Source organism: Prescottella defluvii, assembly GCF_000738775.1.
In the GTDB taxonomy this organism is placed as follows: Bacteria; Actinomycetota; Actinomycetes; order Mycobacteriales; family Mycobacteriaceae; genus Prescottella; species Prescottella defluvii.
The window spans coordinates 114,378-172,048 of record NZ_JPOC01000008.1 but is presented as its reverse complement, the minus strand read 5'-3'; the positions used below and the strand labels follow the sequence as shown (position 1 = coordinate 172,048).

Here is a 57,671-nt window from a genome sequence, read left to right as displayed (position 1 = left end):
CGCGGGAGTCGGTCCACAATGCGTGCCCGTTCGAGCGTCTGCTTGCGGACCATGTGGAGGCGTGGGCGGCGTTGTGGCATCGGTTCGAGGTTGATCTGGGTTCGGATGTCCGCACCCGGCAGGCCGCGAACGTGCAGATTTTCCATGTGCTGCAGACGCTCTCTCCGCACACTGCGGATCTGGACGTCGGTGTGCCGGCGCGTGGTCTGCACGGTGAGGGGTATCGGGGGCACGTCTTCTGGGACGAGATGTTCGTGTTCCCGTTCCTGAACCTGCGGCTTCCGGAGTTGACGCGGGCGCTGCTGCTGTACCGGTTCCGGCGGCTCCCCCAGGCGCAGCGGTTGGCGGCGGCGCAGGGGCTGCGGGGCGCGGTGTTTCCGTGGCAGAGCGGCAGCGACGGCCGTGAGGAGACACCGCGCGTGCTGTTCAATCCACGGTCGGGACGGTGGATGGCCGATCACTCCCGGCGGCAGTACCACGTCGGTCTGGCGGTCGCCTACAACGTCTGGCACTACTGGGAGGCCTCCGCGGATCTGGGGTTCCTGGCGGCGTTCGGTGCCGAACTGTTGGTCGAGAACGCCCGTTTCTGGGCGAGTCTGGCGGTGTACGACCCGTCCGCGGACCGGTTCGACATCCGCGGTGTGATGGGCCCCGACGAGTTCCACGACGGGTACCCGAACCGCCCCGGTGGCGGGATCGACAACAGCGCGTACGTCAATGTGATGACGGCGTGGGCGCTGGCTCGGGCGCTGGACGCGTACCGGATCCTGGGCGAGAACGAGGCCGCCGGGGTGTGGGAGCGGCTGCGGATCTCCGACGAGGAGGTCGAGCAGTGGGACTTCCTGCGGCACCGGCTGCGGCTGTGCTTCCTCGACAACGGGTTGCTCGCCCAGTTCGAGGGGTACGACACGCTCGCGGAGTTGGACTGGGACGCCTACCGTGCGCGGTACGGCAACATCGGCCGTCTCGATCTGATCCTGGAGGCGGAGAACGACAGTTGCATCCGTTACCGGGTGTCGAAGCAGGCGGACGTGCTGATGCTGCTCTACCTGTTCTCGGCGGAGGAACTGACTGCGCTGATCCGGGACCTGGGCTATCCGTTCGATCCGGCGGCGATTCCGGACACCGTGGAGTTCTATCTCGGGCGCACCACCCACGGGTCCACGCTCAGCAGCGTCGCGCACGCGTGGGTGCTCGCTCGCGGGAACCGGCGTGAGTCGTGGGAGATGTTGGGTAGCTCGCTCGCGGCGGATCTCGCCGACACGCAGGGCGGGACGACGCGTGAGGGTATTCACCTGGGGGCGATGGCCGGCAGCATCGACATTCTCCAGCGGTGCTATTCGGGGTTCGACATCCGTGGTGACGTGCTGTGGCTGCATCCGCAGCTTCCGACCGAGCTGCGGAGTCTCGAGTTCGATGTTCGCTACCGCGGGCACTGGATTCACGTCACCTGTGATCATGCGGCGGTGACGGTGTCGACGCGGGCGAGCGCTGCCCCACCGATCCGGGTCGACATCGACGGCGTGGTGCACGAGGTGGCGGCCGGCGAACGGGTCGTCGCGCCGGTGGCGTCGGGGCCGCCCCTCGACGGTGGGATCGGTGAGAGTGTGGACTCGAAGGGGGCGTGAGCACGATTGGTGAGGAGGTTGGACATGGCACCGGATTCGGCCGCACTGCCCGCGCTCGACGGGGTCGTCGTCGGGATCGACGAGTCGCCGGCGGCGTTCGACGGATTGCGGTGGGCGGCGATGATCGCGACCCGGCGCGCCGCTCCCCTGCACGTGATGCACGCGCTGCCCAGCCCGGGGGTGTACCTGAGTGAGGCAGCCGTCCTGATCCAGGCGCAGTTCACGGAGAAGTTGGAGGCGGAGGGACGGGAGCTGCTCGGGCGTGCGCGGGGCGTGCTCGAGGCCGAGTTCGCCGGTCTCGAGGCGACGACGGCGACGTGCCCCGGTCCGCCGACGGCAGCGTTGCTCGACTCGAGTGCGGACGCGGAGTTGCTGGTGCTCGGCGCGACGGGTGCCGGGACGGTCGGTGCGGCGCTGGTGGGGTCGACCGGGCAACGGGTGGCCAATCATGCGCGGTGTCCGGTGCTGGTGTGCCGCGGTGGGGCGCCGGTGTCGGCGGATCCGCGGCCGGTCGTGGTGGGTGTGGACGGCAGCGAGTTGAGTGTGCGGGCGATCTCGACGGCGTTCCGGTACGCGTCCGTGCTGGGTGCTTCGCTGGTCGCGGTTCATGCGTGGGGTCCGGGCCGGCGGGTGGAGCGGCACGGTGCGTTCCGGTTGGTGGACTGGTCGGCGGTCGAGGCGGGTGAGCAGGCGGTGGTCGCCGAGAGTCTCGCCGGGCACGGGTCGGCGTTTCCGGATGTGGAGGTCGAGTCGATACTCGTGCAGGGCAGTGCCGGTCGGGTCCTGCTCGAGCAGGCACAGCGGGCGCGGATGGTGGTGGTCGGTAGCCGCGGGCGGAGCCGGCTCACCGGTGCGCTGCTCGGTTCGACGAGCCAGAATCTGCTGCATCATTCGCCGTGCCCGGTGATGATCTGTCGCTGATCAGCGGGACCGGACCACCATCAGAGGCAGGGAGACGGTGCGCAGCAGCGCGGCGCTGGTCGATCCGAGCGTCAAGCTGCGGAACCCGCCGCGGCCGCGGGTGCCGACGACGATCAGTCGGGCGCCGGCGCCGTACATGAGCAGGTTGCGGGCCGGGCGGTCCCGCACGATCACCTGCCGCACCGCGACATCCGGGTACCGGTCCCGCCACGGCGCGAGCCGTTCGGTGAGGGCGGCCTGTTCGGCGGCGGCGATCTCGGCCCATTCGGCGGTGTCCGGGCCGGCCAGGACGTCACGATCGGACCAGGCGTGCAGGGCGAGGAGGCCGGCGCGGTGCAGGGACGCTTCCTCGAAGGCCGCGTCGGTGGCCGGGTCGCTGGCAGCGGTGCCGTCGACTCCCAGGACGACGGGGCCGTCGAAGTCGGGTTCTCCGGGACGGGGCCAGCCCGCGACGACGACGACCGGGCAGGTGGCGTGGTGGACGACGGCGGAGGTCACCGAGCCGATCAGTCCCCCGGTGAACTCCCCCAGCCCGCGGGTGCCGAGCACGATCATCCGTGCGGTCGCGTCGTGTTCCATCAGTGCGTGCACCGGGGTCAGGTTCACCGTTTCGGTGATGGTGTCGACGGCCGTTCCGGTGGTCGCGTCCACCAGCGCGACGGCGTCGGCCAGGGCGCGGTCGCCGGCGAGGCGCAGGTCGTCGGTGAACGGTGACGACATCCCGATCCCGCCCGCGCTGACGCTGGTGACCAGGGTCAGCGTGTCGCCACGGATCGCGGCTTCCTGAGCGGCCCAGCACACCGCGTCGCGTGCACTGGCGGAGCCGTCGACGCCGACGACGATCGGGGTGCTGCGCATCGGGTCTCCTTCGAATCGGCTCTCGTCCCAGCTAACACCGGGCGGTCCGGGCGGCACAGCTGTTTGCGGTGTCTTGCCGCCCGGTTCGTGCGGGACGACACTGTGGTCATGGCCGCTCGCACGGCTCCCGACGCGATCCGCGACGCGGTGTCGGCTGCGCGCCGGGCACCGTCCCTGCACAACAGTCAGCCGTGGTCGTGGGTTTTCAGCTGCGGCAGCCTGGAACTGCATGCCGACCGCACCCGTGCGCTGCCGGTCGTGGATCCGTCGGCCCGGCAGATGGTGATCAGTTGCGGTGCGATGCTGCATCATCTCGAGGTGTCGGTCGCCGCGCACGGGTTCGGGGTGCGGATCGAGCGTCTCCCGGATCCGGGGAATCCGCTGCTGCTGGCGTCGGTGGCGTTCGTGCCGGGCGGTGCGTCGGACCGGTCCCGGGCGTTGTGTGCCGTGGTCGAGGGGCGGTGGACGGACCGTCGTGTGTTCGGTCCGCCGGCGTCCGCCGCCCTGGCCGGGCTCGACGGTGTCGTCGGCCGGCATGCGGTGTCGATGACGGTGCTCGGGGCGGACGGGCCGAGCCGGTTGGCGGAGGCGACCCGGGTGAGTGCGGCGCTGCGCCGGCACGACGCGGCCTATCACGCCGAGTTGTTCTGGTGGACCGGCCACTCCGACGAGGTCGTCGGTGTGCCGACCGGTGCGCTGCCCGACGACGGGGTCGTGGAGGTGGCGCGCCGTTTTCCTCACGGCACGCTGGAGTCGGGTTCCGGTCCGGACCGGGCGGCGTTGGCGGTGCTCGGCACCGAGTCGGACACCCGGTTGGACTGGCTGCGGTGCGGTGAGGCGCTGTCGGAGTTGCTGCTCGACGCGACGGTGCGGGGTCTGGCGACGTGTTCGCTGACGCACCTGACGGAGATCGCGGCGAGCCGCGAGATGGTGCGGGCGGCCGCGGGGTCGCGCGGGCGTGGGACCCGGTTCCCGCAGGTGGTGGTGCGGATCGGGGAACCGTCGGCGGGCGGCGTCGTGGTGCAGAGAACCGGTCGGCGTCGCCTCGACGACGTGTGGCGTGACGCGGGCGTCTAGTCGGGGTCGGCGGCCCACCGGTCGAGGGCGATCCGGACGGAGTGCTCGACGGTTCCGGTGGTGTCGATGTCGGTGACACCGGGCCACGGGTCGAGGTCGGCGGCCATCGCGGTCGCCACCGCGGGCGTGGCCTCCGAGTCGGGGTCCCGACGGGCGGCGGCCCGCTCCCGCAGCCGGGCGGCGGCGACGTCGGCGGGCACGGTGCACCGCAGTGACAGCAGGTCGGCGTGGGCCCGGGTGGCCGTTTCGGAGGCGTGTCGGCGCAGCGTCTCGTCGCTCCACGAGGCGTCGAGCACGACCGACCGGCCGTGGTTCAGTGCCTGCATGGCGTGGTCGAGCATCGTCGCGTAGACGAGCGCGGTCGATTCCGGGGAGTAGCGGCCGGTGCGGTAGCCGGCGGACGGCCTCGCGGCGCGGTCGTCGGCGAAGATTTCCCGCCGGATCCGGTCGCTCGACACCAGCACGGCGCCGGTCGCGTCGGCCAGGCGGGATGCCACGGTCGATTTTCCGGTCGCGGGGACACCACCGACGAGCGCGAGGCGAACCGCACCGCGGGCGAGGTGCGATTCGGCGAGCGCGAGGTGGCGGCGGGCGTCCTGCGCGGAGTCGTCGCGCCCCTGGAGGTATCGCACGCAGTCGACCTTGGCGCGCATGAACGCGCGGTAGGCGATGTAGTGGTGCTCGAGCGACGCCGGCGCGGTGTCACCGATCCGCGAGGTGTAGCGCCGGAGCAGGCGTGTCCCGAGCTCCGGGTAGCCGAGGAATTCGAGATCCATTGCGAGGCAGGCCGTGTCATCGAGTCCGTCGACGTAGCGGAGCCTGTCGTCGAACTCGAGACAGTCCAGGATGCGGGGGCCGTCGGCGAGACAGAAGATGTCGTCGGCGAGCAGGTCGGCGTGCCCGTCGACGATGCGACGTTCGGCGATCCGGGCAGCGAACAGCGGCCCGCGCCCGTCCAGGTACCGGTCGACGGCACGTCGGAGGCGGTCGAGCCGATCCGCGGCGAGAACGCTCTGGTCGAGCTGGCGTGTCTCGCGGATGTTGTCGTGCCACCGCCGCCGCACCGCGTCGGCGGTGCCCTCGCGGTCGATCGTGGGCCCGCGATCGGCGCCGCGGTGGAAGTCGGCGACGATCTCGGCGATCGCGTCGATCTGCGCGTGCACCGCGGACGGCACGGAGTCCGGTGCGGTGGCGGCCACGATCGTCGACAGCCGTGCCGGGTCGGGCATCCGCCGCATCACCACCAGCGGCTCCCCGTCGCCGCCGCCCGGGTCGCCGAGTTCGGACACGCCGAGGTACACGTCGGGGGCGAGCCGGCGATTCAACTCCACCTCGCGGTCACACGCCGTGCGGCGGGCGGCGCGGGTGCGGAAGTCGAGGAACTCCGTGCGGATCGGCTTCTTGGACTTGTACACGCGGTCGCCGAGGAGGATCACCACCCCGGAGTGCGTCTCCCGTAGTGCGGCGAAGGGCCGATCCGGTGCGGGGTCCAACGAGGTCAGCCGGCCTCGCCGTGCTCGTCGTAGTGGCCTTCGTGTTCGGCGTGGCGATGGCCGTCGTGAAGGTAGTCGACGTGGTCGCCGTGCTGGACGGTCTCGTGGCCGCAGTCCTTGCCGTGGACGTGCGGGTGATCGCTCGGGTCGTGTGGCTGGTGCTCCGGGGTCGTCATGACGGTTCCTTTCGGTCCACTCCACGCTGGCACCCTCCACGGTAGTGCGGGTGGCCGCGCGGGGTCAGCGGAAACGTTCGGCGGCCCGCGCCATCGCGACCAACCGGTCGGCGAGCGCGCCGAGTTCGGTCCGATCGGCGTCCTCGGCGACGGCCGTGGCGACATCCTCCGCCGCGCACCGTAACTCGAACATCCGGTCGGACAGGGCCGAGGCCTCGTCCGTGGTCAGGACGACCGCGTCGGTCGGAATGGATGTGCCCTTGACGGCGTTGCGCTGCTCGTAGGCGCGCTGGCGGCACGATTGGCGGCAGTATCGGCGGCGGCGTCCGATTCCTGCGGGGGCCACCGCGCGGCCGCACCACACGCAGGATTCGGGTCTTCGGGAAGCTACGGCCATGGACGCACACCTTACTGCGGGCCCTGCAGGCCTTCCCGGTAAGATGGGGCGGTTGCATTCACGTGAGGCTCGGGAACGTTTCGGGATTCCGGGACGTTGTAGAGGGTTGTGAACGCTCGGTGCGCCATTGCAGGCGAGCTGGCGCGGCGGAAGAACGAGGAGAGGACACCCCATGGCAGATCGAGTACTTCGAGGCAGCCGACTCGGTGCGGTGAGCTACGAGACCGACCGCGACCACGATCTGGCGCCCCGTCGTATGGCTCGTTACCGGTGTGACAACGGTGAGGAGTTCGACGTCCCGTTCGCCGACGAGGCCGAGATCCCCGGCACCTGGATGTGCAAGAACGGCCTCGAGGGCACCCTGCTGGAGGGCACCGCGCCCGAGGCGAAGAAGGTCAAGCCCCCGCGCACCCACTGGGACATGCTGCTGGAGCGTCGTTCGGTGGAGGAGCTCGAGGAACTGCTCAAGGAGCGCCTGGACCTGCTCAAGGCGAAGCGACGCGGCGCATAGTCCGCTAGCACGAACACTTCGGCGGCGCCGTCACGGAAATCTTCCGTGACGGCGCCGCTGTCCGTTCCGGCCGCGGTGTACGGGGCGCCCCGACCCGGACGGACGTGTTTCCCGGTGGAAACGCCCGATCAGCAGTTGCTCGGTGCGGGTTCCCCGCGGAACCGGGCGTCGAGGTAGTCCAGGGCTCGCGGCGCCCCCAGTACCGCGGTGGTGAGATGGTCCGGGCTCGGGAACAACTCCGATTCGACCCTCGCGCCGGCCCGGCAGTACCGCTGCACGGTCGCGACGATCGAGTCGACGGGGATCAGCGCGTCGGTGGGGCTGTGCCATTCGTACAGCGGCGCGGTGGGCACGCCCGGATACTGCTCGACGCTGTTGTCGGCGAGTACCGCCGCGGCGGCCGGGCTGGTGAGCAGGTCGGTGGCCCGGGAGATCTCCGCTGCGCTGTGTCCTGCGCCGGTGGTGAGGATGTCGTTGGTGCAGGCGTCGGCGACCGCGTTGCGCATCGCGATCCCCTTGTCGTTGAGTTGGGCGCTGATGGGCAGCAGGTCCGGGTACTCCCGTTCGAGCCCGATCGCGGCCGCGAGTGCCAGCCCGAATGCGGGGTGGGGGGTGGTGCCCAGCGCCTGTGCCATCTTGCCGATGTTCATCGGCGCCCCACCGGAGGCGACCCCGACGATGTCGAGTTCGGGCGCGTACGAGGGGGCGAGCGCCGCGGCGAACGAGGTGGCCATCGCCCCGCCGGAGTACCCCGCCAGGCCGATCGGGCTTCCGGCCAGTCCCAGCTCTGGCACGCGCTGCGCCGCGCGGACTCCGTCGAGGGTGATCTGCCCGCCCAGGCGAGCCGCGCCGTACGCACTGGTGGGGCCCAAGTGGTCGGGTAGGGCGACGGTCCAACCGCGGGCGAGTGCGACGTTGAGGGCCGGTGCCTCGCGGATCATCAGGTTGGGATCGGCGGTGTAGAGCGCCCGCGACGGGGCGCAGGTCGCGCCGAGGGCGTTGATGATGTGCTGGAGTGACAGCAGGGGGCCGTCGGGTTGCTTGCCCTCCGGTGCGAGGACGGTGGTGACGGCGGCGATCGGCCGGTTCGCGGAGTTCGTCGATCGGAACTTGATCTGCCACACCGACGTGTTCGGGAACTGCGGCAGCGGCGGCATGCGGCGGACGGCGAGGACGTCCCCGGGGATCGTGCCGTTCGTGGCGTCCTGCTGACTGTAGAAGGGGTCGGGGTCGGCGACCGGATAGATCGGTGACGCCGAGACCGTCGTCGGCGCGACGACGCTCACGCAGCCGATCGCGAGGGCCGCGGCGAACACGAGGCCGCGGGCCGCGGCGGACCGCGTCCGGGACGGTGGTGATTGTGGCGGGCGTGCCAGGAACGGCATCGATATCCTCCCCCGGAGTCCCGAGATCCCCGGACTCCATTCTCGAATTGTGCGTTATTGCCGAATTGTGTTTTGTGGGAGTTTCCGGGTGTTTCCCCGAATGCCGAAATATGCTCCCGCCGTGGTCATTCGACCGGTCGGCGACTCAGCCTAAGCGAACCTCCCGGCGCGGCACGGGAATCCGGTGAACGACATTGTGCGACGGCAGTATTCGTCGTCCGGATACAGCACGGGCGGGCGCGGCGCAATCGGATCCGGAAACAACGGAGCAGGTCGTGACCGCACCGTCACCGAACTGTTCGATGACCCACCGGACCGCCATCCGATATGCGGTAAGGATTCGCCTCGCTCTGTCCCCCGTGCCATCATGAAGGGAACGCACACAGCTAGCGGAATCGGCTGACGCGATGGCTCGAAGAACTACCGCGCCGGTCCCACAGACGTAAGGCGAGGTGGCGCATGGACGACACCAACGGCTCGGAGAGAGCCGACACCGCAGGGATACACCCGGGGCGGATCGCTACCGACCAGCCGGGACTGGTGCAGTTGCGAGCCGAACTCGACGCCATCGACCGCCGACTGCTCGAGGACATCCGTGACCGGGTCGACGTGTGTGTCCGGATCGCCGAGGTCAAGCGCCACCAGGGAATTCCGATGATGCAGCCGAGTCGCGTTGACCTGGTGCAGGCGCGGGCCGCCGAGTTCGCTCACGCGAACGGGTTGTCACCGGAGTTCCTCCGCCGACTGTACGACCTGATGATCGGCGAGACGTGCCGCGTCGAGGACGTCGTCATCGGGGCGGACGGCGACGCGAACCGGGTAACGAGCTGACGGCGCCATGTCGACCCGCACGCTCCTGATCGACAACTACGACTCGTTCACCTACAACCTCTACAGCCTGCTGGCCGGGGTGAACGGCGAACCACCGTGTGTGGTGAAGAACGATGTGGACTGGGCATCGGTGGATGTGCAGTCCTTCGACAACATCGTGGTCTCGCCCGGCCCGGGGCGTCCGGATCGCAAGCGGGACTTCGGCGTCAGTGCCCGCGCCATCGCGAATCGGGAAATTCCGGTGCTCGGCGTGTGCCTGGGGCACCAGGGTCTGTGCCATCTGTTCGGCAGCAAGGTCGAGCTGGCGCCGGAGCCGATGCACGGCCGGCTGTCACCGATCCGGCACGACGGCGCCGGGATCTTCTCCGGCATCCCCTCCCCGTTCCAGGCCGTGCGCTACCACTCGCTGATCGTCGAGTCCCTGCCGCCGGAACTCGAGCAGCAGGCCTGGACGGACGACGGCCTCGTCATGGCCGCGAAGCATCGCCGGCAACCGCTGTGGGGCGTGCAGTTCCATCCGGAGTCGATCTGCACGCAGTACGGGCGCGAACTGATGGGCAACTTCCGGGACCTGACGCCGACACGGTCCGGCCGGTCGCCGTCACGGCCGGTGACGACCCGTTCCGCGGATGCCGCGGCCGCGGAGACTTCGGCGTCTTCAGAGACTTCGGCGTCTCCAGAGTCTTCGGAGGCAGCAGAGCCGGCAGAGTTTCCCGAGGCAGGAACCCCGCCGACGGCGGGGTCGCGGTACGTCGTGCACTCGCGGCGGGTGGATCGCGCCGTCGATCCGCAGGACGTGTACAGCCGGCTGTTCGCGGACGGACCGGACAGCTTCTGGCTGGACGGCAGCGCCGCGAACGAACCGGAGTCACGTTTCTCGGTGATGGGCGACTGTTCGGGTCCGTTGGCCGAGTACGTCACGTACCGGGTGGCGGAGACGACGGTCTGTGTGCACCGCGGCGGCCGCCCTGTGGAGTCGGTGCACCAACGGTTCTTCGACTACATCGACGAGCAGTTGCGGGACCGCGCCGTGCCGCCGATCCCGGACCTGCCGTTCGCGTTCGGCCTCGGTTACGTCGGCTACCTCGGCTACGAACTCAAGGCCGACGCCGGCAGTCAGTTGGTGCACACGTCGCCGACGGCCGACGCGGCGTTCGTGTTCGCCGACCGGGCGGTGGTGATCGACCACCTCGGTGGCCGCTGCTACCTGCTCGCGCTCAGTGAGGACCCCGACGATCCGCGGGTACCGGAGTGGTTCGAGGCGATCGAGGCCGCGATCGGTGAACTGGACGAGGCGGTGGAGTCTCCTCCCCCGCATCCGCTCGTCAAGCTCGAGGACGACACCGAGCCACGGCTGCGGCACGACCGCGACGAGTATCTGGCGCTGGTCGGCCAGTGCCTGGACGAGATCCGGTCCGGTGAGTCGTACGAGGTGTGCCTGACGAATGCCGCGACGGTGGATCGGGTGATCGATCCGCTGCAGAGTTACGAGACGCTGCGCGAGATCAGCCCCACCCCGTACAGTGCGCTGCTGCAGTTCTCGGGGGTGGCGGTGCTCAGCGCGTCGCCGGAGCGGTTCCTGCGGATCGGGGTTGACCGGGTCGTCGAATCGAAGCCGATCAAGGGCACCCGGCCCCGTGATGCGCGACCCGAGCAGGATGCGGCGCTGCGACAGGACCTGCTCGACAGCGAGAAGGACCGCGCGGAGAACCTGATGATCGTCGACCTGGTGCGCAACGACCTGTCCCGGGTGTGTGTCCCGGGGTCGGTGCACGTGCCGAAGCTGTTCGACGTCGAAACGTACGCCCCGGTGCACCAATTGGTCTCGACGGTCCGCGGGACCCTGCGCGACGACGTGTCGACGGTGGCGTGCGTGCGGGCCGCGTTCCCCGGCGGATCGATGACCGGCGCCCCGAAGCTGCGCACGATGGAGATCATCGACAAGCTCGAGGAGGGGCCGCGCGGGGTGTATTCCGGTGCCATCGGCTACTTCTCGATCAACGGGACGGCCGACTTCTCGATCGTCATCCGGACGATGGTCGCAACCGACGACCGCGTGACGTTCGGGGTGGGCGGTGCGATCGTGGCGCTGTCGGATCCGGAGGAGGAACTCGAGGAGACGATGGTCAAGGCCGTGACGATGCGGCGGTGCCTGTCGGTGACCACGAGCCCCGACGGTGAGAGCTCCGACGGCAGGGACCGATGACGGCGCCGGTGGACCGGGTGACCGGCCGTCTCGCGGTCGTGGGCGGCGGCGGTGCGGTCGGGTCGATGCTGGTGGCGCTGCTGCGCGCCGGCGGCGACGGCCACGTCACGGTCGTCGACCGGGCCGACGAGACCGGTCCGGGCGACGACGCGGGCCGGGTCACCGGGGACGTGATCGCGCCGGACGCGGCGGTGCGCGGGGTGCTCGCCGGCGCCGACACGGTGGTGCTGGCGGTGCCCGAACAGGTCGCGATCGCGGCGGTGCCCACGCTGAGCCGGATCCTGCGGCCGGGTGCTCTGCTGGTCGAGACGCTGTCGGTGAAGACACGGATCCACCGGGTGCTGCTCGACGCCGGGCCGGGATGGTCTGCGGTGGGGATCAATCCGATGTTCGCACCCGGGTTGGGGATGGCGGGACGGCCGGTGGCCGCGGTGATCCATCGGCCCGCGCCGGCGGTGGACCGGTTCCTGGGCACGGTCGGCGACTGGGGCGCCCGGGTGGTCCGGGTCAGTGCCGACGAACACGACCGGGTCGCGGCGGCGACGCAGGCGCTGACGCACGCGGGTGTGCTGGCGTTCGGGCTGGCGTTGGCCGAATTGGGCGTCGACCCGGGCACGGCGGCCGCGCTCGCGCCGCCGCCGCACACGACGTTGCTGGCGCTGCTCGCGCGTGTCGGGTCCGGGGCGCCGGAGGTCTACCACGATGTACAGGCGGGCAATCCGTCCGCCGCCCGGGCGCGGGCGGCGCTGGCATCCGGGCTGTCCCGGCTGTCGGAGGTGGTCGACCGCGGTGACGAGCGGGACTTCGGGGTCCTCATGGCCGACGCCGTCGGCCCCCTCGGGGATCGGGTCGAGGACTATCGGCGACTGTGCGCGGACCTCTTCGCGGGGCTGCGTGAACCGCCGCACGGGAACGGGGGGACGCGGTGACCGACAACCCGTTCGGCGACGAGGCCGCCGACCACGAGACGCTGCTGCGACTGCCGTCGCTGCCGCCGTTCGATCCGTCGGACCCGGTCGAGAGCGCGATCATCGAGAGCCTGGCCGGGAGTTGGCCGCGGCGGGCGACGGTGAAGCGACCCGAACCCGACCTGGACGAGCTGTTCGACCCGGCCAAGGCGGACTACCCCGAGGCGTTGCTCCCGTTCCACGACCACGACCGGTTCCGCGGTCTGGACGAGCCCACCCGCGGCCGGATCCTGGCCTGGGCGTGGATCGCCTACAACAAGAACGTGATGGACGTCGAACAGTACGTGGTCAATCCGGGCTTCCGGCTGCTGTCGCAGGACGCGTTCGGGACCGGACTGGGCGACACCCTCACAGTCGCGACGCTGCAGGCGATGGTCGACGAGCAGTACCACACGCTGATGCACCTCAATGCGAGCGCACTGACCCGGCGGCGTCGGGGCTGGCAGCTGACCGAGGGCCGACTTCCGTACGGGCCCACCGTGCGCCGGCATCACGCGGCCGTCGCCGCCGCGGACACCGCCCGGGAGTCGGCGCTGGTGAGCCTGGCGTTCACGACCGTCGCGGAGACCTCGATCAGTGCGTATCTTGGGTTGATGACCGACGACGACAACGTGCAACCGGTCAACCGGGCGACGGTGGTGCTGCACCGGCGGGACGAGTACTGCCACTCGTCGATCGCCGGGGAACTGTTGAAGATCGTGTTCGAGCGTCTCGACGGCGACGACCGGCGGATCCTGCTCGCCGGGTTGGCCGACGGACTCGAGGCGTTCCGCGCCAACGACTTCGCGACGTGGACGGCGGTGATGGAGGCGGAGAACGTCCGAGGCGGCCCGGCGATGGTGGCCGATGCTGCCCACGAGGCCGGCCGGCAGCAGTTGGTGCAGGACTGCAGTGCGATCCGCCGCCTGTGCGACGACCTCGGGGTGAGCGACGACGTCCCCTACCGGTGGTGAGACACCGGTAGGGCTACCGGGTCGTCCGCTCGCTCACGGTGTGGCGTTGAGCCATTCGTAGAACGCCGGTTCCACCGCGGGATTCGAGGTCGTGATCCCGTTGTAGGCGCCGACGGCCGCGCCGATCCCGGCGCCGAGGATGCAGCCGGCGATGAAGTTCGGGAAGATCGACACGCAGCCGATCCCGAGTCCGGTACCGACACCCGTCGCCATGGCGGCCGGGCCGCCGCGTTCCCATCCCACCGCGATCTCGCGCATGAGGTTGTCCTGTGCCGTCTGCTTGTCGACGACGGGTGTCGCGGACGGGACGGCGACGTCGCCGGGTGCGGCGGCGGGCGCCGCAGTGGCGGTGGCGGTGCCGACTCCGGCCCCGAGCGCGACGACGACGAGACCCGACGCGGCCGCAGCCTTCGCGGCCAGCGCGAGGTTCGTGGCCTTCGGAAGATTCATGGCGCTCTCCAAACTGTGTGGACGGAAAGACGATCCAGTGCGTTCGACGCTAGTCCCTGCCGGTCTCCTCCGCTGCGGATCGGTGGTGTTGGTTGTGAATGCGAACTTTGTTGCGGCAGGACCGATTTCAATGTTTCACGAGGTAATTCTCGAGCAGTGGCCCGATCTCGGCGAGCGCGGTCGGCTCTATCATCTGGTTGTGTTCGCAGTCGATCGTGAACTCGTGGATCCGGCCGGTGACCGCGGACTCCCAGACCTGCGGTGAATGCTCCTGCGCGTCATGCTCGCTGCCGTCGCCGAGACCGGCGGTGAAGAACAGCAGGTCCCCGTCGAACACGCCCGGCTGGTAGCGGTTCATGATGCGCGCCGACGTGGTGAAACCGTCGTTGATCCGCTTCAGGTGGGCGGGCGTCAAACCTGTTTCCTGCCCGAGTGATTCGTTGAGCAGTTCGACGGCCTGCGTGTACGTGAGGTCGCGGACGTCGCTGTACGGCGCCAGGTCCAGCCCGAGGCCCTCGAGCAGCTCGACCACCGTCAGGTGCTCGGGTTCCTCCTCATCCTCGGTGAGGTAGCTGTCCATGATCGCGAGGGTCGCGACCTCCTCCCCGGCGTTGCGGAGTTCGACGGCCATGGCGTGCCCGATCACCCCGCCCAACGACCACCCGAGCAGGTGGTAGGGGCCGTGCGGCTGCACGATCCGGATCTCCTCGACGTACCGGTGCGCGAGCTGCTGCACCGACTCGAAGTCCGGGCCGCCGCTCAGCAGCGGCAGTTGCAGCCCGTACGCGGGGCGGTCCTTGGCCAGGTACTGCACCAGTCCCGCGTACCCCCACGACAGCCCGATCCCCGGATGCACGCAGAACAGCGGCGGGCGGTCCCCGCTCGGGCGCAGCGGGATCACCACCCCGAGCGCGTCGTCGACCGGGGAATCGCGGTGGCCGAGGTAGCCGACCGGCAGGTCGATCCGCTTGGCGAGCCCGGACGGTGTCGGGTCCAGGAACATCGTCTGCAGCGGTATCTGGCGTCCGAGCCGCGACTGCAGTTCGGACATGATGCGGGTCGCGATGATGGAGTTGCCGCCGAGATCGAAGAAGCTGTCGTCGATGCCGACGTGCTCGATGCCGAGGACGTCGGCGAACACCTCGGTCACGGCCCGTTCCGTCGCGGTGGTCGGCGGACGGAACTCGGTGGTCAACGACGTGAACTCCGGGGCCGGCAGCGCCCGTCGGTCCAGCTTGCCCACCGGGGTCAGGGGGATCTCGTCGAGCACCACCACCGCGGACGGCACCATGTGGGCGGGCAACTGCGCCGCGACGTGCGCACGCAGCTCACGCGACTGCACCGTGTACCCCTCGACGGGACGCACGTACGACGCGAGCAGGGTGTCGCCGGACGGTCCGGTGTGCCCGAGGGTCGCCGCGAACGTGACCGCCGGGTGCCGGGTGAGCACGGCGTCGATCTCACCGAGTTCGATGCGGAAGCCGCGCACCTTGACCTGGAAGTCGGAGCGGCCGATGTACTCGATGGTGCGGTCCGGCCGCCAGCGGACGACGTCGCCGGTGCGGTACATCCGGGCGCCGGGCTCCCCGAAGGGGTCGGCGACGAAGCGTTCGGCGGACAGCCCGGGCCGGTTGTGGTAGCCGCGGGCCAGGCCTGGGCCGGAGATGTACAGCTCGCCCGGCACCCCCACCGGGACCGGACGCAGGCGGCCGTCGAGGACGGCCTCGCGGAATCCGATCGCCGGGCCGCCGATGTCGACCGTTTCACCGGGCTGCATCGGGCCGCTGACACTGGCCTGGATGGTGGTCTCGGTGGGGCCGTAGCCGTTGAACATCCGGCGTCCGGGGGCCCACTTGGCGACCAGTTCCGGCGGGCAGGCCTCCCCCGCCACCGCGAGGACCCGCAGCGATTCGAGGCCCTCGTCCTCGATCGAGGCGAGCGCGGTCGGGGTGATGAAGCCGTGCGTGACGCCCTCGCGGGAGAGCAGTTCGGTCAGTTCGGTGCCGCCGTAGACGGTGGGCGGCACGATCACCAGCCGGGCACCGGCGCTGAACGCCATCATCATCTCGAACACCGAGGCGTCGAAACTCGGCGAGGCCAGGTGCGAGACCCTCGACTGCGGGGTGACGGTGAACCGGTTCCGCTCCTCGGCGGTGAGGTTCGCGATGCCCAGATGCGTGACGATGACGCCCTTCGGCCGGCCCGTCGATCCGGAGGTGTAGATCAGGTACGCCGGATGGGTGAGGTGCAGCGGGGCGGTGCGGTCGGTGTCGGTGACCGGCGCCGCCGACGCCCGGGCCAGGTCCGCGTCGAGTTCGCCGTCGTCGACGACGAGCCACGGCACCGTGTCCGGGAGGCGTTCACGCAGCGCCGACGTCGTCAGTCCGACCTTGCAGCCGGAGTCGGTCAGCATGTGCGCGATCCGGTCGGCCGGGTAGTTGGGGTCGACGGGGACGAACGCGGCACCGGACTTGGCGATCGCCCAGATCGACAGGATCTCCTCGGTGGATCGAGGCATTCCGAGGGCCACGAACGTCTCCGGGCCCACGCCGCGCGAGGCGAGCACCCGGGCCAGCCGGTTGGACTGCGCGTCGAGGTCCCGGTAGGTGACGGTCCGCCCGAGATAGGTCAGCGCGACGGCGTCGGGATCCACTGCGGCCGCCGCGGCCAGCAGTTCCGGCCACACGTGCGGCGACACCGCGGTCCGCCCGGCCGCCGGCGCCAGCTCGTCGAGTTCGGTGGCGTCGAGGATCTCGATGTCCCCGACCGCGCGGGCCGGGTCGGCGGTGACGGCCTCGAGTACCCGCACGAAGCGTTCCGTGAACGCCCGGACGGTGTGCTCGTCGAACAGGTCGGTCGCGAAGTCGAGGGACGCCTTGATCCCGGCCGGGGTGCCGTCGCCGGCGAACTCCTCCGCGAGTACGAGTTCGAGGTCTTCCTTCGCGACCTGCGCGTCGATGCCGACGCCCTCGACGACGAGGCCGGGCAGCTCGAGGCGCGGCCGTTCGTTGTTCTGGAACTCGATGGACACCTGGAACAGGGGCGAGTAGGACGTGGACCGGGGCGGGTTCAGCTCCTCCACGAGCCGTTCGAACGGCACCTCCGCGTGCCCGAACGCGGCCAGGTCGGCTTCTCGGACCTGCCGGAGGATGTCGTCGAACGAGGCGCCGTGGTCGACGCGGGTGCGTAGCACCAGGGTGTTGACGAACATGCCGACCAACTCGTCGAGCGCGACCTCGCCGCGGCCCGCGATGGGGGTGCCGATCGCGATGTCGTCGGTGTCGGCGAGGCGGGCGAGCAGCGTCGCCAGGGCCGCGTGCATCGCCATGAACAGGCTGGCGCCGTGGCGGTGCGCGATCGCGGTGATCCGGGTGTGGAGGTCGGTGGGGACCTCGAATTCGATGCGGCCGCCGTGGAAGCTCTGCTGCACCGGCCGCGGTCGGTCGGTGGGCAGCTGGATGACGTCGGGCAGCCCGGCGAGTTCGGTGGTCCAGAACTCGAGCTGGCGGCGCAGCAGCGAGTCCGGATCGCTGTCGGCGCCGAGCAGGTCGTGCTGCCACAGCGAGAAGTCCGCGTACTGGACCGGCAGCGGCGTCCACTGCGGGGCGGCGCCGGCGGCGCGGGCGGTGTAGGCGGCCATCAGATCCCGGCCGAGCGGGGCCATCGAGTACCCGTCGGCGCAGATGTGGTGCACGACGATCACCAGCACGTGTTCGGTCGGACCGCGCCGCAGCAGCTCCGCCCGCACCGGGGGCGCCGTGGTGACGTCGAACCCGGCGGAGGCGAACGCGACGATCCGTTCCCGCAGCGCGGCCTCGTCGGGCACGTCGACCGGGGTCAGTCCGGTGAGGACCTCGCCGACCGGCACGATGCGCTGCGACGGGACCCGGTCGACGACCGGGTAGGCGGTGCGCAGCGACTCGTGGCGCTCGAGGACGTCGCCGACCGCGGCGCGCAGCGCCTCGGTGTCGAGGTCTCCGCTGAGGTTGACGGCCATCGGGATGTTGTAGGCCGCCGACGCGGTGTCGAACTGGTTGATGAACCACATTCGCTGCTGCGCCAGCGACAGAGGGATCCGCGGGGGCCGCTCGCGCCGGGTCAGTTCCGGTCGCCGGTACGCGGCGGTGGTGTCGCGTTCGCGGGAGATCCACTGGGCGAGCGCGTGGATGGTCGGCGCCTCGAACAGCGCACGGACGGGGATGTCGGCGTCGAGGATGCTGCCGAGCCGGGCGGTGACCCGGGTCGCGATCAGCGAGTTGCCGCCCAGGTCGAAGAAGCTGTCGTCGATGCCGACCCGGTCGACGCCGAGGACCTCGGTGAAGATGTCCGACAGCGTGTACTCGAGAGGGTTGGTCGGCGCCCGGAACTCGCCGGTGCCGAATGTGAACTCCGGTGCGGGCAGTGCGCCGCGATCGAGCTTGCCGACCGGGGTGAGCGGGATCGCGTCGAGCACCGTGATCGCGGCCGGCACCATGTGCGCCGGCAGTCGCTCCGCGATCCGGTCGGTCAGGGCCGCGGGCACGATCGTGGCGTCGGTGCGGGGCACCACGTACGACACCAGCACCGTGTCCCCGGACGGTCCGGGCACCCCGAGGGTGGTGGCGACGCTGACGGTGGGATCGGCCATCAGTTCGGTGTCGATCTCGCCGAGTTCGATGCGGAAACCGCGCACCTTGACCTGGAAGTCGGAGCGGCCGACGTACTCGATGGTGTGATCCGGCCGCCAGCGCACGATGTCGCCGGTGCGGTACATCCGCTCCCCCGGCTTGCCGAACGGGTCGGCGACGAAGCGTTCCGCGGACAGCCCGGGCCGACGGTGGTACCCGCGGGCCAGGCCCGGGCCGGTGATGTACAGCTCGCCCGGCACCCCGACCGGGACCGGCTGCAGGCGCCCGTCGAGCACGAGTTCACCGACCCCTCGGATCGGTCCGCCGATGGTGATCGGGTCGCCGGGGGTCATCGGCACACTGATGTTCGACATGATCGTGGTCTCGGTGGGGCCGTACGCGTTGTGCAGCTCGCGGCCGGGCGCCCACCGGCTCACCAGGGCCGGCGGGCAGGCCTCGCCGCCCACGGCGACGTGGGTGAAGGTGTCCAACCCGGTGGGGTCGACGGTGCCGAGCGCCGCGGTGGTGACGAACGCGTGGGTGACGCGCTCGGACGCGATGAGGTGCGCGAGGTCGGCGCCGCCGAACACGGTGGGTTCGGCGATCACCATCGTCGCGCCCACCCCGAAGGCCTGCAGGTACTCGAACACCGCGCCGTCGAAGCTGGGGGTCGCGAAGTGCAGCGTCCGGGACCGCGGGGTCGCACCGAAGCGTTCCTGCTGGTCGAGGGCGAAGTTGTCGAGTCCCTGGTGGGTGACGACGACGCCCTTGGGTCGGCCCGTCGACCCGGAGGTGTACACCACGTACGCGGCGTGGTGCAGGCCGAGCGGGGCGAGCCGTTCGGCGGCGGTGACCGGTGCGTCGGAGTGGTCGTCGCACGCGGCCACGAACTCGGGGTCCTCGAGGGTCAGCCACGTCACGGTGTCGGGCAGGTCGTGTCGGTGTGCGGCGACGGTGAGTCCGAGGCCGGCGCCCGAGTCGGCGAGCATGTGCTCGATCCGTTCGAGCGGATAGTTGGGGTCGACCGGGACGAAGGCGCCGCCCGCCTTGGCGACCGCCCACACCGCGAGCACCGATTCGACGGATCGTGGAATACCCAGCGCCACATATGATTCCGGCCCGACGCCCTGGTCGATGAGGAACCGGGCGATGCGGGAGGAGCGGGTGTCGAGTTCACGGTAGGTGACCTCGCGCCCGGAGAACGACAGCGCGATCGCGGCCGGGTCCAGTGCGGCCGCGTCGGCGAAGATCTCCGGCAGGGTGCGGGTGGAACCACCGGGGGCACCGAGGACCGGTGCCAGTTCACGCCGTTCGGGCTCGGTCAGCAGGTCCAGCCGCGCCAGCGGCTGGTCGGGGTCGGCGACGAGGCGGTCGAGCACCACCGCGACGCGGGTCGCGATGGACTCCACGGCGGCGCGGTCGAAGAACTCGGGGAAGTACTCGAATTTGAGGTTGAGGCTGCCGTTCACCGACGCGACCAGCGACAGCGGGTAGTGGGCGGCGTCCCGGCCGTCGATGCCGGTGACCTTCATGCCGGCGATGTCGGTGTCGGCGGTGAGGGCCTGCCGGTCCACCGGGTAGGACTCGAACACCGTCAGGGTGTCGAACGTGGCGGCCGGTCCGGTGGCCTTCTGGATGTCGGCGAGACCGAGATAGTGGTGGTCGAGCAACTCTGCCTGCTCCCGCTGCACGCGGTCGAGGAGGTCGCCGAGGGTCTCGGTGGCGTCGAGGGTGACGCGGACGGGAAGCGTGTTGATGAACAGGCCCACCATCGACTCGATGCCGGGGATCTGCGGCGGGCGGCCCGAGACGGTGCCGCCGAACAGGACGTCGCTGCGCCCGGTCATCGCGCCCAGCACGATGCCCCACGCGACCTGGACGACGGTGTTCAGGGTCAGGCCCCGCTCCCGGACGAGGGAGCGCAGCATGTCGGTCTGCGTCGCCGACAACTCGCGCTCGAACTCCTCGGTGCCCGCCCCGGCGTCGGCGCCGCGGACGGCCGGTGCCAGCAGCGTCGGCTCCTCGAGTCCGGCGAGCGCCCGGCGCCACGCGTCCGTCGATTCGGTGGCGTCCTGCCGCGCCATCCACGCGAGGTAGTCGCGGTACGGATGCACTCGGGGCAGCGCCGAGGCGTCGCCGTCGGTGGCGTACAGCGTCAGCAGGTCCCGGAGCACCAGAGGCGTGGACCAGCCGTCGAGCAGGATGTGGTGGTTGGTGATGACCAGCCGGTGCTGCCCGTCGCCCAGGTCGACCAGCGTCATCCGGATCGCCGGGGCCGTCGTCAGGTCGAATCGGGTGAGGCGGTCGGCGCGGATCAGTTCCGCGAACCGGCGGGCGCGGGCGGTGGGGTCGAGTCGCGACAGGTCCACCGCGGTCCACGGCAGGGTCACGTGCTCGGGGATAACCTGCACCGTGCCCGCGGACTCGGCCCCGCCGCCGGGCGCGACGAACGCGGCCCGCAGGTTCGGGTGCCGGTCCAGCAGCGCCTGGCCGGCGCGCCACAGCCGGTCGGTGTCGACGGTGCCGCCCAGCGTCAGCGTCAACTGGACGAGGTATGCGTCGGCCGACTCGCCGGAGTACGCGGCGTGGAAGTGCAGGCCGGATTGCAGCGGCGACAGCGACCACACGTCCGACAGGTGCGGGAAGCGGTGCTCGAGCGCGTCGATGGTGGCCTGGTCGAGTCCCACCAGGTCCAGGTCCGACGGAGTCAGCCCGCCCGCGCCGGGATGTTCGGCGTGCCGCGCCAGCGCGGACAGGGCCCGCACCCACAGGTCGGCCAGTTCGCCGACGTCGACCGAGGCCAGGACGCCGCGGGGGAACGACCACGTCGCCCGCAGGCGCGGTCCCTCGGGGGTTTCGGTGACCACCGCGTTGACGTCGAGGACGTTCGCGACGGGCAGCGACGCATCGGGGGCGTCGTCGAGTTCGACATCGCCGACCGGGAGCCATCCCACGTCCCCGGCGGCGGCGGTGCCGCCGAGTCGGCCCAGATAGTTGAAGCTGACCTGCGGGACCGGCGCCGCGGCCAGCAGTGGGGCGGTCCGCGGGTCGAGGTAGCGCAGCATCCCGAAGCCGATGCCGTGGTCCGGGATCGCGAGCAACTGCTCCTTGACCGCCTTCATCGCCGCTCCGGCGGCCGGACCGGCGGCGAACGCGTCGTCGACGTCGATGCCGTCGAGGTCGAGTCGGATCGGGTAGATCGTGGTGAACCAGCCGACGGTGCGACCCAGGTCGGCGCCGGGCACCACCTGATCCTCGCGGCCGTGACCCTCGAGATTCACCAGCGCCGCGGCGGTGTCGTGGCCGCGGGTGCGGCGCCACCGGGTCAAGGCCATCGCGAGTGCCGCCAGCAACCCGTCGTTGACGTTGCCGTGGTACGCGTTCGGCACCGTGGTGAGCAGCGCCTCGGTGACCGCGGCGGGGAGTTCGACGGACACCTTGTCGACGGTGCCGGTGACGTCGACGGCCGGATCGAGTGGACGTGTCCCGATCACCGGGTCGTCCGTGGCCAGGACGGACCGCCACAGGTCGAGTTCGCGGTCGCGGCCGGGGGTGCCGCCGACCGCGGCGTCGGCCAGCGCGTGCGCCCACCGTCGCATCGAGGTTCCGGTGTCCGGCAGGTCGGGGACCTCCCCCGCATCGACGGCCGACCAGGCGGCCGCCAGATCGGGCACCAGGATCCGCCACGACACCCCGTCGACGGCGAGATGGTGGACCACCAGCAGCAGTCGTCCGCCGCGGGGTCCGGCGTCGAACCAGACCGCCTGCAACATGACCCCGGTCGACGGATCGAGCCGGCCGGCCGCCCGGTCCAGTTCGGTGGCGGCGGTCGCGGTGAAGGCGGGTCCGGTCGGCTCGTCCACCGGGACCCGGGTGACGAGGTCGGCGGCGGACACCGCGCCGACGGGCCGGACCTGCATGCTGGGCTCGCCGTGGTCGAGCGACTGCAGCAGTCCCCGCAGCATGTCGTGGCGGTCCACCACCGCCTGCAGGGTGCGGGTGAGGCGGTCGGCGTCGATCGCGGGCGGCAGCGCCAGCAGTGCGGTCTGCGTGTAGCGGCGGACGACGTCCCCGCCGCCGCGGCCCAGCAGCCAGCGCATGATCGGGGTCAACGGGAACTCGCCGACCCCGCCGCCGGGCAGTTCCTCGAGGTGAACCGGGGCGTCGCCGTCGGCGGCGGCCGCCACCGCGGCCAGGCCGGCGACGGAGCGGTGCTCGAACACGTCGCGTGGGGAGAACCCGATGCCTGCGGCCTTCGCCCGCGACACCAGCTGGATCGACATGATGCTGTCGCCGCCGAGCGCGAAGAACGAATCGTCCACACCGACCGCGTCGAGCCCGAGCACCTCGGCGAACAGGGCGGCGAGGACCCGCTCGGTGTCGGTCTGCGGGGCGCGGCCGCCCGTGGTGCGGGCCCCGAAATTCGGGTCCGGTAGGGCCCGGCGATCCAGTTTGCCGTTCGCGGTGAGCGGGAGTTCGTCGAGCACCACGAGGGCCGCGGGCACCATGTACGACGTCAGTTCGGCGCCGACGTGGTCGAGCAGGTCCTGCGGGTCGAGGTCGAAGCCCTGCTCGCGGACGGTGTAGCCGACCAGTCGCGCGGCGCCGTGCTCGCCCTGGTGGACGGTCACCACGGCCTGCGCGACACCCGGGTACCGCAGCAGCGCGGCCTCGATCTCGCCGAGCTCGATGCGGAACCCGCGGATCTTGACCTGGAAGTCACTGCGGCCCAGATATTCGAGGCGGCCGTCGCGGTTCCACCGGGCCAGGTCGCCGGTGCGGTACATGCGTTCACCGGGCCCGCCGAACGGGTCCGCGACGAACCGTCCCGAGGTGAGGGCGGAGCGGCCGAGGTAGCCGCGGGTGAGCTGGTCTCCGGCGACGTACATCTCGCCGGTCACCCCGGTCGGGACCGGCTGCAGACGGTCGTCGAGGACCATCACCCGCAGGCCCGGGATCGCCCGCCCGATCACGCTCCCGTTCGCGGCCGCCGCGAAGTCACGGTCGAGGTCGAGCCGGGTGACGTGGACGGTGGTCTCGGTGATGCCGTACATGTTGACCAGGCGCGGCGAGGTGTCCGGGTGCCGGGAGTACCACCGACCGAGCTGGCCCAGATCGAGCGCCTCGCCGCCGAACACGACGTACCGCAGCGCCAGTTCCGGGGCGGACGTGGAGGCGTCGCCGGCGAGGCGGTCGGCCTCGGCGAGCTGGTAGAAGGCGGTCGGGGTCTGGTTCAGCACCGTGACCTGTTCGCGGCGCAGCAGGTCGAGGAACATCTCCGGCGACCGTGCGGTGTAGAAGTCGACCACCACCAGCCGGCCGCCGTGCAGCAGCGGACCCCACAGTTCCCACACCGAGAAGTCGAACGCGTAGGAGTGGAACATCGTCCACACGTCGGTCTCGTCGAAACCGAACGTCGCGGTGGTGTTCTCGAACAGGGTGAGCACGTTGCGGTGGGTGACCTGGACGCCCTTGGGCCGGCCCGTCGAACCGGACGTGTAGATGACGTAGGCGACGTCGTCGGGACGCACCGGAATCCGGCGGTCGGCATCGGTGACCGGGCGGTCGGGTCGGCCCGCGACCGCGTCCACGACGGCGGTGTCGTCGAGGCGCACCAGCGGCACGTCGGTGGGCGGGATCGCGGCGGCGTCGGCCGCGGTGGTGAGCACGCACACCGGCGCGGAGTCGGCGAGCATGAACGCGAGCCGGTCCGCCGGGTAGGTGACGTCGACCGGCAGGTAACCGGCACCCGACTTGATCACCGCGAGCAGCGCGACCACCAGGTCCAGCGACCGCGGCAGTGCGACGGCGACGAGCGTTTCCGGGGCGGCACCGAGCGTGACGAGGTGCCGGGCGAGGCGGTTGGCGCGGGCGTCGAGTTCGGCGTAGTCGAGGGTGACTCCGTCGAAGGTGAGCGCGTCGGCGTCGGCGAACCGGGCCGCGGCGTCGGCGAACCGGTCGGCGAGGGTGGTCGCGGGCGCGCGGGACCCCGCGGCGTTCCAGTCCCGCAGCTGCGCGGTGAGTTCGGTGTCGGTGGCGATCCCGACGTCGCCGGTCGGTCGGGCCGGATCGGCGGTGAGGGCGTCGACCAGCCGGACGAACCGCTGGGCCAGCGCACCGACGGTGTCCGCGTCGAACAGGTCCGTCGCGTACGTGAAGGCCGCGGTGATCCCGGCCGGCACACCCTGCTCGTCGTGACGTTCGGCGAGGGTCAGCTGGAGGTCGAACTTGGCGACGGCCAGCTCCGCCTCCACCGGCTCGGCGACCAGGCCGGGCAGCTCCAGTCGGGGCAGCTCGTTGTTCTGGAACTCGAGCAGCACCTGGAACAGCGGCGAGTGCGCGGTCGACCGCTCGGGGGCCAGGACGTCGACGAGCCGCTCGAACGGCAGGTCCGCGTTCCCGAACGCCGCCAGGTCGAACTCCTTGGTCCGGGCGAGCAGGTCCTCGAAGCCGTCGGCGCCGTCGACCCGGCTGCGCAGCACCAGCGTGCCGACGAACATGCCCACCAGGTCGTCGAGTTCAGCCTCGCCGCGCCCCGCGATGGGGGTGCCGATCGCGATGTCGCCGCTGCCGCTCAGCTTGGCCAGCAGCACCGCCAGCGCGGCGTGCGCCGCCATGAACATGGTGGCGCCGTGGCGGCGCGCCACGTCGGCCAGCGACCGGTGCACGTCGGCGGGGATGTCGAAGTGAACACGGGCACCGTCGAAGCGCTGCCGGACCGGCCGCGGCCGGTCGGTGGGCAGCGCGAGCGCCTCGGGCAGGTCGGCCAGCGCCTCGGTCCAGAACGCGAGCTGGCGGCTGATCAGCGAGTCCGGGTCGTCCTCCGAGCCGAGCACGTCGCCCTGCCACAGCGCGAAGTCCGCGTACTGCACCGGCAGCGGCGCCCACTGTGGGACGTGGCCGCCGACCCGCGCCAGGTACGCGGTCATCACGTCCCGGGCCAGGGGCGCCATCGAGAACCCGTCGGCGCAGATGTGGTGCACCACGATCGCCAGGACGTGCTCGGTGGGTCCGAGCCGGAGCAGTTCGGCCCGCACCGGCACGGCGGCGGTGACATCGAAACCGCCGGAGATCAGCGCCGACACCCGGCCCGGCACGTCGCCGGGGGGAACCTCGATCACCGTCAGGTCCGGGGCTGCTTCGGCAGCCGGGACGATCCGTTGGACCGGCGTCCCGTCGACGGACGGGAAGAACGTGCGCAGCGACTCGTGCCGGTCCAGCACGTCGCGGACCGCGCCGCGCAGGGCGGCCGGGTCGAGTTCGCCGGACAGTCGCACCGCCAGCGGGATGTTGTAGGCCGCCGAGTCGGTGTCGAACTGGTTGATGAACCACATCCGCTTCTGCGCCAGCGACAGTGGGACGCGCCGCGGCCGCTGCGCCGGCACCAGCGGGGGCCGGTCCGCGGCCGTCTCCCGGTTCCGGTCGATCCAGCGGGCGAGGTGGTGGGCCGTCGGCGCCTCGAACAGGGCACGCACCCCGACGTCGACGCCGAGCGCCGTGCTGAGCCGGGCGGAGACCCGGGTCGCGATCAGCGAGTTGCCGCCCAGGTCGAAGAAGCTGTCGTCGACACCGATCCGTTCCAGCCCGAGGACCTCGGCGAACACGTCGGTGACGGTCTGCTCGACGGGATTGGTCGGCGCCCGGAACGTCGTCCCGGACGGCAGGAACTCCGGCTCCGGCAGCGCCGCCCGGTCCAGCTTGCCGATCGGGGTCATCGGGATCTCGTCGAGGATCATGATGCTCGACGGCACCATGTGGACCGGCAGCCGGGCCGCGGCGAAGTCCCGCAGTTCGCCGGGCTCGGGTCGGGCGCCGGCGTTCGGCAGCACGTACGTCACCAGGGCGGTGCCCCCGCCCGGGCCGGGCCGGCCGAGCGTGACCGCGAACCGGATCTCCGGATGGTCGCCGAGCACATTGTCGATGTCGCCGAGTTCGATGCGGAAGCCGCGGATCTTGACCTGGAAGTCGGACCGGCCGATGTACTCGACGGTGTGGTCGGGGCGCACCCGCACCACGTCGCCGGTGCGGTACATCCGCTCGCCGGGGGTCCCGTGCGGGTTGGCGACGAACCGGTCCGCGGTCAGACCGGGGCGGCGGTGGTAGCCGCGCGCCAGCCCGGACCCGGCGATGTACAGCTCGCCGGGCACCCCGGTGGGAACCGGCCGCAGGCTCGGGTCGAGGACGAGTTCGGTGACACCGCGCAGCGGGGCGCCGATGGTGACGGTCTCCCCTGCCACCAGCGGGGCGCTGATGTTCGCCATCACCGTCGCCTCGGTCGGTCCGTAGCCGTTGTAGAAGCGCCGGTCGTGCGCCCAGCGTGTCACCAGTTCCGGCGGCACGGCTTCGCCGCCGACGACGACCTCACGGAACTCGTCGAGCCCGGTCGGGTCGACGGTGGCGGCGGCGGCCGTGGTGACGAACGCGTGCGTGACGTGCTGGTCGCGGAGCAGGTCCGCGAGTTCGCGGCCGCCGTACACGGTGGTCGGGGCGATCACCATGGTGGCGGCGGCGCCGAACGCCAGCAGGTAGTCCAGGACCGCGGCGTCGAAGCTCGGTGTGGAGAAGTGCAGGGTCCGCGACGACGACACGGTCGCGAACCGGGTCAGGAAGTCGTCGGCCAGGTTGTCGAGTCCGGCGTGGGTGACGACGACACCCTTCGGGATGCCGGTGGTGCCGGAGGTGTAGATCACGTAGGCGGGATGGGTCAGCCGCAGCGGCGCCGTCCGGTCGGTGTCGGTGACCGCGGCGGCCGATGCCGTGGCGCAGCCGGCCGCGAAACCGGGATCGTCGAGCACGTGCCACGGCACCGTGCCCGGGAGCCGGTCGTGGGCGCCCGCCACCGTGAGGCCGACGTCGGCGCCGGAGTCGTCGAGCATGAAGGCGATCCGCTCGGCCGGATAGTTCGGGTCGACGGGGACGAACGCGGCCCCGGTCTTGGTGACCGCCCACACCGCGACGATCGACTCGACCGACCGGGGAATGCCGAGGGCGACGAACGATTCCGGGCCGATCCCCTGCTCGACGAGCCGGCGGGCCAGCCGGTTCGACCGCTCGTCGAGTTCGCGGTACGAGACCTCGGTGGCGCCGGCGACCAGCGCGACGCCGTCGGGGTGCGCCGCGGCGGCGTCGGTCAACAGGGCCGGCAGGGTCCGGGCGGTGCGTCCGGGTCGGCCCCGCAGCGGCACCAGGTCGGCCCACTCGTCGTCGGAGAGCAGCCGCAGCCGGGCCAGCGGGCACTGCGGGTCCTCGGCGACGGCGGTGAGGATCCGGGTGACCCGGTCGGCGAGGGCCTGCGCGGTGGCCCGGTCGAACAGGTCCGGCAGGTACTCGAGCTTCATCCGCAGCCGGTCGTCGACGTTCGCGACCAGGGTCAGCGGGTAGTGGGCGGCATCGGCACCCTCGTGGATGTGCACCAGTCGCAGCCCGGCGATGTCCGCGTCGGTCACCGCGGCGCGGTCCACCGGGTACGACTCGAACACGGTGAGCGTGTCGAACGCCAGCACCGGCCCAGCCGCGTCCTGGATCTCCGTCAACCCAACATGGTGGTGGTCGAGCAGCCCCGCCTGCTCGGCCTGCACCCGGCGCAGCAGCTCGCCCACCGACTCGCGCGGATCGAGACGCACCCGCACCGGCAGCGTGTTGATGAACAGGCCGATCATCGACTCGATGCCGGGGATGTGCGGTGGCCGACCGGACACGGTGCCACCGAAGACGACGTCGTCGCGGCCGGTGAGCGCGCCGAGCACGATCGCCCACGCGGCCTGCATCATCGTGTTGAGGGTGACCCCGAGTTGGCGGCCGATCGAGGAGAGCCGGGCGGTGTCGGCCGTGTCGAGTGCCATCTCCACCGCGTCCGGCATCGTGGCCTGCTCGCGGGCCCGGTCGAGCGGTGCGAGCAGGGTCGGTTCCTCGAGGCCGCCGAGGGCGTCCGACCACGCCTGCACCGAGCGGGCGGTGTCCTGCGCGGCGATCCAGGCGAGGTAGTCGCGGTACGGATGCACCCGCGGCAGCGCCGAGGCGTCGCCGTCGGTGGCATACAGCGTCAGCAACTCCTGCATCATCAGCGGCGTCGACCAGCCGTCGAGCAGGATGTGGTGGTTGGTGAGCACCAGTCGGTGCTCGTCGGGGCCGGTGCGCACCAGCAGGAACCGGATCAGGGGCGCGGTGGCCATGTCGAATCGCTGCGCCCGGTCGTCGGCCAGCAGCCGGGACAGCTCCGCCGCCCGCACCGGCGCGTCCAGCTCGGACAGGTCGACGTCGATCCACGGCAGTTCGACGCGGTCGGCGATCACCTGCACCGGCGTGCCGTCGGCGGCGTGCACGAACGCGGCCCGCAGGTTGGGGTGCCGGTCGAGCATCGTCTGACCGGCCCGCCGCAGGCGCTGCGCGTCCGCGCCGCGCACGTCGAGCATCATCTGCACCATGTAGGCGTCGACGGACCGGTCCGCGATCTGCGCGTGGAACAGCAGACCGGACTGCAGCGGCGAGAGCGACCACACATCGGTCAGCGCCGGGAACCGCCGCTCGAGCCGTTCGATCTCGGCCTGGTCGAGCGCGACGAGGTCGAGGTCCGACGGCGTCGCCCCACCCGCGCCGGGTCGGGACACGTGCCGGGCGAGCGCGATCAGCGCCTCGCTCCACAGTCCCGCCAGCTCCTCCACCTCGGCGGCGGTCAGCACGCCCGCCGGGAACGCCCACGTCGCCCGGATGCGGGAGCCGTCCCGGCCGTCGGTGGTGACGGCGTTGATGTCGAGCACCGACGCGACCGGCAGGTCCGCGTCCTGCAGGATCCCCAGGTCGGCGTCGTCGGTCGGCACCCAGCCCGCGTCGCGCTGGTCGTCGGGCACGCTCGCGGTGAGCCGGCCCAGGTAGTTGAAGCTGACCTGGGGTGCCGGCAGCCCGCCGAGCGCGTGGTCACCGTCCGGGTCCAGGTAGCGCAGCATCCCGTAGCCGATGCCGTGATCGGGGACGGCGAGCAGCTGTTCCTTGACCGCCTTCACCGCGGCGCCGGCGCCGCGCCCGCCGTCGAACGCGTCGTCGATGTCCACCCCGGCCAGATCCAGCCGCACCGGGAACAGGGTGGTGAACCAGCCGACGGTCCGGCCCAGGTCGGCGCCGGGCAGCACATGGTCCTCACGCCCGTGCCCCTCGAGGGTGACCAACGCGTCGGTCGCCGCGATCCCCCGGCCGCGGCGCCACCGGACCAGTGCGAGTGCCAGCGCGGTCAGCAGTCCGTCGTTGACGCTGCCGCGGAACGCGTCCGGCACCGTCGTCAGCAGCGCCTCGGTGACGTCCGCGGACATCTCGACGGTGACGCTCTCGACCGTCGCCGCGACGTCGACGGCGGGGTCGAGGGGCCGTGACCCCAGGATCGGGTCGGGGCCGGTGAGCATCCCCCGCCACAGGTCCAGCTCGTCGCGGCGCTGCGGTGCGGCGTCGACGAGGCCGTGCGCCCACCGCCGCATCGAGGTACCCACCGGCGCGGGCTCCGGTCGCTCACCGGCGGCGATCCGCGTCCACGCGATCGCCAGGTCGGGCACCAGGATCCGCCACGACACCCCGTCGACGACCAGGTGGTGGACGACGACCAGCAGGCGGCCGCGGTCGGTGCCGGAATCGAGCCACACCACCTGGACCATCTGGCCGGCGGCCGGATCGAGCCGGTCCTCGGCGGCGTCGAGTTCGGTGCGCACGATCTCCGCGTAGGCGTCGGTGCCGGGGACCGCCCCGGTGACGTCCACGCGGCGGATCAGCCACTCGGCGTACACCGTTCCCGGCACCGGCACCGTCATCCGGTGCTCGCCGGGCCGGATGCGGGCGCGGAGCATGTCGTGCCGGTCCAGCACCGCCTGCAGTGCGCCCGCGAGCCCGGCCTCGTCGAGTCCGTCGGGCGCGGTGAGCAGCGCCGCCTGCGAGAACCGGTCGTGGGAGCCGCCGCGGCCGAGCAGCCAGCGGGCCACCGGCAGCAGCGGCACGTCGCCCAGCCCGCCGCCGTCGAGTTCGGCCAGCACCGTCGCGCCGGGACCGGCCTGGGCGATCGTGGCCAGCGCCGCGATCGTCTTGTGCTCGAAGACGTCCCGCGGGGAGAAGTGCAGGCCCAGCGCCTTGGCCCGCGACACCAGCTGGATCGACATGATGCTGTCGCCGCCGAGCGCGAAGAACGAATCGTCGACACCGACCGCGTCGAGCCCCAGCACGTCCGCGAACAGCCCGGCCAGTTCCTGCTCGCGGGGCGACTGCGGTGCCCGGCCGGTCGTGGCGCGTGTCCCGAAGTCCGGTGCGGGCAGCGCCCGGCGGTCCACCTTGCCGGCCGGACCGAGCGGCACCCGGTCGAGCACGGTCAGCGCGGACGGCACCATGTACGACGGCAGCAGCGTCCCGACGAAGTCGACGACCGCATCGACGTCGAGGTCGGCGCCGGGTTCGGGCACGACGTAACCGGCGAGCCGGCTCGCCGGCCCGGACCCGTCGACGGTGACGACGGCGGCCGCGACCCCGGCGTGGCGGCGCAGCGCCGACTCGATCTCGCCGAGTTCGATGCGGAACCCGCGGATCTTGACCTGGAAATCGGTGCGGCCCAGATACTCGAGCTGGCCGGACCCGTTCCAGCGCACCAGGTCGCCGGTGCGGTACATGCGTTCGCCGGGCCGGCCGAACGGGTTGGCGACGAAGCGTTCCCCGGTGATCCCGGGCCGGTCGTGGTAGCCGCGCGCCAGTCCCGATCCGAGGACGTACAGCTCGCCGGGCACCCCGCCGGGCACCGGGTGCAGGCGCGAATCGAGCACCACCGCCCCGGCACCCATCGGTGGCCGGCCGATGGTGACCGGCGCCCCGACGGCGAGCGGTTCGCTGACCGCCGCGACGACGGTGGCCTCGGTGGGCCCGTACGCGTTGAACATCCGCCGTCCCGGCGCCCACTGCGCGACCAGTTCCGGCGGGCACGCCTCGCCGCCGGTGACGACGCACTCGATCCGGTCCAGCCCGTCCGGGTCCACCGATCCGAGCGCGGCCGGGGTCACGAAGGCGTGGGTGACGGCGCCGTCGCGCAGCAGATCCCGTAGTTCGTCGCCGCCGAGCACGTCCGGGGGCGCGATCACCATCGTCGCGCCGGCCCCGATCGCCAGCAGCAGTTCGAGGATCGAGGCGTCGAAGCTCGGGGACGAGAAGTGCAGGGTCCGCGACGACGGCGTCACCCCGAACCGGGTGCGTTCCTCGGCCGCGAAGTTCGCCAGGCCGCGATGCGCGACGACGACGCCCTTCGGGGTGCCGGTCGACCCGGACGTGTAGATCAGGTACGCGGGATGGTCGAGCCGAAGGGGCCCGGTGCGGTCCGCGTCGGTGATCGGCCCGGCCGGGTGCCGGCGCACATTCTGCCGGACGTCCTCGTCGTCGAGCACGATCCAGTCGGTGGACTGCGGCAGTCCGGGGTGGTGCGCGGCGACGGTGAGACCGACGACGGCACCGGAATCGGTGAGCATGTGCGCGATCCGGTCCGGCGGATAGTTCGGGTCGACCGGCACGAACGCGGCCCCGGTCTTGGCCACCGCCCACGTCGCGGTCACCGACTCGAGCGAGCGGGCCAGGGCGAGGGCCACCACCGATTCCGGACCGACCCCGCGCGCGATCAGCAGCCGGGCCAGTCGATCCGAGCGGGTGTCGAGTTCGCGGTAGGACAGTTCCCGACCCTCGAACACCACCGCAGCGGACTCGGGGTCGATCACGGTCGCGGCCGCCAGCAGTTCGGGCAGTGTGCGGGCGGGCACACCGGCGCCCCCGCTCACCGGCGCCAGGGCCCCACGCTCGTCGGCGGTGAGCAGGTCGACGTCGCCGACCCGGGTGGCCGGGTCGGTGGTGACCGCGCGCAGCACCGCGGCGAACCGCTCGGCGAGCCGCGCGACGGTGGCGGGATCGAAAAGGTCCGTCGCGTACGTGAACCCGGCGGAGACCCCCTCCGGTTCCCCGGATTCGGCGAAGTCCTCGGTGAGGGTGAGCAACAGATCGAAGTTCGCGATGTCGGCCGCGGCATCGACGGTCGTGACGGTCAGCCCGGGCAGCTCCAGCCGGGGCCGATCGGTGTTGCGGAACTCGAGCATCACCTGGAACAGCGGCGTGTGCGCGGTGGAGCGTTCCGGGGCGAGCGCGTCGACGAGACGCTCGAACGGCAGGTCGGCGTGGTGGAAGGCGTCGAGGTCGGCGTCGCGGACCCCGGCGAGCAGCGCCGAGTAGGTGGCCTCCGGGTCGAACCGGCTGCGCAGCACCAGCGTGTTGACGAACATGCCGACGAGGTCGTCGAGCGCCGCCTCCCCGCGACCGGCGATCGGGGTGCCGATCGCGACGTCGTCGGTGTCGCCGAGCCGGGCCAGCAGGGCGGCGAGGGCGGCGTGCACGGCCATGAACACCGTCGAGTTGTGGCCGCGGGCGATCGCCACCAGACGTCGATGGGTGTCGGCGTCGATACGGAAGTCGTGCACCGCGCCCCGCATCGAGCGTTCCGCCGGCCGCGGCCGGTCGGTCGGCAGCTCGAGCACCTCGGGGAGCCCGTCGAGGGTGCGGGCCCAGTAGTCGAGCTGGGTCGAGAGCAGGCTGTCGGGGCTCTCGGTGCTGCCGAGCACCCGGTGCTGCCACGACGCGTAGTCGGCGTACTGCACCGGCAGCGGCTCCCACCCGGGCAGTTCCCCCGCGGAGCGGGCCACGTACGCGGTCATGAGGTCCCGCGCGAGCGGGGCCATCGAGAAGCCGTCCGCGCAGATGTGGTGGACGACGATGACGAGCACGTGACTGTGCGGGGCCACCCGCAGCAGCGCCGACCGGACGGGCGGGGCGAGCGTGACGTCGAATCCGGCGCCCCCGAACTCCGCGATCCGCTCCGGCACCTCGGCCTCCGGCACCGGGACCGCTTCCAGTTCCGGTACGACGGCGGCGGTCGGCAGCACCACCTGGGTGGGTTCACCGTCGACCATCGGGAACCGGGTGCGCAGCGATTCGTGCCGCTCGAGCACGTCGGTGATCGCGGCGCGCAGCGCGTCCCGGTCCAGGTCGCCGTCGAGGCGCACCGGCAGCACGACGTTGTACGCCGGCGACGTGGTGTCGAACTGGTTGATGAACCACATCCGCTTCTGCGCCAGCGACACCGGCACCGGTGTGGGCCGCACGCCCGCGGTCAGCGGCGCGCGACCGGCGCCGCGGGTGCCCGCGGACGCGATCCGCAGCGCCAGCGCGGACACGGTGGGGGCGTCGAAGACCTCACGCACCCCGATCCTGGTGTCGAGCGCGGAATTGACGCGCGCGACCAGGCGGGTCGCGGTCAGGGAGTTGCCGCCCAGGTCGAAGAAGCTGTCGTACACCCCCACCCGGGGCGCGCCGACCAGTTCGGCGAAGATCGCCGCGAGGATCTCCTCGACGGGGGTGCGGGGGGCGACGAACTCGGTTTCGGCGGACCCGAACTCGGGGGCGGGCAGCGCGCCGCGGTCCAGTTTGCCGGTGGCGCCGAGCGGGAACTCGTCGACGACGAGGATCTGGGCCGGCACCATGTACGCGGGCAGCGTCTCGGCGACCGCATCCCGCAGCGCGGCGGGGTCCAGCGTCACGGCAGCATCCCCGATGTCCCCGATGACGTACCCGATCAGGGCCTCGCCGACGATCTCGTCGCGGCGCACCACGACGACGGCCTGCGCGACCCCCGGCTGCGTCAGCAGCGCCGCCTCGACCTCGCCGAGTTCGATCCGCAGTCCCCGGAGCTTGACCTGGAAGTCGGTGCGGCCCAGATACTCGAGGGCGCCGCCGGGGCGCCAGCGCACCACGTCGCCGGTGCGGTACATCCGCGCACCGGGCGGGCCGAACGGGTCGGCGACGAACCGCTCCGCGGTCAGGTCCGGGCGGCCGACGTACCCGCGGGCCAGCTGCACGCCCGCCAGGTACAGCTCGCCGGGCACGCCCACCGGGACCGGATGCAGCCGCGCGTCGAGCACGAACACCTGTGTGTTCCACACCGGGGCGCCGATCGGCACGCTCACCCGATCGGTGTCGGTGTACTGCCGGTAGGTGACGTCGACCGCGGCCTCGGTGGGGCCGTACAGGTTGTGGAGTTCGGCACCGGAGGCGGCGGCGAACTCGACGAACGCGGCCGCTGTCGCGGGCGGCAGCGCCTCGCCGCTGCAGAACACGGTCCGCAGCGACCGGCACTGCTGCGGCCGGCCGCCGACGAGGAACGCCGCGAGCATCGACGGCACGAAGTGCGCGACGGTGACCCGCCGATCCTCGACGAGCTGCGACAGGTAGGCGGGATCGCGGTGCCCGTCGGGGATCGCGATCGCCAGGCTCGCGCCGGTCTGCAACGGCCAGAAGAACTCCCACACCGACACGTCGAACGTCGCGGGCGTCTTCTGCACCACCACGTCGGACGCGGTGAGCCGGTACCGGTCCTGCATCCACGACAACCGGTTCACGATCGAGCGGTGGCTCACCGCCACACCCTTGGGCCGGCCGGTCGAGCCCGACGTGTAGATGACGTACGCGACGGCGTCGGGGCGCAGCACGGTGCGACGCTCCTCGGGGCGGATCGGGCCCTCGTCCCGGCCGTCGAGGTCGAGCCGGTCGATCTCGACGACGTCCACCCCGGCGGGCAACCGGCCGCGGTCCCGGCGAGTTGCGAGCACACACACCGGTTGCGAGCTGTCGAGCACGTACTCGGTGCGGGCGTAGGGGTGGTCCGGGTCGAGTGGCACGTACGCGCCGCCCGCCTCGACGACCGCGTACATGGCGACGAGCAGGTCGAACGAACGCCGGATCGACAGCGCGACCCGCGTGTCCGGTCCCACCCCGCGGGCGATCAGCTCGCGGGCGAGGCGGTGCACGCGGGACGCGAACTGCGCGTACGTCAGTTCCTCGTCGCCGAACGTCAACGCCACCGCGTGCGGGGTGCGCCGGACCTGTGCGTCGAACAGGCCCGCGAGGGTGGCGTCGGGCACCGCGTGGGCGGTGGCGTTCCATTCCCCCAGCACCAGTTCGCGTTCGCCGTCGACGAGGACGTCGATGTCGCCGACCCGGACCGCGGTGTCGACGGTGACCGACTCGAGGATCCGCACGAACCGGTCCGCGAATCCCGCGACCGTGGCCGGGTCGAACAGGTCGGTCGCGTACGACACCGTCGCCTCGATGCTGCCGGGCCGGCCCTCCTCGTCGGCGTGCTCGGTGAGGATCCACTGCATGTCGAACTTGGCGGTGCCCGTCGCGATCTCGGATACCTCGACCGCCAGCCCGGGCAGCTCCAGCCGGTTCTGGTCGGTGCCGCCCTGCAGCACCAGCATCACCTGGAACAGCGGCGAGTACGCCCCCGAGCGCGGCGGATCGAGCACCTCGACCAGCCGCTCGAACGGGACGTCGGTGTTGCCGAGGGCGGCCAGGTCACCGGCGCGGGTGTGGGCCAGCAGATCGCTGAAGGTGACGTCCGGTTCCACCTGGGTGCGCAGCACCAGCGTGCCGGCGAACATGCCGATCAGGTCGTCGAGTTCGGCCTCACCGCGGCCCGACACCGGGGAGCCGATGGAGATGTCGGAGCTGCCGCTGGACCGGGCGAGCAGCACCGCGAGGGCGGCGTGCAGCACCATGAACAGGCTCGCCTCGCCCTCGCCGGCGACGTCGAGCAGCCGCCGGTGCAGGTGCGGTGCGATCGTGAAGTCGGCGACGGCGCCCCGCATCGACTGCTGCGGCGGCCGGGGCCGGTCGGTCGGCAACTCCAGCAGGTCGGGCGCACCCGCGAGTTCGCCGCGCCAGTGGTCGAGCTGACGCGAGAGCAGACTGTGCGGGTCGTCCTCCGAGCCGAGCAGGTCGCGCTGCCACAGCGAGTAGTCGGTGTACTGGACCGCGAGCGGCGTCCAGTCGGGTGCGGTGCCCGCGGACCGGGCGCCGTACGCGGCCATCACGTCCCGCGCCAGCGGGGTCATCGACAGACCGTCGGCGACGATGTGGTGCACCACCAGCGTCAGCACGTGCTCGGTGGGCCCGAGCTGCCACAGGTTCGCGCGCACCGGCGGCGCGGCCGTGACGTCGAACGGTGCCGCCGCGGCGGCCGTCATCCGCTGGGACAGTTCGTCCTCGGTCACCGGGACCGGTCGGAGGTCGACGGTGACCTCCGACGTCGGGCGCACCGACTGGACGGGGCCGTCCGGGGTGTTGGGGAACACCGTCCGCAACGACTCGTGCCGCTCGAAGACGTCCGCGAGCGCGGTCCGCAGCGCCGGGACGTCGAGGGCGCCGGTCATCGTCACCGCGATCGGGATGTTGTACGCCGCTGAGGTGGGGTCGAACTGGTTGACGAACCACATCCGCTGTTGCGCCGTCGACACCGGGACGGGGCCGTCGTGGTCCCGCGGTACCAGCGGGGGCCGGGCCCCGTGCCCGGGCCCGGCGGCCTCGACGCGGGCGGCGAGCTCACCGACGGTGGGGGCCTCGAACAGGTCGAGCACACCCAGTTCGGTGCCGAGGGTCGCGTTGATCCGGGCCACGATGCGGGTCGCGGTGAGCGAGTTGCCGCCCAGGTCGAAGAAGCTGTCGGTGGTGCCGATCCGTTCGACACCCAGCAACTCGGCGAACACCCCGGCGATCTTCTTCTCGTCGAGGGTGCTCGGTGCCCGGAATTCGCCGGTGCCCGTGTCGAACCGCGGTTCCGGCAGGGCACGCCGATCCAGTTTGCCGGCCGGGGTGAGCGGCAGAGACTCGAGTACGACGACGCTCGCGGGCACCATGTGCGGCGGCAGCACGTCCGCGACGTGGGTGATGATGTCGCCGGCGAGTCCGTTGCCGGCGCCACCGGCGTGGGGTTCCCGGGTGCCGTCGGGCTGGACGTAGGCCACCAGCAGCGTGTCCCCGGCCGGTCCCACGAACCCCGTCGCGAGCGCGAACCCCACCGCGGGATGCGAGCGCAGTGCCGCCTCCACCTCGCCGAGTTCGATGCGGTAGCCGCGGATCTTGATCTGGAAGTCGGTGCGGCCGAGATACTCGAGCGTGTACGCGTCCCCGGCCCTCTGCCAACGGACCAGGTCACCGGTGCGGTACATCCGTTCGCCGGGCCCGCCGAACGGGTTGGCGACGAAGCGTTCCGCGGTGATGCCGGGCCGGTCGTGGTAGCCGCGGGCCAGACCGTCGCCGTACACGTAGAGCTCACCGGCCACGCCGACCGGCACCGGCCGCAGCCGGCTGTCGAGCACCAGCGCCCCGGTCCCGAGCGGCGGGCTGCCGATGGTGACCTCGCGGCCCACCGCGAGCGGCGCGGACACGCTCGACACCACGGTCGCCTCGGTGGGTCCGTACGCGTTGAACATCCGGTGCCGGGGCGCCCACTGTTCGACGAGATACGGCGGGCAGGCCTCGCCGCCGGTCACGACGCATTCCAGCTCGGTGAGCGCCACCGGGTCGACCGATCCGAGCGCGGCGGGTGTCACGAACGCGTGGGTGACGCGCTCCTGCCGCAGCAGCCCGGTCAGTTCGGCGCCGCCGTAGATCGTCGGCGGCGCGATCACCATCGTCGCCCCGGCCCCGACCGCGAGCATCAGCTCGAGCACCGACGCGTCGAAGCTCGGGGACGAGAAGTGCAGGGTCCGCGACTCGGGCCGCACCCCGTACCGGACCCGTTCGTCCTCGGCGAAGTTCGCCAGGCCGCGGTGGGTCACCGTGACACCCTTCGGGGTGCCGGTCGAGCCGGACGTGTAGATGAGATACGCCGGATGGTCGATCCGGAGACCGGCGATCCGGTCGGCGTCGGTGACCGGATCCGCCGGCCACTGCCGCACCTGCTCGGCGAAACCGGGCGCATCGAGCACCAGTGTGGGGACCGTGTCGGCGACCGCGTCGGTGTGCGCCGCGACGGTCAGTGCCAGGAGCGCGCCGGAGTCGGTGAGCATGTGCTCGATCCGGTCGGGCGGATAGTTCGGGTCCACCGGCACGAACGCCGCGCCGGTCTTCGCGACCGCCCACACCGACGACACCGATTCGATGGATCGCGGCATCGACAGCGCCACCACCGCCTCGGGACCCACGCCCCGCGCGGCGAGCATGCGCGCCAACCGGTTCGACTGCTCGTCGAGTTCCCGGTAGGTGACCTCGCGGCCCTCGTGGACCAGCGCCACCCGCTCCGGGTCCCGCCGCGCGGCGTCGCCGAGCAGGTCGGCGAGCGTGCGGGGGGTGACACCGTCTCCGCCCCACACCCCGGACAGCGCCCGCCGTTCCTCGTCGCCGAGTAGGTCGATGTCGGCGACGGCGACGGACGCGTCGTCGAGTACCGCACCGAGCAACCGGAGCAGACGCGCCGCGAGCGCCTCGATGGTCGCGGCGTCGAACATGTCCGTCGCGTACGCGAACGAGGCGTCCATCCCGGCCGGCACCCGCTCGGACGCGGTGGCGCCGTCGGAGGCGAACCGTTCCTCGACGGTCAGCCTCAGATCCAGTGCGGACAGGTCGGGTCCCGCGTCGGTGCCCCGCACGATCAGGTCGTCGAGCTCGAGGTGCGGGGTGCGGCCGTCCCGGAACTCGAGCATCACCTGGAACAGCGGCGAGTGCGCGTTCTCCCGGGTGCGGTCCAGCGCCTCCACCAGCTGCGCGAACGGGGTCTCGGCGTGCCGGAACGCGTCCAGTTCGGACGCGCACACGTCGGTGAGCAGGTCGCCGAACGTGATCCCGGGCGGCAGCGCGGTGCGCAGGGCGACGGTGTTGACGAAGTCGCCGCCGGCACCGCGGCCGGCCACGGGCGTCCCGATCGCGATGTCGTCGACGTCGGCCAGCCGCGAGAGCAGCACCGCCAGCGCCGCGTGCACGGCCGCGAACACCGTGCAGCCACGGTCCGCGGCCAGCTCCACCAGGGCCCGGTGGATGCGCGGCGCGATCGTGAAGTCCACCCGATCCCCGTCCAGCGCCCGGCGCGACGGGCGCGGCCGGTCGGACGGCAACGACAGGATGTCGGGCAGCCCGGCCAGCTCGCGGGACCAGAACTCGAGCTGCGCCGCGGACCGCAGCAACTGCGCCCCCACCACCGAGCTCTCGGTGTGAAGCTCGGCGATGCGGGTGTCGGGGGGCGCGAGGACGAACTCGTCGACCAGTTCCAGGAACCGGCGGTGGTGGGTGCGCAGCACATCCTCGGTGTAGCGCCCCGGGTTCGCCCGGAACTCGACGAATGTCGTTGTCGGGGTGCCACTCTGGACGAAATTGATCAGCAGGTCCTCGACCGGGCCGGACGTGACGATGTGGTACTCGCCGACCATCGGCCCGAGCGTCATCTGCTGGTGGAACAGCATCACGTTCACCATCGGGCCGGCCAGTCCGCGCGCGGTGCCGGTCAACCCGGCGTCGCGGCGGATGTCCTCGATGCTGCACCGCTGGTGCCGCAACGCGCCCACCAACTCCAACTGGATCCGCCCGACCACGTCGGCGACGGTGTCGTTCGGCAGCACCGTCGCCCGCAGCGGTGCGACGTTGACCAGCATGCCGCCGGACCGCTGCAGTGGTGCGGTGGTGCGCGCCGACACCGGCATGTTGACCAGCACGTCCGTGCGGCCGGTCATGCGGCACAGGTAGACGGCGAACGCCGCGATCAGCACCGCCGCCGGGGTGGCCTCGAGACGTCGATCGGTGGTGTCGAGTGCCGCGATCACCTCCGCGGACAGCGGGGCGCTCACGACGCGGCTGACCGCCCGCACGGGCGCCTCGTGCCCGGCGAGCGTGGACCCGGACTCGATGCCGGCGATGTGGTCGGCCCAGTATTCGCGGTCGGCCTGGAAGCGGCTCGATGCCCGGTACTTCTGGTCGACCGCGAGGAGCTCACGCAGGTCGAGGGCCCGATTGGGTTCGGGGTCGCGATGTTCCACGGCCGCGGTGTAGAGGGCCGCGATCCGGTTCGCCATCGTCATGCCGCTGTAGCCGTCCAAGGCGACATGATGAATTCTGGTGTACCACAGGTAGTCCCGGTCACCGATCTGCAGGATCGTCATATCGATGAGGCGTTCCCGGGTGAGGTCGATCGGCGCCGAGTGGTCGTGGTCCATCCACTCGTGTGCCGCGGCCATCGGATCGGGGTGGTCGCGCAGGTCGATCCGGCCGATCGAGAGGTCGGTGTCGGGATCGACCAGCTGCCAGGGCTCGCCGTCGACATCGACCAGGCGCAGGAACGGTGACTGGAATTCCTCGGCCGCCACCACCGCGCACCGGTCGAGCAGATCGAGGTCCAGGTCGCCGTGCAGCGCCACGTACTGCGCGATGAAGATGGGTACGCCCGGCGTGAGCTGCTGGGCGAACCACATGCTCCGCTGCACCGCGGACAGCGGAAAGGCCTCCGTAGGAAGATCCGGAGTGTCGGAACCACGCGAGCCGGGTTCCCGAGATCCTGACAACGTCATTTACTCGCCCCCTGAGAGCAGAATGCCCCGGTTGCATCGGGACCACACCATATCAAGATCCTTTCGCCGTCCGGACGGTTTCCGACGGCGCGAAAGACGGACATATTCGCAGGTAGAAGGGCAAAAATGCCCCTTCGGTCCGGTTCGTCCGGGCGCCCCTGTCGGGGGTCGGATCGAGGGCCGCGCAGGCGTCCGACGGGACGCCTAGTCGAGCGGTGAATCGTGCTCCCGGGCGGCGAGCAGCGTGCTCGGCCTCAGGTCGGTCCAGTTGGTGTCGATGTAGTCGACACAGGCGCGTCGGGTGTCCCTCCCGTGCGCCACCGCCCAGCCGACGGGGACGTCGGCGAACGCGGGCCAGAGCGAATGCTGGTTGTCCGCGTTGACCAGCACCAGGAAGTTCGCATCGTGGTCGTCAAACGGGTTGGTCACCACTACACCTCTCGATCGATTCGACGAAGAGTGATGCACACCATTATTTAGATCGAGCGACATACCGGGGCTGTTACACCATGCTAGGCCCAAAACGTGATAGCCCGCCCGCGCCGTGAGGCGCGGGCGGGCTCGGGCCGAGACGGGTGGGCCGGATCAGATCGCGGTGGCAGCCTTCCACGCCGAGTGCATCGCGCCCTCGATGTAGTCGACCGCTCCCGCGTCGCCGACGACGCGGACGTCGAGACCGGTCCGGGCCAGTTCGTCGGCCAGCGGGGCCGCGGCCGAGACGCCGGTCGCGACGATGACCATCGACGCCGGCACGGACAGGGTCTCGCCACCGGCGGTGAACTCGACGGTCTTGCGGTCGATCCGCTTCAGGGTCGCGTTGCGGTGGATGTTGACGCCGACCTTGCGGGCATGCTTGACGGCGGTCCACCGGCGCGGCATCGCCATCGGGACGCCGAGCTGCCGGCCCTCCTCGATCAGCGTCACCCGGCTGCCGCGCTCGGCCATGAACTCGGCCAGCTCGAGGCCGACGAGGGAACCGCCGACGACGACGACGTTCCGGCTCATCGGGAGGAACCGGAGGAACCGGCGGCTCAGGTCGCGGATCTTGTCCGGGCTCTTGGTGATGCCGGTGAGGCCGGCCAGCTTGCCCATGACACGCAGGAACGGCGCCTGGTCGGAGACGTCACCGGACCCGGTCATCAGGGCACGCATCGAGTCGCCGGTGTGCACGTGCGGCAGGTTGCCACCCGGGACGTTCGGACGTTCGCGGACCGCGCCGGTCGCGACGATGACGGAATCGGGGGCGAGCGCCCGGATCATCTCGGGGGTGGCGGTGGTGTTCAGCCGGACGGCGACGCCCAGACGGGTCACCTCGTGGGTGAGCCAGTCGAGCAGGCGACCGTTGTCCGGGGTGGTCAGCGAGGAGAACCACATCGTGCCGCCGACCCGGTCGGTCTTCTCCAGCACCGTGACCTGATGTCCCCGCTCGGCGGCGACACGCGCGGACTCCAGACCGCCCGGACCGGAGCCGACCACGACGACGTGCTTGCGGGCCTTCACCGCCGGGAACGGCAGCAGCGTCTCGTTGCCCAGAGCCGGGTTGACCGCGCACAGCGGGGTGTCGTCCCAGAAGTTCTCCTGCACGCACACGTAGCAGTTGATGCACGGCCGCACCTGCTGGGTGCGGCCCTCCTTCAGCTTGTTGACCAGCTCCGGATCGGCCAGCAGCTGCCGGCCCATCGCGGCGAAGTCGGTCCGGCCCTCGGCGATCATCTGCTCGCCGACCTCGGGCAGCATGCGGCCGACGGTGATGATCGGAATCGACACCGCGCGCTTGATGGTGGTGGCGTTGTCGGTGTAGTAGCCGACCTTGTCGGGCAGCGGGCCGTCGGTGAAGTTCGCGAACGCGTTCAGCGCGGTGCCGGTGACGTGGATGGCGTCCGCGCCGGCCTCCTCGAACAGGGCGGCGGCGCGGGCGGCCTCGTCCGGGGTCAGTCCGTCGGCTTCGCCGTACTCCTGACCGGCGAGGCGCACGATGACGGCGAGGCCGTCACCGACCTCCTCCTTGACCGCGCGGATCACCTCGCAGGTGAGCCGCGCACGGTTCTCCAGGGATCCGCCGTACTCGTCGGTGCGCTGGTTCGAGTAGCGGCTCAGGAAGCCGCCGAGCACGTAGTTGTGGGCGGCGTGGATCTCGACCGCATCGCCGCCGGCGGTCAGCACGCGACCTGCGGCCTCGGCGAACATCCGGATCAGCCAGTCGAGATCCTCCTGGGTGGCCTCGTGGTAGGTGGCCTTCTTGCCTTCTTGGATGGCCGCCATCTTCCCGAGTTCCTCGGGGGTGCAGTCGGCCATCGCGCTCATGTCGCCGGGCGGCTTCGGAATCGACGGCACCAACTGCGGGCGGCCGTCGAGGGTGTCGATCCGGGCGACCTTGCCGTGATGCGTCATCTGCACGCACAGCTTGCTGCCTGCCTCGTGGATCGCGTCGGCGAGCGCCTTCAGGCCGGGGATGAACCGGTCCTCGGACAGGCCCGGCTCCTTGCGGCTGGTGCAGCCCGCCGGGTACGCCACCGCGCAGCAACCCGTGATGATCATTCCGGTGCCACCGGCCGCGCGAGCGGCGAAGTGGTCGATGTCGCCCTGGTGGATCTCGCCGTCCTCGCAGAGGTTCATGTCCATCGCGGGCAGGACGACTCGGTTGTCCAGAGTGATGGGCCCGATCTTGCCGGGGGCGAGCAGGTGCGGGAACGTCTGGTTTCGAATCGTCACGAACGGAAGATATTTCGGGTCGGCAACTTGTTGGAGCGTCTTCCCGCTCAGCGGGATTCGACGAGACGCCGGGTGCGCACGGCAGCGGACACCAGTGCCACTGCGGCGCCGAGGCACAGCAGCATCTCCGGTATCGGGCCGAGCCGGGTGGCCAGCGTGGTATCGGTGCGCAGGGCAACCTCCGACACCAGGGCTGCGGGCACGAAGAGGTCCGATTCCTGCACCACCGAGCCGTCGGCCGCGATGATCGCGCTCACCCCGCTGGTCGCGGCGACCACCACGTCGCGCCGGTGCTCGACGGCGCGGATCCGCGACATCGCCAGCTGCTGGTAGGTCATCTCGGTGTCGCCGAATGTGGCGTTGTTGGTCGGCACCGCGATCAACTCCGCGCCGTCGCGCACCGATTCGGTGAGGGCCCGGTCGAACGCGACCTCGTAGCAGGTTGCGACGCCGACGTCGATGCCGGCGGCGGTGACGACACCGTTGCCGTGTCCGGGGACGAAGTTGCCGGCCTGGTCGGCGTACGACGAGAACAGCCGGAAGAAGTCCCGGTAGGGCAGGTATTCGCCGAACGGCTGGATGATCCGCTTGTCGTGACGGTCGCCGGGGCCCTGCTCGCCGTCCCACACGATCACCGAGTTGGTGGTGGTGCCGTCGCCGTTGACGAGCACGGTTCCGACGAGGATCGGCGCGCCGATCGCCTCCGAGGCGGCGGTGATCCCCGCGGCGGCGTCGGAGTTGCGGAGCGGGTCGATGTCCGAGGCGTTCTCCGGCCAGACCACCACGTCCGGCCGCGGCGCCCGGCCGGCGGCGACGTCGTCGGCCAGTTCGAAGGTGCGACGGACGTGGTTGTCGAGGACCGCGCGTCGCTGCGCATTGAACTCGAGGCCGAGCCGGGGCACGCTGCCCTGGATCGCGGCCACCGTGACGGTGCGGTCCCCGTCGCTGTCCGCGTGGACGTACGGCACGGCCGCGACGGCGACCGCCGAGGCGGACACCGCGACCGCGAGCGGCCCGGCGAATGCCCGGGGGTTTCGGGGGCTGCGGGTGGCGACGAGGGCCAGTGCCGCCAGGCCGGTGCCGGTGAGCGCGACCCCGAAGCTGAGCAGCGGTGCCCCGCCGAGCGCGGCGAGCGGCAGCAGCCAGCCGTCGGGCTGACCGAACGCGAGCTTGCCCCAGGGGAATCCACCGAACGGCACCGACGAGCGCAGCCACTCGGTGAGGCTCCACACCGTCGCGACCGACAGTGCGACGACCCACACCGGCGCGCGCATCCGGTGCACGAGCACGGTGCCGACGCCGAACAGCCCGATGAACACCGACTCCGCCGCGGCCAGCGCCAGCCAGGGCAGCGGTCCCACGTACTCGCCGATCCACGGCAGCAGCGGGACGAGAAAGCCCAGCCCCGAGAGGTATCCGTACCCGAATCCGGCGCGCAGCGTGCGCCCGCCGCGGCCGTAGCCGGCGAGGACAGCCACCAGCAGTGCGATACCGATCGGGGCCAGGAACCACAGCGGGCGCGGCGGGAAACTCGCGAACAGCAGCAGGCCGGAGACGACCGCGAGAACGGCGTCGCGCGCGATCGCCGTCAGCGCGGTGCGGTCACGCACCATGGACGGTGATCCCGCGGTGCACCGAGCGCATGCACACCGGGGTGCGCGCGCCGTCCTCGAGGCGCGGCAACGCCGGCACGCGGGATCGCGGGTCGGTGGACCAGCGCTGCACCGAGTCCTTCGGCGCGGAGACGACGAGTTCGTCGGCGTCCCACACCACGTACGACGCCGGTGCGCCCGGGGTGAGCGTGCCGGCCATGCCGTCCCGGACGCCGCCGGCCCGCCACGCGCCCCGCGTCGCCGCGGAGAACGCCGCGCGCGGCGACACCCCGCTGCCCGGGGTGTGGTGCCGGACCGCGGCCCGGAGCATCGCCCACGGGTCGACGGGGGTCACCGGGGCGTCCGAGCCGAAGGCCAGCGACATCCCGGTCGAGGCGATGGGGGCGAACGGATTCATCCGCGCGGCCCGATCGGCACCGAGGCGCTGCGCGTACATGCCGTCGGTACCGCCCCACAGTGCGTCGAACACCGGCTGCATGCTGGCGATCACACCCCAGCCGCCCAGCAGGGCGGCCTGCTCGGCGGTGACCATCTCGAGGTGCTCGAGGCGGTGCCCGCGGGCGGCGAGCGCCGGCCCGCCCAGCTCGGTGGCGACCCTCTCGAACGCCGCGACGGCGGTCGCGACGGCGGCGTCCCCGATCACGTGGAAACCGGCCTGGATCCCGGCGAGCGTGCAGGCGCGGACGTGCGCGGCGACGGCGTCGACGTCCAGGTAGGTGTTTCCGTGATGGCCTGCGCAGTCGTGGTACGGCTCGGTCAGGGCCGCGGTGCGGGACCCGAGCGCGCCGTCGACGAACAGGTCACCGCCGAGCGCGTGCGCGCCGGTGCGGGCCATCAGTTCCGCCGCAGCCTCGGGGGAATCGACCGCCTCGCCCCAGTACCCGCGGACCTCGACGCCGTGCTCGAGCGCGAGCAGTTCCCGGAAGTCGTCGAGACCACCGACGTCGGGGCCGCCGCACTCGTGGACGGCGACGATGCCCTGCGCGGCGAAATGGTCGAGCGCCGCGAGGCGCGCGGCGGCCCGCTGCGGCGCGGTGAGCAGCGCCCGGGCCCGGGCTCGCACCAGGTGGTGGGCGTCGCCGGTGAGGGCGCCGTCGGGTGCGTACCCGGCGGCCGCGGCGAGGCCGGGCACCGCGGCACGCAGTGCGGTCGAGCACAGTGCGGAATGCGCGTCGATCCGGGTGAGGTACACCGTCCGGCCCGGGGCGGCGTCGTCGAGTTCGGCTGTCGTGGGCGCGGTGTCCGCCCAGCGGCTGTCGTCCCAGCCGTGGCCCCAGATCACCGCGTCGTCGTGCGTCCGCGCGAACCCGCGCACCAGGTCGAGGCATTCGGCCCTGCTGCGGGCACCGCTGAGATCGAGTCCCGTCAGCTGCAGGCCGAGGGCGGTGACGTGGACGTGGGTGTCGACGAAGCCGGGGGTGACGAACGCGCCGTCGAGTTCGATCACCTCGGCGTCGGGATGCAGGGCGCGGCCCGGGCGGTCCTCGCCGATCCAGACGACGATGCCGTCGGTGACCGCCATCGCGGTCGCGTCGGGGGCACTGGGACTGTAGATGCGGCCGTCGACCAAGAGTTGGGTGCTCACGGGCATCCAGTCTGCCTGTTACGGCAGCGCGCGGGGCCCCTGGGTCGGGGTGTCGGTGGACACGTCCGGGTAGACGTCGACGACCTCGCCGTCGATGACCGTTCCCGTGCCGCGGCTGCCCTGTGCCCGGGATGCGAATTCGACACCGGCCAGGGTCACGTTCGCCCGCTTGCCCGCCAGCAGGACGACGGCCGGTCGCAGCGCCCACCGGGTGGGCGGCAGCAGCATCAGCAGGCCGAGGACCGACGTCACCAGTCCCGGCACGAACATCAACACGGAACCGGCCGCGACCATGGCGCCGTCGGCGACCGCGCCCGTCGGGGAGGCCTCGCCGCGGGTGGCCCGGCGGAATCCGTCCATCACCACGCGCCACTGCGACTTGACCAGCACCATGCCCACGGCGGATCCGGCGATGAGCAGCAGCACCGTCCACAGCACGCCGATCGTGCTGCCGACCCAGATGAGAACTCCGACCTCCACCAGGGCGTAGAGGAGGAACAGGGGCGCGATCATGGTGGATCCTCTCGGTGCTTCGCCCGCCGGGGGTGTGGCGGGGTGTTGTGTCTGCTCAACGATCGGGGGCACCGAAATGCTCCCACGCGCCGGGATTCGATCCCGTAACGGTCTAACCCTGAAGTTGACGTAGAGACTTCTCGCGTGGTCGAGTACCGGTACCGATCGGCTGGGAGGGCCGGTCCTCAGGGAGGAGTTCACATGTCTCGTCGCTTCGGCCGCACCACCACCCGCCGATTGTCGGCCCGCCTGTCCGTCGCCGTCGCGGGAGCAGCCGCCGGCGCCGTCGTGTTCTCGGGTGTCGCGACCGCGGCCCCGGCCGCACCCGCTCCCCCGCCGCTGCAGGGCCTGCTCGAACAGTTCACCAGGAACGCGCCCCAGACGACCGACCTTCTCGGCGGCCTGCTCGGCACGCCCGGAGTGACCGAACTCATCGAAGGCGTGACCGGTCAGGAGGTCGGCGCCACCACCACGCAGGACTTCATGTTCCCGGCGCCCACATTCGGCTGCGGGGTCGCCGGCAATCCGATGACGGTGACCGTCGCCAGCGCGCAGGCCGGACCCAACTTCCCGCTGCCGCCGTGGATCGAACGCGGCAACCTGCGCTTCCAGGCGGTGCCCGCACACCTCGCCGTCCCGAAGGAATCGGGTCTGCAGGTCGCGTGGCTCAACCTGACGACGATGAAGAGCGGTGTCGTCCCCCTCGACGACACCGTGCTGAACGTGCCGACCCTGTCCAAGACGGTCGACACCGGTGAGGGCACCGTCCTCGCCGCCCTGTTCGGCCAGGTGACGTACGAGTCCGGCACCACCTGCACCGCCCTCGGCACGGTCGGCCAGTTCACGGCCTGACCGACTCCGGTCGTTCGTGAAGGATTCCCGACGGCTACCGTCGGGAATCCTTCACGAACGCCGTCGCACACTTCACGAGACGCGCGAGGTCAGGTCGGTGCGGCGATGTTCCAGTGGTACCCGTCGGGGTCGGTGAACCGCCCGGTGTATCCGCCCCCGTCGGTCGGGGCGGCTGCGGCGACGACCCGGCCGCCGGCAGAGTCCGCGGCGGTGAGCAGGGCGTCGACGTCGTCGCGGGACCTGGCGGTGTGGGTGAGCACGAGCGCACCGCTGTCCCCGCGGTCGTCGACACCGACATCCTTGGCGAGGGCCTTGCGTGGCAGCAGACCCAGCCGGCACACGCCGCCGGCGATGGTGAAGTCGACGAACCTGTCCCCGTAGTCCCGGTCGGCACGCATGCCCAGCGCCTCATAGAACATCTTGGACGCCTTCGGTTCCGCGACGCCGAGGAAGACCGCGGTCTCGATCGGTTCCGGCGGGTCGGGGACGGGGTCGGTGTCCTTCTTCGAGGCCGCGGCCAGCTTCCACACGGTGCCGTCGGGTGCCCGATAGACCGCGGCGAACTCGCCGAACAGTGCCTTCTTCGCCGGTTTGACGACCGTCGCGCCTCGGGCGGTGGCGGCGTCGAGCAGGGCCCTGACCTCGGCGGGCCGATCGACGATGGTGGACAGGACGTAGCCCCGGAAACCCGGGATCGCACCGGAATCGGCGGCGGCCTGGTGCACGGCGAGCTGTCCGGTGCCGTGCAGGTCGAGACGGGCGGTGTCACCGTCACCGATGAATGGGGACGAGAACGCGGACGCGTAGAAGTTCTGTGCGGCGTCCACCTGCGGTGTACCGATGGTGACGATGTCGAGAGAGAGCGCCATCGGGTGTCTCCTTCGTGTTGTCTGGGCTCGGTCGATGTGAGGGCGGATCGGTACGGTCCGCTCAGGTGAGTTGGTTGACGCGGATGAGGTTGCCGGCCGGATCGCGGAACGCGCAGTCCCGGACGCCGTAGTCCTGGTCGATGGGCTCCTGGACCACATCTGCGCCGGCCGCCTGCAGACGGTCGAAGAGCCCGTCGAGGTCGTCGGTGGCCAGGGTGACGGCGGTGTAGGCGCCCTTGGCGATGAGCTCGAGAATCGTGCGACGCTCCTCGTCGGTGACACCCGGATCGGCGGCGGGCGGGTGCAGCACGATGGACGTGCCGGGCTGGCCGGCCGGCCCGACGGTGATCCAGCGCATGTCTTCGTAGCCGACGTCCTTGCGGACCTCGAAGCCCAGGATGTCGCGGTAGAAGCCCAGTGCGGCCTCGGCGTCGGTGTGCGGGAGGAAGGCGTAGTGAATGGTGATGTTCATGTCCACCACGCTAGGCAGGACTACCGGTCGCGCGCTTCTCGATTCCTGACCGGTCTGGTCACCTGCTTGGCCAGGCACGGCGGGATCCCCGCCCCGGCCTGGGAGTGGTCGCGACGGTAAACGCTCGGCGGTACGCCGACCAACTCCGTGAATCTGGTGCTGAACGTGCCCAGCGACGAGGAGCCCACCGCGAAGCACACCTCGGTGACACTGAGGTCCCCGCGGCGCAGCAGCGTCATCGCCCGCTCGATACGTCGAGTCATCAGGTACGAGTACGGGGACTCGCCGTAGACGCGGCGGAACTCCCGACTGAGGTGCCCGACCGACATGTGGGCCCCGCGGGCCAACGCTTCGAGATTCAGCGGTTCGGCGTACTCACGATCGATCCGGTCGCGGACGCGACGCATGGCGACGATGTCGCACAAACGTTGCGCCTCGCTAGGCCCAGATCCCATACGCAGCATCGTTACATGACTCGGCTGCTCCCGCGCAGCTTCGTCACCCGCGCGCATCCACTGCGCTACGACCGTCCGGGCACCACGGAGATCGTCCCCTGGCAGACGGCGTTCTGCGGGTTGACGAACCGCCATCCCGCGCCGGTCTCGACGGTGACGGTGAACGACACCGTTCCGGTTCCCGTCCAGGTCCGATTGATCGGGATGCCAGGCTTCTGCTGCCAGGCCGTCTCCTCGCTGACGCTGCGGCCCGAGGCTCCCGTCGTGAGGTTGTGCCAGTCGACCGACACCCGGGTGCCGTACCAGTTCGGGCCGAGGCTCGGCAGCAGGCCGGCGGGAGGGGCGGGCAGTTCGTTGCCGCCGCTGAGCAGGATCGACGGCTCCAGCGCGGCGGCGCCGGGCCGGAGGGACTCGCCCGACGCGGCGTGCACGGTCCACGTGAACGCCGGCGCCCAGAAGAGTGGGTTCGCGCTCCCGCACGTCATGGTCGTCGACGTGGGCGGCGCAGGTTGGGCGGACGCGACCGGGCCTCCTCCGACTACGACTGCGGTTCCCAGCCCGGCGGTGACGAGTGCCGCGGCACCGCCACGACGAATCAACTGTCTGCTCATGGTTCCTCCCCTGGATCCGAGACCGCGGGGACGGACACGTCGCCGCGCACTCGGTACATCGCGACCCGGCACGATTCGTTACCGGATGCATGACCTGAACGCTTCTCACACAACCACATTCGCGGCCCTACCGCCCACCGAGCGCGTCTGACGCGATGCACGACGACTGCCGACGGTGGCATCGCGAATTCTGTAGTGTCGGCCAGCGAAATGAACAATGGGGCACAAATCAGGCGGGGGAAAATGCCAAGGATGACGGTTCGATTGACCACTTTCACGGCGGGGCTGGCGGCGGGGCTTGTCGTCCTGGCCCTGGCGGGGCCGACCGTGCAGGCGCAGGAGACCGGCGAATCGGAGCAACAGTACGCGCCGACCATGCTCGTGCTGGATGCGTCCGGTTCCATGCAGCGGCCCGATCCGGGGGGCACGATGATGGATGCCGCCAAGAACGCCGTCCGCTCTTTCGTCGACAGCGCGCCCGCCGATTCGAAGGTGGGCCTGACCGTGTACGGCACCGGCACGGGAAGCGATGACTCCGAGAAGGACGCGGGCTGCCGTGACGTCCGGGTGCTGCACCAGCCGAAACCTCTCGACAGGCCCGCTCTGAACGGTGCGGTCGACGGTATCGCGGCGAGCGGATGGACACCCATGGGCAACGCATTGCGCCAGGCCGCCGCCGCACTGCCGAGCTCGGGCCCTCGCTCGATCGTGCTGATCTCCGACGGCGAGGACACCTGCGCGCCGCCCGAACCGTGCGACGTCGCCAGGGAACTGAAGGCACAGGGTGTCGATCTGGTGATGCATGCGATCGGTTTCGGGGTCGACGACAAGGCCCGTGCCCAGTTGACGTGCATGGCAGAGGCCACCGGCGGCACCTACACCGACGCCGTGGACGGGCCGGCGCTGGAGCGGACCCTTCCGCGCGTCACCGCTGCAGCACTGCGCAACTACAAGGCGTCCGGGACGCCCCTGACAGGATCAGCGACCTACGAGTCCGCGCCGGTCGCGGTACCGGGCCAGTACCTGGACACCCTCGGGCAGAAGGAAACGCGCTACTACGCCGTCGACATCCCGGACGGTGCAACCGCCTATGTCAGCGGAACCATGTCGTTTCCCCGCGTGCCCGGTATCGCGGGCGTCGATGACACGAACGTCCTGAACATGCGGGTGTACGGACGGGACGGACGGGACTGCAACCGGTACGAGTTCGAACAGCTCGTCTACTCCAGTGACGGTGCGGCGCTCACGATCAACCAGACCTTCGACGGGGCGGCCGAGAAGCGTGCGGGCGACGGCGGCAGTGCCGACGGATGCCGAGGCGGTGGACGCTACTACTTCGCGCCGACTTGGGACAGGATCTCCAAGGGGGCACCGGAACGGCTGCCGTTCGAACTGCTCGTCGGGATCGAGCCGGCCGCTACCGACTCCGGCCCAGCGCCGGTGGCGGCGCCGACCACGTTCGTCGAACCCGTCGGCGCAGGCACCCCCGTGGCCGGAGGCGGATCCTTCAACGTTGCCACCGAACTCGACGGCAGCGGCCGGTACACCGATACCCTCCAGCCGGGCGAGTTCGTGTTCTACCGGGTGAAACTGGACTGGGGCCAGGGACTGGCGTACCGCGTGCACTACGACGCGAACGGTGGCCGCGGCCTCGAGAACGTCTCGAACATTCGGACCACCATGTACTCACCGACCCGCGAGGAGATCGAGTCGGGCATCGGCTCCTACACCGGTACCGAGTACGTACTGCCGGCGAATGGTCCAGCGTTCGCCACCGTGCCGATCCGATACGACAATCGCGCGTCCAAGGACCTCGCCATCCGCAAGGAGGCCGTGCCGGGCTGGTACTACATCGCGGTCAAGGTGGGATCGACGCCGTCCGGTGACGCGGGCCTTCCTGTACCGATTCGTGTGGACCTGACCGTCGCTGAAGACACCGAGACCGGACCGTCGTACTCGACCGCGATCACCGGCGGGATCTTCGGCGAGGACGCGGACGCCACCGACCCGCCTGCCGGTGGCACGGCCGACGGGGAGACCGCCGAGGGCGGCGACGTCGTGGCAGAGGCAGCCGCGACCGACTCCGATTCGTCGACCAGCGGAGTCGCGCTGTCCCGAGCCTGGATCGCGGTTGCTGCGGTTGCGGTCGCCGTCGGCGGTATCGGCGGCATGCTCGCCGTGCGGTCACGCCGAAAGTAGTTCGCACCGCATCCACGAGCTGGGCCCGATCACGGTCGGGCCCAGCTACTGGGGCTCCTGTAGTAATCGCGAAAATTAACGATAGCCGCTTGACCAGCACCGATGACATGTTGGCGGCGATGACGTGGAACAGGAACCGCCCGGCGGGGGTGGTGGTGTCGATGCCCTATTTGTCGAAGCATTTGTCCCACTCCGGGCGACGTGCCAGCTTGCCGGATGCCTTGTCGACCCAGGTCTTTTCGCAGCCCGCGACGGAATCGGCCCCGCTCGCACGCCGCGGCCTCTGGTATGAACGTGTTCAAAATCCCCTATCGGGGATCGCTGGCCGCGTGCTAGTTTGGGTCGTCCGTGTTTGACCTGGAGTGCGAGAGAATGGGAGGTGAGTTGATGTTTGCGGTGAAGACCGCTGCCGTGTGCAGCGCCCGGACCATCCTCATTTCCCGGGCCCCGGTCTAGACCCGATACCCCTTGCCGGTAGTTGCCGTGAGCTGCGCTCGCGGTGTCGCTGCCGGGTGGTTCTCGCGTTCGAACGGGGCTCCTACACCAAGGGTCTCATCATGCATTCATCTCACCACTCTTCCTACTCTTCACCGTCCTCACGAGAGCTGTCCGCGCTCGGCTGGGACGAGACTTTCGCGGCGATGTTCGCCGAACACGCCGCCGCCGGGCTCCTACCGGCCCGTATCGCGCGGGTCGACCGCGGCCGATGTGACACCCTCACCGCGTCGGGGCCGGTGCGCGCCGACAGCAGTGCGCTCAGCGGCGTGGACCGTGAACAGATGGTGTGCACCGGCGACTGGGTCGCGTTACGCCCGGGACCGCAACCACACGTGGTGGCGGTGCTGCCTCGCCGCACCGCGATCACTCGCGCGTCCTCGGACCGCACCTCCCATCGGCAGGTGCTCGCGGCCAACGTCGACACCGTGGTCATCGCGGTCTCGCTGGCGGCACCGGTCAACGCGGGCCGCATCGAGCGGTTGCTGGCGCTGACCTTCGATAGCGGCGCCCGCCCAATCATCGTGCTGACCAAGGCCGATCTGGCTGAGCACGCCGGTGCGGACGAGGCTGAGGTGGCCGCGCTGGCCCCCGGCGTCGACATCCTCACTACCAGCGCCGCTACCGGTGTGGGCCTCGAGCAGTTGGCCGCTGCCGTGACCGGGACCGCGGTGCTGCTGGGTCCGTCGGGGGCCGGCAAATCGAGTTTGGCCAACGCGTTGCTGGGGCGAGAACGCATGGACACCAACGAGGTTCGCGAGGTCGACGGCAAGGGCCGCCACACTACCGTGCATCGCGAGTTGTTGGCGTTGCCCGCTGGTGGGGTGCTCATCGATACTCCGGGTCTGCGGGGCATCGGCGTGCAGGATGTCGCCGACGGGGTCGAGCAGGTGTTCGCCGAGATCGAGGCCTATGCCCGCAACTGCGCCTTCGGTGACTGCGAACACCGCAGCGAACCCGAGTGTGCGGTGCAGGACGCGGTCGTGACCGGCGAGTTGGACCTGGGGCGGCTCGAGCGGTATCGGAAGCTGATGCGGGAAAGCCAGTGGGCGGCCACCCGCGGTGATGCCCGCCAGAGCGGTAAACGCAGCAAGACCGTCAAGGCGATCACGCGGGATCTGCGCGCCACCTACCGATTCCGCGACCGCCAGCGCTGATGCCGGCGTGCTAACCCGTCCCCTTCGGTTGGCCCGGAGGCGCTGGACCGACGGGCTGACAACATCATTCATCACAGAAGGACAACCATCATGAATTCCCGTACCGACTGGACCACTCGCGCCGAGACCAGCGCTGATATCCCCGCGATCCGCGAGATCAACCTCGCCGCGTTCGACACCGCCGAAGAGGCCGACCTCGTCGAGGCGTTGCGCCAGGACCCCGCGTGGATCGACGGACTGTCGCTGGTCACTCTCGACGATGCCGGCGCCTTCGTGGGCTATGTACTGCTGACCCGCGCGCACATCGGTGATACCCCGGCACTGTGCCTGGGACCGTGCGCGGTCCTTCCGCAGTACCAGAAAACCGGCGTCGGATCGGCCGCGATCCGTGCAGCCCTCGACGCCGCCGAGGCGAGGGGTGAGCGTTTCGTCACCGTCCTCGGACATCCGGAGTACTACCCGCGTTTCGGGTTCACCCGCGCCAGCACGCACGGCGTCACCATGAAGACGCCGGTCCCGGACGACGCGCTGATGGTGCTGAGCCTGGGCACCGAGCCCCTGCCCAGTGGCGTCATCCGCTACGCGGCAGCCTTCGGCGACATCTGAACACTCCCGTTCGGCTGGTAACCCGGCAATCCCTGGGGCTCGTCTGCGTACCCCGCAGGCGAGCCCCGGCGGTATGCCGCGACATGAACACCGGACCGAGATCAGCGCCGACATCGCCCCGATCAATCGCGTCGAGATCCGCACCACCACACTGTGTTCGAGTAATTCTGAGGTAGGCGGGACAGTCCCACCCCATCTGAAGGTGCTGCGCGAGGCCGGGCAGGAATCCCAGCTTGTCCACCTCGGCCTTCGCAGCGGACGCCGAAGCCTCCACCGGACCGGTCGACAGCGAGGGATCGGCGACCAGCAGCGCATCCGATGCCACGCACCGCTCGGTGGTGAACTCGTGCGGCAGCCGATCGTAGGTCTCGCCCTGGGCCTGCTCGTGTGCATGCGCGACACGGCGAACCAGCGTGTCCGGGCCCGGCCGGATCACCCGCGCCGACACCAGATACTGGCACGCGAGCTGGAAGAACAGCGTCGGGGAATCATGCTCCATCGAACCCGCCGGCCGCCAGCCCAGGAACTGTGCAGCCAACCGCAGATGCTCGGTGCGGGTCTGTGCCTGCCTGCCGTACGACGGATCAGACGGGGTGAGCTGCAGCCCGAACCGAAAACACGGCATCGCCGCTGGTCAAACCATTGTCGTTGGTTTGCGCGCGAGTACTACAGGAACCCCTACTGTGCGCCCCGACGGCGCACCATCTCGGCGATCCAGACGGGCGCGAACGGAGATGTGCAGTTCGGGGGTGTCGGGTAGTCCTCGAGCACCCGCAGTCGCTCGCCGATGTCGAGGGCGCGGGCGCGGTAGTCGGCGTGCTCGATCCCGATCTGGGCCAGGCAGTGGTTCATCGCCCACTGCAGGCGGTCCGGGGCGTCCTTCATCTCGGCCTCGATGACGTCGAGCAGTCCGGCGAGGTCGAGAACCTCCGGCTTCTTCGCCACCCGTTCGGTGGTGAGCGCCCAGCCGGCACTCGCGACCACGGGATCAGGGTCGACGATCCAGGCCAGGCGTAGCTCTTCGGCGTGCGGATTTCTCTTCACGACATAGTTCACGAGCCAGTCGTGCACCTTCGGGGTCCGGGCCCCGCGCAGCATGACGTCCAACTCGTCACGCTCGAACGCCTTCGGGCGGCAGATCAGGATCGCCAACAGCATCGCCGCGGTGTCGTCGGTCCCCCAGAGATCGCGTGCGAGTTCCTGCTGTGTCTTCAGGCGTTTCGCGATCGCGCGCAGTTTGCCCAGATTCACACCGTGATCGTCGCCGTGTCTCTCGTTGACCGCGCGGATCTTCGGGTCCTCGAGCGCGGCCAGCTCGGCCAGTACCTCGCCCACCGTCGTCTCTGCCACCTCAGCCTCCTGTCAGTCACGGTCCAGGTTCAACCTACGACGGAAGTCGGTGGCCGCGATCGACGAACACGTCACCGGAGAGAACCGGCACACATCGGCTTTCACCGACCTCGGCGGCAACCTCGACGTCGGACGCGTATCCGGCGGCGATCAGCTCTCGGCCGGACGCGCACTGCGTCAGCGCGGTCCCCGCCCGCTCCCGGACGGTGTGCCACGCCGCAGCGGCCATCTCCGCTTCCGGCGACATCGACAGTTCCGGGCGGAGGCTTCCGAGCACGTCCAGCACCGCGCCCGCACCCCACACGTCCTCGACGGCCGGCCGCAGGGTCCCGTCCGGCCAGCGCTCACCTGCAGCAATCACCGCCACCGTGGAACGCTGGTCGTGGTTCTCCGCGATCCACTCCGCGACCGCGCGCGCATTGCGCAGCGATGCGCCCACGCAGACCCCTGCCGCGGCGGCCAGTGAGTAGGCGATCGAGGAGCCGTTGGGTGAGGGCAGCACGAGGCGCGTCAGACCACGTGCGCGCCGAACGGTTCCCGGGGACAAGCTCACCGCACCGGCGGCCGCGTCACTCCGGCCGACCGCCAACACCGCTCGGTGCTGCGCCGCGTAGGCGGTCGCGGAATCGTCGCGCCACCTGTAGGGCAGCACCTCGACGCCGAGATCGACGGCCACCGACAGCGTCGTCGTGAACGACAACACGTCGACGACCACCGCGACGCCGGCATCCTGGCCGATCGCCGACGCCCCCGACGGACCCCAGTCGAAGCGGACAGCCCAGTCACCTTGCCGATGAGCCGAATTCACCCGACCATCCCCGACCGAAGTGCCCGGACGGCCTGGTGGGAGGTCTGCCTGTCCGTGGTCGAGACCACCTGGATCACCTTGATCACTGTGCCGGCCTCCTCGTTCTACCTGTGCGATCGGCGGGCTGTCGACCGCACCCGCGGTTCCCTCGGCCGCCGATCGGTGGGCGCCTCCCGCTCGCGGGTCCGTGTCTGTGCCGGCCGGCGTGCACCCCGCCCGGGATCGGTGGGGGTCCGCTCGACGCGGGCACGTCGAACGGGTGGCGCCTTCGGCGATTCGGTCGGGCTGCCGAACACCGTGCGCATCCACCGGCTACCGCCGCTGTGGAGCGAGACGACCGCTTCGGGTTCGCGGAGCGCGGCGTGCGCGATGAAACCGAACATCATCATCGTGGTGATCATCGAGGTGCCGCCGGCGGAGATGAGCGGGAGTTGGAGGCCGGTGACGGGAATGAGGCCGACGACGTAGGCGATGTTGATGAAGGCCTGGAGCACGATCCAGGTGGTCGATGCCGCCGTGAGGATGCGCAGG

31 protein-coding genes and 1 pseudogene (2 of these 32 cut by a window edge) are annotated in these 57,671 nt (G+C 71.0%); 12 read left to right on the top strand and 20 right to left on the bottom strand.

Annotated features, from left to right (window positions below):
- Together IJ15_RS0103750 and IJ15_RS0103745 are read left to right on the top strand one after the other, a co-directional pair.
- Positions 1 to 1,628, top strand: the 3' portion of a protein-coding gene (locus tag IJ15_RS0103750; protein WP_231569410.1) for a glycoside hydrolase family 65 protein. Its footprint begins 847 nt before the window's first position; 1,628 of the gene's 2,475 nt are visible here — the last part of the coding sequence; its start codon lies off the left edge, out of view; it ends in the stop codon at positions 1,626 to 1,628.
- Between the two features lie 24 nt (positions 1,629 to 1,652).
- A complete protein-coding gene (locus IJ15_RS0103745) occupies positions 1,653 to 2,549 on the top strand; it encodes a universal stress protein (protein ID WP_051918476.1) in 897 nt (298 codons plus the stop codon).
- On the opposite strand, the gene IJ15_RS0103740 is transcribed toward IJ15_RS0103745, so the two are convergent.
- Positions 2,550 to 3,407 (bottom strand): universal stress protein, encoded by an 858-nt coding sequence (locus tag IJ15_RS0103740; protein ID WP_031937005.1) that lies wholly within the window; start codon positions 3,405 to 3,407, stop codon positions 2,550 to 2,552.
- Positions 3,408 to 3,515: 108 nt separating this feature from the next.
- Between IJ15_RS0103740 and IJ15_RS0103735 the strand changes: the two genes are divergently transcribed.
- Entirely contained in the window at positions 3,516 to 4,484 is a 969-nt protein-coding gene (locus IJ15_RS0103735; RefSeq protein ID WP_031937004.1) for an Acg family FMN-binding oxidoreductase, read from the top strand.
- Here IJ15_RS0103735 and IJ15_RS0103730 read toward each other — a convergent pair.
- From IJ15_RS0103730 to IJ15_RS0103720, 3 genes are all read right to left on the bottom strand, one after another.
- On the bottom strand, positions 4,481 to 5,977 hold the full coding sequence (locus tag IJ15_RS0103730; RefSeq protein ID WP_031937003.1) for a bifunctional aminoglycoside phosphotransferase/ATP-binding protein: 1,497 nt from the start codon (positions 5,975 to 5,977) through the stop codon (positions 4,481 to 4,483). The two genes, IJ15_RS0103735 and IJ15_RS0103730, sit on opposite strands and share 4 nt — an antisense overlap.
- 5 nt (positions 5,978 to 5,982) lie before the next feature.
- Positions 5,983 to 6,153, bottom strand: a complete 171-nt coding sequence (locus tag IJ15_RS0103725; RefSeq protein ID WP_031937002.1) for a hypothetical protein — start codon at positions 6,151 to 6,153, stop codon at positions 5,983 to 5,985.
- A 64-nt stretch (positions 6,154 to 6,217) separates the two neighbouring features.
- Positions 6,218 to 6,550, bottom strand: coding sequence for a hypothetical protein (locus IJ15_RS0103720; protein WP_031937001.1), 333 nt, complete (start codon positions 6,548 to 6,550; stop codon positions 6,218 to 6,220).
- Between the two features lie 172 nt (positions 6,551 to 6,722).
- Here IJ15_RS0103720 and IJ15_RS0103715 point away from each other — a divergent pair, with 172 nt between their 5' ends.
- Positions 6,723 to 7,061: an RNA polymerase-binding protein RbpA gene (locus IJ15_RS0103715; protein ID WP_031937000.1), complete on the top strand. Its 339-nt coding sequence runs from the start codon at positions 6,723 to 6,725 to the stop codon at positions 7,059 to 7,061.
- A 128-nt stretch (positions 7,062 to 7,189) separates the two neighbouring features.
- Here the strand turns inward: IJ15_RS0103715 and IJ15_RS0103710 are convergent, their stop codons facing one another.
- Positions 7,190 to 8,446 (bottom strand): lipase family protein, encoded by a 1,257-nt coding sequence (locus IJ15_RS0103710; RefSeq protein ID WP_081880558.1) that lies wholly within the window; start codon positions 8,444 to 8,446, stop codon positions 7,190 to 7,192.
- 459 nt (positions 8,447 to 8,905) lie between these two features.
- Between IJ15_RS0103710 and IJ15_RS0103705 the strand changes: the two genes are divergently transcribed.
- Genes IJ15_RS0103705 through IJ15_RS0103690 form a run of 4 tightly spaced genes read left to right on the top strand, consistent with a single transcriptional unit; the run spans position 8,906 to position 13,404 of the window.
- The gene (locus IJ15_RS0103705) at positions 8,906 to 9,277 is read left to right on the top strand and encodes a chorismate mutase family protein (protein WP_031936998.1); all 372 of its coding nucleotides are present in this window, start codon (positions 8,906 to 8,908) and stop codon (positions 9,275 to 9,277) included.
- A 7-nt stretch (positions 9,278 to 9,284) separates the two neighbouring features.
- Positions 9,285 to 11,483: an aminodeoxychorismate synthase component I gene (gene pabB, locus IJ15_RS0103700; RefSeq protein ID WP_031936997.1), complete on the top strand. Its 2,199-nt coding sequence runs from the start codon at positions 9,285 to 9,287 to the stop codon at positions 11,481 to 11,483.
- The gene (locus tag IJ15_RS0103695) at positions 11,480 to 12,412 is read left to right on the top strand and encodes a prephenate dehydrogenase/arogenate dehydrogenase family protein (protein WP_031936996.1); all 933 of its coding nucleotides are present in this window, start codon (positions 11,480 to 11,482) and stop codon (positions 12,410 to 12,412) included. The genes pabB and IJ15_RS0103695 overlap by 4 nt, the downstream gene beginning before the upstream one ends.
- The gene (locus IJ15_RS0103690; RefSeq protein ID WP_081880557.1) at positions 12,409 to 13,404 is read left to right on the top strand and encodes an AurF N-oxygenase family protein; all 996 of its coding nucleotides are present in this window, start codon (positions 12,409 to 12,411) and stop codon (positions 13,402 to 13,404) included. The genes IJ15_RS0103695 and IJ15_RS0103690 overlap by 4 nt, the downstream gene beginning before the upstream one ends.
- Positions 13,405 to 13,437: 33 nt before the next feature.
- Here IJ15_RS0103690 and IJ15_RS0103685 read toward each other — a convergent pair whose 3' ends face one another.
- From IJ15_RS0103685 to IJ15_RS0103655, 7 genes are all read right to left on the bottom strand, one after another.
- Positions 13,438 to 13,854: a hypothetical protein gene (locus IJ15_RS0103685; protein WP_156112003.1), complete on the bottom strand. Its 417-nt coding sequence runs from the start codon at positions 13,852 to 13,854 to the stop codon at positions 13,438 to 13,440.
- A 127-nt stretch (positions 13,855 to 13,981) separates the two neighbouring features.
- Entirely contained in the window at positions 13,982 to 40,843 is a 26,862-nt protein-coding gene (locus IJ15_RS0103680; RefSeq protein ID WP_031936993.1) for a non-ribosomal peptide synthase/polyketide synthase, read from the bottom strand.
- A gap of 204 nt (positions 40,844 to 41,047) precedes the next feature.
- A complete protein-coding gene (locus IJ15_RS0103675; RefSeq protein ID WP_031936992.1) occupies positions 41,048 to 41,272 on the bottom strand; it encodes an MbtH family protein in 225 nt (74 codons plus the stop codon).
- A gap of 156 nt (positions 41,273 to 41,428) precedes the next feature.
- On the bottom strand, positions 41,429 to 43,555 hold the full coding sequence (locus IJ15_RS0103670) for an oxidoreductase (RefSeq protein ID WP_031936991.1): 2,127 nt from the start codon (positions 43,553 to 43,555) through the stop codon (positions 41,429 to 41,431).
- 47 nt (positions 43,556 to 43,602) lie between these two features.
- Positions 43,603 to 45,168, bottom strand: coding sequence for an apolipoprotein N-acyltransferase (gene lnt / locus IJ15_RS0103665; protein ID WP_031936990.1), 1,566 nt, complete (start codon positions 45,166 to 45,168; stop codon positions 43,603 to 43,605).
- Positions 45,158 to 46,759, bottom strand: coding sequence for an amidohydrolase (locus tag IJ15_RS0103660; protein ID WP_031936989.1), 1,602 nt, complete (start codon positions 46,757 to 46,759; stop codon positions 45,158 to 45,160). The genes lnt and IJ15_RS0103660 overlap by 11 nt, the downstream gene beginning before the upstream one ends.
- 12 nt (positions 46,760 to 46,771) lie before the next feature.
- A complete protein-coding gene (locus IJ15_RS0103655; RefSeq protein WP_031936988.1) occupies positions 46,772 to 47,266 on the bottom strand; it encodes an FxsA family protein in 495 nt (164 codons plus the stop codon).
- Between the two features lie 201 nt (positions 47,267 to 47,467).
- Between IJ15_RS0103655 and IJ15_RS0103650 the strand changes: the two genes are divergently transcribed.
- Positions 47,468 to 48,118 (top strand): hypothetical protein, encoded by a 651-nt coding sequence (locus IJ15_RS0103650; RefSeq protein ID WP_031936987.1) that lies wholly within the window; start codon positions 47,468 to 47,470, stop codon positions 48,116 to 48,118.
- An 89-nt stretch (positions 48,119 to 48,207) separates the two neighbouring features.
- Here IJ15_RS0103650 and IJ15_RS0103645 read toward each other — a convergent pair whose 3' ends face one another.
- The 4 genes from IJ15_RS0103645 to IJ15_RS0103630 form a co-directional block, all read right to left on the bottom strand.
- Positions 48,208 to 48,987, bottom strand: a complete 780-nt coding sequence (locus IJ15_RS0103645; protein WP_031936986.1) for a VOC family protein — start codon at positions 48,985 to 48,987, stop codon at positions 48,208 to 48,210.
- Positions 48,988 to 49,048: 61 nt separating this feature from the next.
- Positions 49,049 to 49,459 carry a VOC family protein gene (locus IJ15_RS0103640; RefSeq protein WP_031936985.1) on the bottom strand — a complete coding sequence of 137 codons (411 nt, stop codon included), beginning with the start codon at positions 49,457 to 49,459 and terminating at the stop codon, positions 49,049 to 49,051.
- 20 nt (positions 49,460 to 49,479) lie between these two features.
- Complete coding sequence (locus tag IJ15_RS0103635) at positions 49,480 to 49,914, bottom strand: helix-turn-helix transcriptional regulator (protein ID WP_031936984.1); 435 nt, start codon at positions 49,912 to 49,914, stop codon at positions 49,480 to 49,482.
- 65 nt (positions 49,915 to 49,979) lie between these two features.
- Positions 49,980 to 50,525, bottom strand: a complete 546-nt coding sequence (locus IJ15_RS0103630) for a hypothetical protein (RefSeq protein ID WP_031936983.1) — start codon at positions 50,523 to 50,525, stop codon at positions 49,980 to 49,982.
- A 264-nt stretch (positions 50,526 to 50,789) separates the two neighbouring features.
- Between IJ15_RS0103630 and IJ15_RS0103625 the strand changes: the two genes are divergently transcribed.
- From IJ15_RS0103625 to IJ15_RS0103610, 3 genes are all read left to right on the top strand, one after another.
- Entirely contained in the window at positions 50,790 to 52,724 is a 1,935-nt protein-coding gene (locus IJ15_RS0103625) for a vWA domain-containing protein (RefSeq protein WP_231569409.1), read from the top strand.
- Between the two features lie 557 nt (positions 52,725 to 53,281).
- Positions 53,282 to 54,376 carry a ribosome small subunit-dependent GTPase A gene (gene rsgA, locus IJ15_RS0103615; RefSeq protein WP_031936981.1) on the top strand — a complete coding sequence of 365 codons (1,095 nt, stop codon included), beginning with the start codon at positions 53,282 to 53,284 and terminating at the stop codon, positions 54,374 to 54,376.
- Between the two features lie 90 nt (positions 54,377 to 54,466).
- Positions 54,467 to 54,982, top strand: coding sequence for a GNAT family N-acetyltransferase (locus IJ15_RS0103610; protein ID WP_031936980.1), 516 nt, complete (start codon positions 54,467 to 54,469; stop codon positions 54,980 to 54,982).
- 193 nt (positions 54,983 to 55,175) lie between these two features.
- Here the strand turns inward: IJ15_RS0103610 and IJ15_RS26965 are convergent.
- The 4 genes and pseudogenes from IJ15_RS26965 to ftsW all read right to left on the bottom strand — a co-directional run.
- A pseudogene (locus IJ15_RS26965) lies at positions 55,176 to 55,562 on the bottom strand (Tn3 family transposase); the annotation flags it as partial.
- Positions 55,563 to 55,660: 98 nt separating this feature from the next.
- Positions 55,661 to 56,332, bottom strand: coding sequence for a DNA alkylation repair protein (locus IJ15_RS0103600; RefSeq protein ID WP_031936978.1), 672 nt, complete (start codon positions 56,330 to 56,332; stop codon positions 55,661 to 55,663).
- 34 nt (positions 56,333 to 56,366) lie between these two features.
- The gene (locus IJ15_RS0103595) at positions 56,367 to 57,140 is read right to left on the bottom strand and encodes a 2-phosphosulfolactate phosphatase (protein ID WP_031936977.1); all 774 of its coding nucleotides are present in this window, start codon (positions 57,138 to 57,140) and stop codon (positions 56,367 to 56,369) included.
- A 104-nt stretch (positions 57,141 to 57,244) separates the two neighbouring features.
- Positions 57,245 to 57,671, bottom strand: the final stretch of a protein-coding gene (gene ftsW / locus IJ15_RS0103585; protein ID WP_197059731.1) for a putative lipid II flippase FtsW. Its footprint extends 926 nt past the window's final position; 427 of the gene's 1,353 nt are visible here — the last part of the coding sequence; the start codon falls outside the window, past its right edge; the stop codon is at positions 57,245 to 57,247.

What these genes read in the sequence shown, in the direction of transcription:
- IJ15_RS0103745 (WP_051918476.1), top strand. Translation starts at nt 1,653, where the DNA reads ATGGCACCGGATTCGGCCGCACTGCCCGCGCTCGACGGGGTCGTCGTC.
- IJ15_RS0103740 (WP_031937005.1), bottom strand. Translation starts at nt 3,407, where the DNA reads ATGCGCAGCACCCCGATCGTCGTCGGCGTCGACGGCTCCGCCAGTGCA.
- IJ15_RS0103735 (WP_031937004.1), top strand. Translation starts at nt 3,516, where the DNA reads ATGGCCGCTCGCACGGCTCCCGACGCGATCCGCGACGCGGTGTCGGCT.
- IJ15_RS0103725 (WP_031937002.1), bottom strand. Translation starts at nt 6,153, where the DNA reads ATGACGACCCCGGAGCACCAGCCACACGACCCGAGCGATCACCCGCAC.
- IJ15_RS0103720 (WP_031937001.1), bottom strand. Translation starts at nt 6,550, where the DNA reads ATGGCCGTAGCTTCCCGAAGACCCGAATCCTGCGTGTGGTGCGGCCGC.
- IJ15_RS0103715 (WP_031937000.1), top strand. Translation starts at nt 6,723, where the DNA reads ATGGCAGATCGAGTACTTCGAGGCAGCCGACTCGGTGCGGTGAGCTAC.
- IJ15_RS0103710 (WP_081880558.1), bottom strand. Translation starts at nt 8,446, where the DNA reads ATGCCGTTCCTGGCACGCCCGCCACAATCACCACCGTCCCGGACGCGG.
- IJ15_RS0103705 (WP_031936998.1), top strand. Translation starts at nt 8,906, where the DNA reads ATGGACGACACCAACGGCTCGGAGAGAGCCGACACCGCAGGGATACAC.
- pabB (WP_031936997.1), top strand. Translation starts at nt 9,285, where the DNA reads ATGTCGACCCGCACGCTCCTGATCGACAACTACGACTCGTTCACCTAC.
- IJ15_RS0103695 (WP_031936996.1), top strand. Translation starts at nt 11,480, where the DNA reads ATGACGGCGCCGGTGGACCGGGTGACCGGCCGTCTCGCGGTCGTGGGC.
- IJ15_RS0103685 (WP_156112003.1), bottom strand. Translation starts at nt 13,854, where the DNA reads ATGAATCTTCCGAAGGCCACGAACCTCGCGCTGGCCGCGAAGGCTGCG.
- IJ15_RS0103680 (WP_031936993.1), bottom strand. Translation starts at nt 40,843, where the DNA reads ATGACGTTGTCAGGATCTCGGGAACCCGGCTCGCGTGGTTCCGACACT.
- lnt (WP_031936990.1), bottom strand. Translation starts at nt 45,168, where the DNA reads ATGGTGCGTGACCGCACCGCGCTGACGGCGATCGCGCGCGACGCCGTT.
- IJ15_RS0103660 (WP_031936989.1), bottom strand. Translation starts at nt 46,759, where the DNA reads ATGCCCGTGAGCACCCAACTCTTGGTCGACGGCCGCATCTACAGTCCC.
- IJ15_RS0103655 (WP_031936988.1), bottom strand. Translation starts at nt 47,266, where the DNA reads ATGATCGCGCCCCTGTTCCTCCTCTACGCCCTGGTGGAGGTCGGAGTT.
- IJ15_RS0103650 (WP_031936987.1), top strand. Translation starts at nt 47,468, where the DNA reads ATGTCTCGTCGCTTCGGCCGCACCACCACCCGCCGATTGTCGGCCCGC.
- IJ15_RS0103645 (WP_031936986.1), bottom strand. Translation starts at nt 48,987, where the DNA reads ATGGCGCTCTCTCTCGACATCGTCACCATCGGTACACCGCAGGTGGAC.
- IJ15_RS0103640 (WP_031936985.1), bottom strand. Translation starts at nt 49,459, where the DNA reads ATGAACATCACCATTCACTACGCCTTCCTCCCGCACACCGACGCCGAG.
- IJ15_RS0103635 (WP_031936984.1), bottom strand. Translation starts at nt 49,914, where the DNA reads ATGGGATCTGGGCCTAGCGAGGCGCAACGTTTGTGCGACATCGTCGCC.
- IJ15_RS0103630 (WP_031936983.1), bottom strand. Translation starts at nt 50,525, where the DNA reads ATGAGCAGACAGTTGATTCGTCGTGGCGGTGCCGCGGCACTCGTCACC.
- rsgA (WP_031936981.1), top strand. Translation starts at nt 53,282, where the DNA reads ATGCATTCATCTCACCACTCTTCCTACTCTTCACCGTCCTCACGAGAG.
- IJ15_RS0103610 (WP_031936980.1), top strand. Translation starts at nt 54,467, where the DNA reads ATGAATTCCCGTACCGACTGGACCACTCGCGCCGAGACCAGCGCTGAT.